Annotated in this window: 39 protein-coding genes (2 of these 39 cut by a window edge); 29 read left to right on the top strand and 10 right to left on the bottom strand. The window is 70.9% G+C overall.

All coding sequences use genetic code 11. The annotated features are described in order from the left end of the window. Window positions 1-7473, bottom strand: the 5' portion of a protein-coding gene (locus SGFS_RS18255) for an actin cross-linking domain-containing toxin (protein ID WP_286251608.1). It extends 6207 nt beyond the left edge of the window; 7473 of the gene's 13680 nt are visible here — the first part of the coding sequence; it begins with the start codon at window positions 7471-7473; its stop codon lies off the left edge, out of view. Between the two features lie 203 nt (window positions 7474-7676). Between SGFS_RS18255 and SGFS_RS18250 the strand changes: the two genes are divergently transcribed. The 7 genes from SGFS_RS18250 to SGFS_RS18220 all read left to right on the top strand — a co-directional run bounded on the left by SGFS_RS18250 (window position 7677) and on the right by SGFS_RS18220 (window position 20015). Beyond that, window positions 7677-9932, top strand: coding sequence for a coiled-coil domain-containing protein (locus tag SGFS_RS18250; protein ID WP_286251605.1), 2256 nt, complete (start codon window positions 7677-7679; stop codon window positions 9930-9932). Window positions 9933-10024: 92 nt separating this feature from the next. Beyond that, complete coding sequence (locus SGFS_RS18245) at window positions 10025-10324, top strand: hypothetical protein (protein ID WP_286251603.1); 300 nt, start codon at window positions 10025-10027, stop codon at window positions 10322-10324. A 372-nt stretch (window positions 10325-10696) separates the two neighbouring features. Then, on the top strand, window positions 10697-11272 hold the full coding sequence (locus tag SGFS_RS18240; RefSeq protein ID WP_286251602.1) for a sigma-70 family RNA polymerase sigma factor: 576 nt from the start codon (window positions 10697-10699) through the stop codon (window positions 11270-11272). Then, window positions 11269-12636, top strand: coding sequence for a hypothetical protein (locus SGFS_RS18235; protein ID WP_286251600.1), 1368 nt, complete (start codon window positions 11269-11271; stop codon window positions 12634-12636). Before SGFS_RS18240 ends, SGFS_RS18235 begins: the two co-directional genes overlap by 4 nt. Window positions 12637-12888: 252 nt before the next feature. Further along, window positions 12889-17523, top strand: a complete 4635-nt coding sequence (locus SGFS_RS18230; protein WP_286251598.1) for an FtsK/SpoIIIE domain-containing protein — start codon at window positions 12889-12891, stop codon at window positions 17521-17523. Between the two features lie 140 nt (window positions 17524-17663). Beyond that, entirely contained in the window at window positions 17664-19190 is a 1527-nt protein-coding gene (miaB, locus tag SGFS_RS18225; protein WP_286251597.1) for a tRNA (N6-isopentenyl adenosine(37)-C2)-methylthiotransferase MiaB, read from the top strand. A 108-nt stretch (window positions 19191-19298) separates the two neighbouring features. Continuing rightward, the gene (locus SGFS_RS18220; RefSeq protein WP_286251596.1) at window positions 19299-20015 is read left to right on the top strand and encodes a class III extradiol dioxygenase subunit B-like domain-containing protein; all 717 of its coding nucleotides are present in this window, start codon (window positions 19299-19301) and stop codon (window positions 20013-20015) included. A gap of 74 nt (window positions 20016-20089) precedes the next feature. On the opposite strand, the gene SGFS_RS18215 is transcribed toward SGFS_RS18220, so the two are convergent. Both SGFS_RS18215 and SGFS_RS18210 read right to left on the bottom strand, forming a co-directional pair. Continuing rightward, window positions 20090-20428: an antitoxin gene (locus SGFS_RS18215; protein ID WP_286251595.1), complete on the bottom strand. Its 339-nt coding sequence runs from the start codon at window positions 20426-20428 to the stop codon at window positions 20090-20092. 23 nt (window positions 20429-20451) lie between these two features. After that, window positions 20452-20760: a hypothetical protein gene (locus SGFS_RS18210; protein WP_286251594.1), complete on the bottom strand. Its 309-nt coding sequence runs from the start codon at window positions 20758-20760 to the stop codon at window positions 20452-20454. A gap of 180 nt (window positions 20761-20940) precedes the next feature. On the opposite strand from SGFS_RS18210, the gene miaA reads away from it, so the two are divergent. The 6 genes from miaA to hflX all read left to right on the top strand — a co-directional run bounded on the left by miaA (window position 20941) and on the right by hflX (window position 29349). Then, complete coding sequence (gene miaA, locus SGFS_RS18205) at window positions 20941-21879, top strand: tRNA (adenosine(37)-N6)-dimethylallyltransferase MiaA (RefSeq protein ID WP_286251593.1); 939 nt, start codon at window positions 20941-20943, stop codon at window positions 21877-21879. A 102-nt stretch (window positions 21880-21981) separates the two neighbouring features. Beyond that, on the top strand, window positions 21982-22515 hold the full coding sequence (locus SGFS_RS18200) for a hypothetical protein (RefSeq protein WP_286251592.1): 534 nt from the start codon (window positions 21982-21984) through the stop codon (window positions 22513-22515). Window positions 22516-22562: 47 nt separating this feature from the next. After that, window positions 22563-23432: a diaminopimelate epimerase gene (gene dapF / locus SGFS_RS18195; RefSeq protein ID WP_286251591.1), complete on the top strand. Its 870-nt coding sequence runs from the start codon at window positions 22563-22565 to the stop codon at window positions 23430-23432. A 297-nt stretch (window positions 23433-23729) separates the two neighbouring features. Further along, window positions 23730-25889 carry a RelA/SpoT family protein gene (locus tag SGFS_RS18190; protein ID WP_286251588.1) on the top strand — a complete coding sequence of 720 codons (2160 nt, stop codon included), beginning with the start codon at window positions 23730-23732 and terminating at the stop codon, window positions 25887-25889. Between the two features lie 321 nt (window positions 25890-26210). After that, window positions 26211-27692: a M1 family metallopeptidase gene (locus tag SGFS_RS18185; RefSeq protein ID WP_286251586.1), complete on the top strand. Its 1482-nt coding sequence runs from the start codon at window positions 26211-26213 to the stop codon at window positions 27690-27692. 160 nt (window positions 27693-27852) lie between these two features. After that, the gene (gene hflX / locus SGFS_RS18180) at window positions 27853-29349 is read left to right on the top strand and encodes a GTPase HflX (protein ID WP_286251585.1); all 1497 of its coding nucleotides are present in this window, start codon (window positions 27853-27855) and stop codon (window positions 29347-29349) included. Window positions 29350-29497: 148 nt separating this feature from the next. Here the strand turns inward: hflX and SGFS_RS18175 are convergent, their stop codons facing one another. Next, a complete protein-coding gene (locus SGFS_RS18175) occupies window positions 29498-30571 on the bottom strand; it encodes a hypothetical protein (protein ID WP_286251583.1) in 1074 nt (357 codons plus the stop codon). Between the two features lie 44 nt (window positions 30572-30615). Here SGFS_RS18175 and SGFS_RS18170 point away from each other — a divergent pair, with 44 nt between their 5' ends. After that, window positions 30616-30945 (top strand): hypothetical protein, encoded by a 330-nt coding sequence (locus tag SGFS_RS18170; protein WP_286251582.1) that lies wholly within the window; start codon window positions 30616-30618, stop codon window positions 30943-30945. A 149-nt stretch (window positions 30946-31094) separates the two neighbouring features. Here SGFS_RS18170 and SGFS_RS18165 read toward each other — a convergent pair whose 3' ends face one another. The 3 genes from SGFS_RS18165 to SGFS_RS18155 form a co-directional block, all read right to left on the bottom strand. Beyond that, window positions 31095-32273: a trypsin-like serine peptidase gene (locus SGFS_RS18165; protein WP_286251581.1), complete on the bottom strand. Its 1179-nt coding sequence runs from the start codon at window positions 32271-32273 to the stop codon at window positions 31095-31097. A 228-nt stretch (window positions 32274-32501) separates the two neighbouring features. Continuing rightward, the gene (locus SGFS_RS18160) at window positions 32502-33728 is read right to left on the bottom strand and encodes a trypsin-like serine peptidase (protein ID WP_286251580.1); all 1227 of its coding nucleotides are present in this window, start codon (window positions 33726-33728) and stop codon (window positions 32502-32504) included. A gap of 279 nt (window positions 33729-34007) precedes the next feature. Beyond that, the gene (locus SGFS_RS18155; RefSeq protein ID WP_286251578.1) at window positions 34008-34904 is read right to left on the bottom strand and encodes a LysR substrate-binding domain-containing protein; all 897 of its coding nucleotides are present in this window, start codon (window positions 34902-34904) and stop codon (window positions 34008-34010) included. Window positions 34905-34978: 74 nt separating this feature from the next. Between SGFS_RS18155 and SGFS_RS18150 the strand changes: the two genes are divergently transcribed. The 9 genes from SGFS_RS18150 (at window position 34979) to SGFS_RS18110 (ending at window position 46394) form a co-directional block, all read left to right on the top strand. Next, entirely contained in the window at window positions 34979-35713 is a 735-nt protein-coding gene (locus tag SGFS_RS18150; protein WP_286251575.1) for an RraA family protein, read from the top strand. Further along, complete coding sequence (locus SGFS_RS18145; protein ID WP_286251574.1) at window positions 35710-36450, top strand: RraA family protein; 741 nt, start codon at window positions 35710-35712, stop codon at window positions 36448-36450. The genes SGFS_RS18150 and SGFS_RS18145 overlap by 4 nt, the downstream gene beginning before the upstream one ends. Beyond that, on the top strand, window positions 36447-37097 hold the full coding sequence (locus SGFS_RS18140) for an RraA family protein (RefSeq protein WP_286251572.1): 651 nt from the start codon (window positions 36447-36449) through the stop codon (window positions 37095-37097). The genes SGFS_RS18145 and SGFS_RS18140 overlap by 4 nt, the downstream gene beginning before the upstream one ends. Window positions 37098-37141: 44 nt before the next feature. After that, window positions 37142-38413 (top strand): aminotransferase class I/II-fold pyridoxal phosphate-dependent enzyme, encoded by a 1272-nt coding sequence (locus SGFS_RS18135; RefSeq protein WP_286251569.1) that lies wholly within the window; start codon window positions 37142-37144, stop codon window positions 38411-38413. Further along, on the top strand, window positions 38410-39234 hold the full coding sequence (locus SGFS_RS18130; protein ID WP_286251567.1) for an alpha/beta fold hydrolase: 825 nt from the start codon (window positions 38410-38412) through the stop codon (window positions 39232-39234). Before SGFS_RS18135 ends, SGFS_RS18130 begins: the two co-directional genes overlap by 4 nt. A gap of 165 nt (window positions 39235-39399) precedes the next feature. Further along, on the top strand, window positions 39400-40905 hold the full coding sequence (locus SGFS_RS18125; protein WP_286251565.1) for a diaminobutyrate--2-oxoglutarate transaminase family protein: 1506 nt from the start codon (window positions 39400-39402) through the stop codon (window positions 40903-40905). Window positions 40906-41258: 353 nt separating this feature from the next. After that, window positions 41259-43406, top strand: a complete 2148-nt coding sequence (locus SGFS_RS18120; protein WP_286251564.1) for an IucA/IucC family protein — start codon at window positions 41259-41261, stop codon at window positions 43404-43406. Window positions 43407-43505: 99 nt separating this feature from the next. After that, window positions 43506-44249 carry a GNAT family N-acetyltransferase gene (locus SGFS_RS18115; RefSeq protein WP_286251562.1) on the top strand — a complete coding sequence of 248 codons (744 nt, stop codon included), beginning with the start codon at window positions 43506-43508 and terminating at the stop codon, window positions 44247-44249. A gap of 144 nt (window positions 44250-44393) precedes the next feature. Continuing rightward, complete coding sequence (locus SGFS_RS18110; RefSeq protein WP_286251561.1) at window positions 44394-46394, top strand: ATP-dependent DNA helicase; 2001 nt, start codon at window positions 44394-44396, stop codon at window positions 46392-46394. 133 nt (window positions 46395-46527) lie between these two features. Here the strand turns inward: SGFS_RS18110 and lexA are convergent, their stop codons facing one another. After that, window positions 46528-47301, bottom strand: a complete 774-nt coding sequence (gene lexA, locus SGFS_RS18105; protein ID WP_286251560.1) for a transcriptional repressor LexA — start codon at window positions 47299-47301, stop codon at window positions 46528-46530. Between the two features lie 538 nt (window positions 47302-47839). On the opposite strand from lexA, the gene nrdR reads away from it, so the two are divergent. Both nrdR and SGFS_RS18095 read left to right on the top strand, forming a co-directional pair. Next, a complete protein-coding gene (gene nrdR, locus SGFS_RS18100; RefSeq protein ID WP_286251559.1) occupies window positions 47840-48400 on the top strand; it encodes a transcriptional regulator NrdR in 561 nt (186 codons plus the stop codon). 162 nt (window positions 48401-48562) lie between these two features. Then, window positions 48563-51454, top strand: a complete 2892-nt coding sequence (locus tag SGFS_RS18095; RefSeq protein ID WP_286251558.1) for a vitamin B12-dependent ribonucleotide reductase — start codon at window positions 48563-48565, stop codon at window positions 51452-51454. A gap of 100 nt (window positions 51455-51554) precedes the next feature. Here the strand turns inward: SGFS_RS18095 and SGFS_RS18090 are convergent, their stop codons facing one another. Further along, window positions 51555-52088, bottom strand: a complete 534-nt coding sequence (locus SGFS_RS18090) for a TerD family protein (RefSeq protein ID WP_286251557.1) — start codon at window positions 52086-52088, stop codon at window positions 51555-51557. A gap of 154 nt (window positions 52089-52242) precedes the next feature. Between SGFS_RS18090 and SGFS_RS18085 the strand changes: the two genes are divergently transcribed. The 4 genes from SGFS_RS18085 to SGFS_RS18070 all read left to right on the top strand — a co-directional run bounded on the left by SGFS_RS18085 (window position 52243) and on the right by SGFS_RS18070 (window position 56699). Further along, entirely contained in the window at window positions 52243-52848 is a 606-nt protein-coding gene (locus SGFS_RS18085; RefSeq protein ID WP_286251556.1) for a YdbC family protein, read from the top strand. A 204-nt stretch (window positions 52849-53052) separates the two neighbouring features. Next, window positions 53053-53712 carry a histidine phosphatase family protein gene (locus tag SGFS_RS18080; RefSeq protein WP_286251555.1) on the top strand — a complete coding sequence of 220 codons (660 nt, stop codon included), beginning with the start codon at window positions 53053-53055 and terminating at the stop codon, window positions 53710-53712. A 12-nt stretch (window positions 53713-53724) separates the two neighbouring features. Continuing rightward, the gene (locus tag SGFS_RS18075; protein ID WP_286251554.1) at window positions 53725-54627 is read left to right on the top strand and encodes an ADP-ribosylglycohydrolase family protein; all 903 of its coding nucleotides are present in this window, start codon (window positions 53725-53727) and stop codon (window positions 54625-54627) included. A 281-nt stretch (window positions 54628-54908) separates the two neighbouring features. Continuing rightward, the gene (locus tag SGFS_RS18070) at window positions 54909-56699 is read left to right on the top strand and encodes a DUF4153 domain-containing protein (protein WP_434027377.1); all 1791 of its coding nucleotides are present in this window, start codon (window positions 54909-54911) and stop codon (window positions 56697-56699) included. 70 nt (window positions 56700-56769) lie between these two features. Here SGFS_RS18070 and SGFS_RS18065 read toward each other — a convergent pair whose 3' ends face one another. Beyond that, a protein-coding gene (locus SGFS_RS18065; RefSeq protein ID WP_286251553.1) for an MFS transporter crosses the window boundary here: on the bottom strand, window positions 56770-57671 show its 3' portion. The gene runs 649 nt beyond the window's last position; the window shows 902 of its 1551 coding nt (coding positions 650-1551); the start codon falls outside the window, past its right edge — the gene reads right to left on this strand; it ends in the stop codon at window positions 56770-56772.

Here is a 57671-nt window from a genome sequence, read left to right as displayed (position 1 = left end):
CGGATCCCTCGGGAACTCCGCGCGGTACCAGTCCGCGAAGGCGTCCCTGTTCTCCGGCCCGGCGACGAAGTTGTTGATCTTCTGGACCGCGGCACCCCGGTTCCCGCCCAGCTCCGCCAAGGGATCGGTCACCACGGCGACGGGGGCCTTCTCGTGCGGTACGGAGCCCTTCAGCTCGTCCGGGACGGACCGGAACTCGAACAGCAGGGCTCGTTCTCCGCCGACGGTGGCGTTGTTGATGCCGCGTCCGGCCACCTCGTTGCCGTTCAGGATGTACTGCCTGGCCGCCTTCCAGATGGACTCGTCACCGATGGCGGGGGTCTCGCGGAGGAGCCTCAGCGTCATGGCGCGGTCACCGGACGACAAGGAGTCGAGGACCAGGCTCGGCCTGGTCCGGGGCAGCACACCCCACTCGTTCTTCACCGCCGGATGGGTCAGCCCGCGGTACGGCGCCGCGCCGGCCCAGTCCTCGATGGGGATGCCGTGCCTGTTCACCAGGTCGGATGTGAAGTCGATGACGGACTTCACATAGGTGTACGCGTTCTCCACCTGCTCGGGCGCGTCGAGCGTCTCCCGGGAGAGCGCCGTCAGTAGAGCGTCGTCGTTCCGGAAAGCGGGCTTGTACCAGTGGGCGTGGTCCGCGAGCACTCTCAGCTCGTGCGTGGCACGGCTGCCGAAGTCCACGGCCCTGATACCGATCGTCGCCTGCTGTTGGGTGGTCGGCATGGAGACGGAGGGCAGTCCCTCGAGTTCCAGACCGGTCCCGGCCGCGATGACGTGCCGGTCGCTCGTCACCTGCAACCTGTAGAGGCCGTCAGGGCTGATCACCGATTCGAGCGGCTTGTGATTGTGGACGCCGAGCCGGTCCTTGAAGACGTCGAGCAGCCATTGTGTGGCGTCGTTGCGGGCGCCGATCGCCGCATGGTCGCCCAGACGCGAGGGATAGGTGATCAGTTCCACGGTGTGCGTCTGCCAGTTTCCGCGCTGCGCCATCGTGAGGTCCGCGGGGTTGCCGTACCTGCCCTTGCCCATGTCCTTCGTGACCATGAGCAAGGGTTCGTCGGTGTCGACCTTCGACACGAAGGCGAAGGTTCTGTCCGCGCTCTCCGGGAGAGCGACGACGAATCCGCCGAGTTCGCTCTCGGTGCCGATGGAGGGGGCTGGGAAGGACGTGTCGAATCCCGGTGCCACGGCCCGCGAGGGCCTCGCGACCACCGGTATCTCGGGCACGTGCGCCCGGGGAGCAGCGGCGGGAGCCGGCGGCGGGGCGACGCGGGGCGGGGCGGGAGCCGGCGGCGGGGCGACCCGGGGCGGGGCCGGGATCGCCAGGCCCTCCATGGACACGCGCTCGCCGGTCGAAACCGGTCCGGTGAGATCGGTGGCCACGTCGTCCAGAACGCTGTTCCCGGAGGTGGTGGTGAGCGGGAGTCGCTCCGAAAGAGGGCCGCCGAGAGCGTCGAGGGCTGTCATCGGGCCCACGGTCGTCTCCGGCACCGTCGTCCCGGACGTGTCCAGCCGTGTCGAGGGAGCCCCGTCCCCCGGAAGATCCACGAACCGGCCGCCCCTGTCGAAGGTGAACCGGGCTCCGGTCGCCGTGTCCGTCACCGCGAACCCGCCAGGCAGCCGCTGGGCCAGATCCCCCTCCAGCCGTACGACGGAGAAGGCGCCCTCGCCCGCGCCCGCCACGGTCAGCCGGACCGACGGAACCACTCCGCCGCCCGGCAGCTGCGTGAACGTCGTGGTCAGCCGGGCCCCGGTCAGCGGACCGCCGCCCGGGCCGGACAGCGCCAGCTGCTCGGACAGCCGCGTACCGTCCAGGTCGAACCGGCCGATCCAGGCCCCGTCCGGTGACTGCACCCGCACACCGGTGACCACGTTCAGCGCGCCCCTGACCGGTTCGACCACCGCGCCGCCGGGCAGCGGCAGCCCGTCCGTGCCGACCAGCCGGGGGAGTGAGCCCGGTCCCGGGGCGGCGTCGAAGCGGAGGAAGCCGTCACCGAGCGGGAACCGGATGTCGCGGAACTGAAGGACCTCGTCGGCGCCGAACACCAGGCGTACGCCCCCGGCCTGGTCGGTGAGCGCGAACCCGCCGTCGTCCAGCGGTGTCCGCTGCCACTCCATCCGTATGCCCGGTACGCCGCTGAACTGCTGGGGATCGAGCAGAACCGTTTCGCTGCGGGGTGCGGGCGCGTCGAAGCGGTCCAGTCGGAAGTCGTCCGACAGATGGCCGAGGTCCAGCTCGCCGCCCGCCTCGTCCAGCTGGTTGACGCCGTCCAAGGAGGTGATCTCGTCGAGGTGGTCGAAGCCGTCCAAGGAGGTGATCTCGTCGAGGCGGTCGAAGCCGTCCAAGGAGTTGATCTCGTCCAGGGAGCCGGCCCCGTCCCAGTTCCTGGCCCCGCCCAGGTCCAGCTGGTCCAGCAGCTTCAGCTGGTCGTCGACGGACAGCCCCTGGAAGTCCAGCGCGCTGATGCCCGACGTGCCTTCCCCGGACGCCTTGATGTCCGCCGCCAGCTCGGGCAGGGGGTTGCTGCCCTTGAAGTTGGGGTTCGGGATCCACTCCAGGAGGTTGTGCTGGGCGTCCATCCGGTACGCGCCACGGATGAAGTCCGAGGCGATGCCACCGGGGAAGGCGATCTCGTTCTCCGATGCCCAGCCCGATGCCCTCCAGGCGTCCGTGCCCATGGAGCGTTCGAAGGTCTTGCCGACGTCGATCCCGCCGGACGCCTCGATCTCGAACTTGAAGACGCCGTCCCAGAGAAGGTTCCTGTCGGTCGTGGTGCTCAGGAACGCCGACGGCTGGCCGGTCCTGACCATGACATCCAGGCTGGTCTCCAAGGGGTCGCGGACGGTGAACCCCTCGCTGAAGATCTGGTCCAGCCCGCGTTTGCCGCCGATGCGCCACAGCGTCTCGTCGCCTTCGCGCCACACCGGAGCCGGGGTGATGGTCTGGATGTCGATGGATCGGTCGGCCGCGAAGGCCAGCCGGTCCAGTTCCCCCGCCGAGGGCAGGGACACCTGGTCGAGGCCCGTCCGCGGTGACGGCGGGAGGGAGACCGATGCCAGGTCGCCGAGGCCCGTCGGCCGACCGTCCGGGCCGAACCTGGTGACGACGCCGTCGGGCGCGGTGACGGTGAACACGCCGTCGGTCATGTCCACCCTGACGTCGGGGACAACGGTTCCGGCGTCCGTCTTGAGTACCCAGGTGGGGTTCTCTCCGGGCTCGAACGTGATCCACCGGCCGGTGGGACGCCCCAGGTCGTCCAGCATCCGCAGTTCACCGACGCGCAGTTCCAGCAGCCGGCCGGAGTTCGTGCCGGCCGGAGTGCGCCACTCGACGGACACGGGCTTCACCTCGAAGTCCGTCTTGAACGTGTCCGACAGACGGAGGTCGCCGGCGGCTTCGTCGAGACCATGGAGCGCAGTGCCCGTGGGCACCGAGCCACCCGCGACCTCGGGTCCTGTCGCCCTGGCGTACGGACCCTCCAGGTAACTCCTGGGAATGGTGCCCTTGATCAGCCACTCCTGGTCACGGGTGGTGTTCAGCAGGACGCGGACATCTCCGGCGATCTTGCCGATCGCGTCCTTGCCGCCCCGGCCCACGACATTGACGTCGTTCTTCCTGAGGAAGTCGAGGACGTCGTTCCGGGAGCTGTTCCCGGTGAGCCCCGAGAAGTCGAGACGCTTCCCGATGGTCCGTGCGATCTGGTCGCCGATCAATTGCTGGAGGTTTTGGGCAGGGAGAATTCCCACGTTCTCCAGCTTCCCGGCCTTGATGTCCAGCCCCAGCTTGTAGACGTCGAGGGCGAACTCCGTGTCGCCGTAGACCTTCTCGCCGCCGGACACGGCGAACGAGGTGAAGGGACTGTTGCTCTTCCGCTCCGCGATCTCGGCACCCGCCACATGCTGGAAAGCGGTGGTCCTGCCTTCCGGGTTGGCCGGGATCATTCCGATGTCGGGATCGAAGTGCGATTTGCCCAGGCCCTTGGCATCGGCCTCCAGCGCGTGGAAGTCGTCCTGCCGGATGAGCTTGACGCCGCGCAGTTGTTCCAGGTCGACGTTCGACATGAAGAAGTCGTCCGTCTTGAGCACCAGCTGCGGGGTCTCCATGGGAGGGAGCCCGGAACCGGAGGCCCGGCCCGCGGACTCCAGCAGGTCCGTGGGCACCGCGATCGGTGTGGTGGTCGGCGCGGCCGGTACGAACTTCAGGGAGTCGACGGTCGGATAGGGGCCCGTCAGATACTCCTTCGGAATGGCCCCCTGCACGAGCCAGGTATTGTCGCGGCGCACCTGCAGCAGCGTCTTGATGTCCGTCGTGACCGAGGCGCTCAATTTCTTCGGCACGTTGTACTCGGCGAGGAATTTCTTGATTTCGTCGTTCTTCGTCATGTGGGTGAACTTCGACGGGATCTCCAGAGTCGAGTCCCCGACGGCGAACCGGATCTCCTTGAGGATCTCCTGCTGCAGTTCGGTGTTGGAGAGTATCCGCACACCCTTGACGTTGTCCGCACCGGCTTTGATGTCGTTGCTGAGGGATACGAGATCGAGCCCGATCTCGCTGTCCCCGAAGGGCTTTCCGGTGCCGCCGGGCGCGGAGAACGCGGTGAACTGACTGTTCTCCTTGAACACCTTGGCATTGGCGGTGGACACCGCCTGGAGCGGTGTGATGGTGCCGTCGATCCTGACCGGTACGAGACCGTCCGCGGTCAGCCGTGTCTTCGTGCCGGACTTGCCCACCGTCGCCGAGAAGTCCGCGTCCTGCCGCACCAGCCAGTGGATTTGCGGCATGGACGGCGTCGTCACCTCCGGCACGACGGGCACCCGCACCGGATCCACACCCTGCGGGGCGGCCGACGGACCCGCGGGCGACTCCAGCCGGACCGGGATGCCGTCGAGCAGGGGTCTGCCGTCCAGGCCGATCCTGGTGACGAGGCCGTCGGGCGGGGTGAGGGTGAAGACGCCGTCGGACATGGTCACCTTGACGTCGGGGACGATCCCGGAGTCCGCCTTGAGGACCCAGTTGACGGTCGGCCCCGGCTCCATGGTGATCCACTGGCCGGTGGGCCGCCCCAGGTTGTCCATCAGTCGCAGTTCACCGGTGGGCAGGGTGGCCGCCGGGCCGTCCACGCGGGTCATCATCACCGTGACGTCCCGGCGGACCGTGTCCAGGTTCATCCCCAGCCGGTCGAACGCGGTCCGGGCCCGAGTGAAGTCGATCTTCGCGGCGCTCAGATCCAGCTCGGCCTGGGCGCGGCTCAGCGGCGGTACGTCGGTCAGCGCGTCGATCTCGGAGAGCTTGCGGCCGGCGGTGTCCAGCTGGAACTGGCTGGCCTGGGTACGCACCCAGGTCTGGAAGCGTTCTGTGGCGAGCTTGCCGGTGGCTCCGCCGGTGACGATGTCCCGCAGGGTCAGGGGGGTGGAGCCCGGGCTCTTGGCGAGCGGGGGAGCGGTGAGGTCCGTTCTGGCCGGTCCCAGGCCGAGCAGGTCGCGTGCGGTGCGCGTGTCGTCGTCGGCGTCGGGGATCAGCCGGGTGAGGTCGTCGAGATTGATCCCGAGCTCGCCCAGACGGTCGGTGCCGGTCGTCGTGTTCCAGGTCGGGACCCGGGTGTCGGCCGGGCCGAGGACGTCGACCTTCACCCCGTCCTTCAACTGCACCCGGACGTCGACCGGATCGGTCTTCCCGATACGCAGGACGACCCCGTCCGGCGTGACGTTCACCAGGTCGATCTCGCCGTCCAGGATCTGCCGCACCTGGAACTCGGTCAGCCCGCCGAGCCTGCCGTCGAAGCTCAGCTCCGCCAGGTCCGTCAGGTCGTCGAGGGGCTTGAGGAGCCCGGTCCCGGTGCGCTCCATGCCCGTCAGGGTGTCCAGGTTCCGCAGCTGGTCCCCGAGCCGCTGTCCGCCGGGGACCGTACCGACCGGCAGTCCGATCGTGTCGAGGGTGTCCACGGTGTTCAACCGGACGCCCACGTCGTCGAGACGGCCCGGCATCCGGACGGGTGTGGTGCCGGGCAGGGAACTGAAGCCCCGTGTACGGGGTGCCGTGACCGAGGTGATCGGGATGTCGGCCAGTTCGTCGAGGGTCTCGTTGAACTCCGGGGTCCCGGGGACGGCGAGCCGGTCGGTGTTCGTGGCGTCGAACGGGCGAAGGTTTCCGCCCCGGTCGAGGTTCCGCCCGGTCAGCTCCGCGAGGTCCCCGGCCAGGGAACCCGTCCTGCCGAGTGTGCTGAGGGGCCGCGAGGTGAAGTGCATGCCGCGATCGATGAACCCCATACGGGCGGCGCCCCGGTAGCCGAACCGGGCGATCTCGGAGTACCGCATGGGCAGCAGGGCCGTCATCGTGAGCCGGCCCAGGCTCATGACCGTGAAGACGCCCAGCCGCGTGGCCATGTTGCCGCCGATGAACGCGGTGGACTGATGGAAGTCGCGGGCCAGCGCGGACCAGCCCTGCCGCCATGTGCTCCGGGCGAATCCGCCCATGAACCGCAGGGCCGATCCCAGCAACGCGGGAGTCTTGGACAGGACCCGGGGCAGCGCCATGAACCCGCTGGCGGTCCGGCCGGCGAGACTCCCGCCGAACCTGGCCAGCCCCTGCCCGGCCAGCGACAGGAGTTTACCGGGGGAGGAGAACAGCATCCTGCCGCCCCGGAACAGCAGCCGCCCGCTCGCGGAGAGGGCGCTGCTGAGGGCCTTCCCGCCCGACGAGAACAGGCGGCCCAGCCCGCCGAGAGTGGTGAGGCCCTTCGTCGACGGGAACAGGATGCCCAGGAAGGCGAGGCCCAGGCTGAGGGCGTTGCCCTTCCCGGTGGCGTAGTCGAAGAGGGCCTTGGCGAAGAGCACCACGCCCAGCCCGAAGGCCAGCAGCCCCAGGGGGCCGCCGATCACCATCGCGATGATGGTGACCACCAGCGCGACGATCTCCAGGACCTTGAAGAACGTCGACACGAACCGCTTCCAGAAGCTCTTCTTCGGCTTCTTCACGGGCCGCGACACCAACCGGGACGCCTCGCGCAGGGCATCCTCCAGGATCTTCGCCTCGGCCTGGATGGTGTCGATCTCCGCGTCCACCTCGTTGCGGGCGCGGGTCATCTCCGGATCGTTGTCGGCGAGCGGCTGACCGCCGACCCGCTCCAGCGCGGCGACGGTGTCGGCGGAGTTCTCGGCCCGGTCCTGGGAGTCCCCGAGGGCGCGCGCGTAGCGGGCCGTGGCGTCGGCCGCCATCTCGAACGAGCGGTTGATGTTCGCCATGAACGTCTTGAGCTCGTCCTTGACGTACGTACGCAGCGCGTCCGCGGTCCGCCCCTCGAAGCCCCCGTCCTCGGCCTTGGCCAGCAGGGCGTCGAGGCCGCCGCTGACCCGCCCGGCCAGGTCGCCGAGGTCGCGCAGTTCCTTGGTGATGTTTTCGACGGCGCCGGGATTCCCCGTCACCGGATTGCCGGTGAATCCGACTCTGCTCCACTCGTCGGAGGTGGCCAAGGAGTCCTCCACGCGGTCCGGGACTTGGGGTATCGACAGCAGACGTACCGGGGTGGGCCAAGGGTTCAAGAAAGTGGCGCACGCCACAGTTTTCGCCGGTCAGTGCGGTGCGGACGAAATTCTTTTGAACCATCCGGACCCGGGTCCTCGTCTACAGGGCGGTTCGGCATCGACACGACCGCTTCGAGGAAAGGACGGCGGACATGGTGCGCGTCTCCTACGACTACGACCTGATGACCGTCCTCGCACGCCATCTGTGGCACCTCCGCGACGAACTCGACGTCACCTCGCAGTCGGACAAGACGTTCGCCGCGGGGGACATCGGGCCCCGCCGGGAGACGGCCGAGGCGCTGGAGGACTTCTACGGCGCCTGGAAGAAGTCGTTCCGAGAGGGCTGGCAGGTCATGACCGACCTCGGCAACCTCCTCGACAGGGCGGGCAAGGCCTTCTACGACCAGGACGCCTCCCAGGCCGCCGGCGTGGCCCAGCAGGTCACCGCCCAGGTCCGCGACGAGGCCACCCGGCAGAACGAGATGCGCAAGCAGAAGCTGGTCGACCTGCGCCGCGCGGATATGGCCAGCAGGCTGGAGGCCCGCTACAAGACCCAGCAGGCGCGCCTGAAGAAGGAACAGGACGCCCTGGCCGAGAAGCGGCGGAAGATCGACGAGCAGAGCGCGGCCCAGCAGAAGCGGCAGGAAGAGCTCAACAAGGAGCAGGAGGAGCTCGCCAAGAAGCGGGAACCCCTGGTGAAGCAGCAGGACGAACTCCAGGCCGAGCAGCAGCGGCTCTGGCAGGAGGAGAAGGACCTCCTCAAGCAGCGCGAGGAGAAGCTCCAGGTCAAGCGGGACGAGCTGCAGAAGGAGTACGAGGCCCTCCGCAAGGAACAGGAGCCCCTGCTGAAGCAGCAGGAGGAACTCCAGCGCAGGCAGCAGCAGCTCTGGGAGGACGAGAAGGCCCTCCGCGCGCAGCAGGACGCGGCCATGGAGAAGAAGGTCACCGCTCTCGACCAGGAACAGAAGGCCTACGACGGCAAGCAGGACGCCCTCCAGGAGCGGCAGGAAGCCCTTTGGAGGGAACGCGAGACCCTGCTGAGCAAGGGGCACGCCACCCAGGCGGACCTCGACGCCTGGCAGCGCAAGCAGGACGCCCTGGCCAAGGAGCGGGACGACCTGTGGGAGAAGGAGGGCAAGGGACTCGCGGAACGGTGGGACGCCCTGGAGGCGGAACAGCGCGACCAGGAGAAGGCGTTCGACCCGCTGAACGAGCGGCAGCGGCAAATCGACGACGAACGCGAGGCACTGAGCCGCGACCAGCAGCCCTTCTCCGAGCGGCAGGACGAACTACAGCAGAAGCAGAAGGACCTCTGGGCCCTGGAGCGGTCGACGCAGAAGGAGGTCGAGGACGCCGTGAGCGAGAAGCAGGACGACCTCGACGCCGAACGCGCCGACCTCCAGAGGCGAATGGACCCCCTGGACCGGGAGTCCGAGGACCTCACGGCCCGCCAGAAGAAGTTGTGGGACGACCAGGCGGACACCGAGGCCGCGCAGACCGCGCTGACCGAGGAGGAGAAGCCCGTCCAGCAACGCCAGCAGGACCTCCAGGACAGCTTCGGCGAGGAGCGCGACAAACTGCGCGACTGGAATCCGGCGCCCGACGAGGACGTCGGCCAGCTCAGGGGAATGCGCGGTCAGCTGGACGATCTGCCCGCCGAGACCTTCGTCCCCAAGGGCTTCACGATCGACGACGCCAACAACACCACCACGGTGTCGTACCAGCTCGACCAGAACGGTGAGATCAAGCTCGACAAGAACGGCGACCCCGTCGAGACGACCACCACCGTCACCAACAAGAACACGGGACTGTCGTACTCCGAGACGTACCACCCGCTGTCCCGCGACGGCGACTCCGTGACCACGATCCGCAGCTCCGACGGCGCCGTCACCAAGGTCTACATGGACTCCGACCCCGAGGGATCGCCCGACGGGTGGATGAAGCGCTACGTCACCGACGAGACCGGCCGCGACACCCTCCAGATCTGGACCAAGCGCCCGGACGGCGACTGGGAACTGACCTTGGACAAGGAGACCTACCTCAACTCCGAGGCGGGCAAGCAGGACGTCCAGCAGCGCCTCGATCGGCCCCCCGCGTATCTCACGGTGGAGAACCCACTGGTCGACGCGGGCGGCCGTCCTTCCGGCTCCACCGCTCCGGGGACGACGACCACGGTGCAGGAGGGCGTGACCCGGACCGACTACACGGGTGCCGACGGCTCCGTCACCAAGGTCGTCACCAACGAGAACACCGGGACCCGCTTCGTCGCCGACGGCAGCAACAACGAGATCCAGGAGATCTGGCAGCGCGCCGAGGACGGCAGCTGGTACCTGAGGGAGTCCATCACCCAGCACGAACGCATCAGCGCCGAACCACCCCTCGGAACCCTCGGCGAGAACTGGCGCTGACCCCACACGGTGCGCCCCGCGCCCCGCCCCCCAAAGCTCCCGCGCTGCTCTTCCCACGCCGCCGGGTCCATCAACAGAAACAGAGGTGCACCATGCCCAAGAACGTCATCGACGACGAGGAAGTCGAAGCCACCGCGAAGAAGCTCGACTCCGCCGTCAGCGACACGCTGGTCCCCCAGCTGTCCTCGCTGCAGGCCGACGTCGAGAACCTCCTCCAGGGCGGCCTGCTGCTGACCGCGACCAGCCCGAAGATGCAGACGTCCTACGCGAACTTCAACAAGTCGCTGACCGAGGCTGTGAACAACATCACGCAGTTCTCCAAGCAGTTCAGGGACATCTGCAACGCCGTCAACAACCTGGACTCGCAGATCGCCGGCGGCATCCCCAGCTGATCTTGTCCAACCCGAGCCGGGACGCCGACCCGGACTCCCCCTCGAGTCGGCATCCCTTCCGCAGGGGCGCCGGTCCTTCCCCCGGACCGGCGCCCCTGTTCGTGTTTTCGGACGAAGGAACTGTCGATCGCCTGTCGTTTGTTTCAACGAGCCAACATTCGGGTCGCAGACCGATCGGTAACCTCAGGTTCCCCTCAGGACCCCTTGAAAGCTACCGAACCACTCATAGACTCCCCCTTGCGGAACCTCACGTTCCACCCATGAATCGTGAGGTCACCCCGGGTACCCGTGCTCAGACCTGCCCAGCCACGCCGCAGCCGCGGCGCCCGACCGGACCGGCACAGAAGGCTTACGCCGGCCCTGGGGGAACCTATGAGAACGTCCACGCCCAGCCCCGCTCCGACGGGGTCTGCTGCCGTCACCGGCGAAAGAACGCCCTCCGGCGACGGCTCCATCCGCAGGCTCTACGAAGAACATCACGGTCCGCTTCTCCGCTATGTGTCCGGTCTGATACGCGGCGACCGGCAGCGGGCCGAGGACTTCGTCCAGGAAACCCTGGTACGCGCCTGGCTGAGCACCGAGAACCAGCCGCCGGGTTGGTCACCGTCCCGGTCCTGGCTGATGAGGGTCGCGCACAACCTGGTGATCGACTGGGCCCGCCGCGAGCGGCCGCACACCGAGATCCAGCACGAACACACCCTGGAGGAACACGCCGAGACCGTGGACCCCATGAGCCAGGCCGTCCAGCGCCGCTTCCTGGTCCACGCCCTGTCCCGGCTCTCGCACCCCCACCGCGAAGTGCTCTTCTACGTCTACGTCCTCGGCTGCACCGGTCCCGACGCCGCCGACGCCCTGGGCATACCGCCGGGAACGGTGAAGTCCCGGACCCACCACGCGATTCGGGAGCTGCGCCGCCGGCACCCGGAGCACGCGCTGGCGGCGGCATGATCACGGCCGCCCTGACGAACCCGGGCCAGGGCACGACCGGCCCGACCGCCCCCGACCCGACGTACGGCTCGGTCCTCGCGCTGGGGAAGCCCGGCGATTCGGCCCTCACGGTCCTCATCGTGGCCGCGGTCGTCCTGCTGCTGCTCGTCCTGCTGCTACGGCACCTGATCCGCAAGCGGGGCGGCTGGCGGCGCTTCCGGCGGCGCGCCGGCCGTGAGCTGACCCTGACCCGGCGGGCGTTCGGTGAACCACTGCGCGCCTGGCGGCGCCACCGTCGCGGCGTACGCGCCCTGGCCCGTCAACTGTCCGATCCGCGAGGCGGCCTGCTCGTACGACGGCTGCTGGACGCGGCGGCGGCCGCCCTGGCCGACGCGCCCGGGGCGGTTGCCCACGCCGTGCGGACGAAACCCGGACTCGCCGCCGTGCAGATCGCCGCCCGCCCCCTGCCCGAGCCGCCCGCCCCCTGGGAGCCGGCCGACGAGCCCGGCCCGCAGCGCTGGGAGCTTCCCCTCGCGGAGGAGGACGAGCTGCCCCAGGGCCGGCCTCGCGCCGGCGGGCACCTCCGTCCGCTGCCGGTCGCCGTCGGCATGGCGGACGACGCCTGCGTCCACCTCGATCTGACCGCCGGACCACGGCTGATCACCGTCGAGGGCGACGCCGCCGCCCGGGCCCGGCTGATCCAGGCACTGGCCGCACAGCTGGACCGGCCCGGCAGCGGGGCCTCGGTCACCGTCACGGACGGGGTCCATCCGCAGTACCGGGGGCGGCGGCTGGACGCCGTACTGCGAGACCTGGAAGAGGCGACCGAAGGGCACGGGGAGACCGAGGACGCCGATGAGTTCGACGAGTCCGGTCGCGCCGCCACGGCCGTGGTCGTCTGCGCCGCCCCCAGCCCGGAGCAGGCGCGGAGGCTGAGCGCCCGCGCCGCCTCGGGTGCCGTCGTCTGCCTGGTCGACGGCCGGGTGGCGGGGCACAGCTGGGCCCTCCGCATCGACGCACGTGGCCGCCTGGTCGCACCGGAGCTGGGGCTGGACGCGGACTCGGCTCCGCTGGGCAGAGCCGTGGCCGCCGCAGTCCGGGCGGACCGCCGTCGGCTGCGCCGCGAGTCGGCCCCGCGCCGGGGCACACCCACGCCGCAGCCGCCCCGCACCCGGGAAAGTCGGCCGGGGGAACTCGAGGAAACCCGGCAATTCGAGGAAACCCAGGTGCTCGAGGAAGCCGAGGTCTTCCAGGAGGAGCCACCGAAGCCCACTCTCCAGGCCACGGCCCTCGCCCGGACCACCACCGGATCCGACCTGCTCGCCGAGCCGGCCGCCGCCCTGGAGCGCCCCGCCTCGGCCTCCTCCGGAACACGAGAGGACTAGGGCGTGTTTCGAAAGTCCCGTCTGCCCCGCGACGCCCGGCACGGCACCTCGTCGTGTTGTCGGGATCGTCCGCGTACGCCCAGTACGCGGACGACCCTCCGCCTTGCGACGCACCGCACCAGACGCCGCGGGCCCCGCCCTCCGGGCCGACGACGCCACTTTCGAAACACGCCCTAGGGCCTGTCGCCCCCGGGCCCGCGCAACGAGCACCACCCCGAACCGCCCGCCCCCGAACGACCCCCGAGGCGAGACGTGAAACTCCTCATCACCACCGTCGCCGACGGCGACGCCACCGGCCGCCAGGACGTGCTGTTGAGCGCGTCCGGCAGCACGCCCGTCGAGGACGTCGCCGCACACCTGGCCCAACTGCGCGCAGGTGACACCGACGAGACCGGAGCCGTGCTCGCCGCACCGGGACCGGCCCCGGCCTGCTACCTGGGCGAAGAGCCCCTCGCCCCCGGAACCCCGCTGGCCGCCACCCGCCTCATGGACGGCAGCGTCGTCGCCCTCGGCGCCCCGCAGCCGCGCCCCGCCACCGCCTACGGCCCCGAGCGCGAGGCGATGCCGCAGCCGCACCGGGTGGACCACGCACCGGTGGCCGAACTCCAGGTGGTGGGCGGCCCGGACGCCGGGCGGGTGTACGCGCTGGGCATCGGTACCCACGGCATCGGCCCGCTGGAGGACGCGGCCGTACCACTCGAAGGCCGCGGCATGCCGGCCGACGGCATCCGGGTGACCGTACGCCCGGACGGATCGGCCATCGTGGAACTGCCCGAGGGCGGTCCGGCGCGGCTGTCCGTACCGGAACCGCCCGAGCACCGGGGCAGGCCCAACACCGTCCTGCTGCCCCTCGCGGAGCAGGACGAGGAGGACGACGAGCCGGAGGACGCCATTCGCGAGAGCGCGGAGCTCCCCGACGGCTGGGTGCTCTGGTCCGTCGGCGCGGAGCTGTCCGTCGGTGAGTACCTGTTGCGGCTGGCCGAACCGACTCCCCGGGACGCCGCCGTGGTGCCGTCCGAGGGCGGAGGCGGCCTGGACTACAACCGGCCGCCGCGCATCCTGCCGCATCTGGCGCCCGAGCGGTTCCGGCTGCCCGGACCGCCCGATCCCCCCGGACGCAGACCGATCCCCCTGCTGGTGGCCCTCGCCCCGATGGTCTTCGGCGTCTCCATGATGTTCTTCCTGAATTCGTACTTCTATCTGATCTTCATGTTCCTGTCGCCGGTGCTGATAGCGGCGAACTACGTCAGCGGACGACGCCAGGCCCGCAAGGACTACGAGGAGAAGTCCAGCATCTACCGGCAGCGCCGCGCCTCGCTGGAGGAGGACGTCCGGCAGAAGGTCGCCACCGAGCGGCGGCTGCGCACGGAGAGCGCGCCCGACCCGGCGGTGGCCGGACTCTGGGCGGTCGGCCCCGGCCGCCGGCTGTGGGAACGGCGCCGCGGCGACCTGGACCACCTGGCCCTGCGCATCGGCACCGCGCCGCAGCCGTCCCTGCTCGGTATCGACGACACCGCCCGCGAGGACAACCACACCGCCGTCCACTGGACGATCCCGGACGCCCCGGTCGGCGTCGACCTGGTCGAGAGCGGGGTCGTCGGCCTGGCCGGCGCGACCGGACCGGTCCAGGCCCTGGCCCGGTGGATGACGGCCCAGGCGGCGGTGCTGCACACCCCGCGCGACCTGCGGATCGTCGTTCTCACCGACAAGGCCTCGCAGGAGTCCTGGCACTGGGCGCGTTGGCTGCCCCACGCCCGGGAGGGGCTGCCCGGCGTCCGCGGCGGATCCGTCACCCTGATCGGCAACGACCCGGAGACGGTGGCCAACCGTGTGGCCGAACTGGTCTCCACCCTGCGCACCCGCCAGCGGGCCGCCGAGTCGACCATGAGCAAGGCGCTGCTGAGCGAACCGGACGTCCTCGTGGTCATGGACGGCGCCCGGCGCCTGCGCGACGTACCCGGCGTGGTCTCGATCCTCAAGGAGGGCCCGGCGGTCCGGATCTTCCCGCTCTGCCTGGACCAGGAGGAACGCCTCCTGCCGGAGGAGTGCACCGCCGTCGTCCGCCACGAGAACCACCGACTGACCCTGCGCCGCACCGGACAGCCCGACATCCCCGACATCCGGCCGGACCTGGTCGAACCCGACTGGTGCGAACGCGTGGCCCGGGGCATCGCCCCGATCCGCGACGTCACCCCGGACGCCTCCGAGGGCCTCCCCACCAAGGTGGGACTGCTGGAACTGCTCGGGCTGCCGGAGCCGAGCGCCGAGCAGATCACGGCCCGCTGGGCACAGCGGCCGGCCTCCACCGGCGTCCTGCTGGGCGCGGGCTACGACGGCCCGGCAGCCTTCGACCTGGTGAAGGACGGCCCGCACGGCCTGGTGGCCGGTACCACCGGATCCGGCAAGTCCGAACTGCTGCAGACCTTCGTGGCGGCCCTCGCCGCGGTCAACCGGCCGGACGAACTCACCTTCGTCCTGGTCGACTACAAGGGCGGCAGCGCCTTCAAGGACTGCGTGGACCTGCCGCACACCCTCGGCATGGTCACCGACCTGGACAGCCATCTGGTGCAGCGCGCGCTCACCTCGCTGTCCGCCGAACTGACCCGCCGCGAGCACATCCTGGCCGACGCCGGCGCCAAGGACCTGCCCGAGTACCAGGGCATGCGCCGCCGGAACCCGGAGCTGCGGCCCATGCCCCGGCTGGTGCTCGTCATCGACGAGTTCGCCACCCTCTACCGGGAGATCCCGGACTTCGTCCCCGGCCTAGTGAGCATCGCCCAGCGCGGCCGCTCCCTGGGCATCCACCTGATCCTGGCCACCCAGCGCCCGGCCGGAGCCGTCAACTCCGACATCCGGGCCAACACCAACCTGCGGATCGCACTCCGGGTCACCGACTCCTCGGAGAGCATGGACGTCATCGACACCAAGGACGCCGTCAGCATCTCCCCGGCCACCCCCGGCCGCGCCCTCGCCCGTCTCGGCCACGGCACCGTCGTCCCCTTCCAGACCGCCTACGCCGGAACTCCCCTCCCCGGTGCGCGGTCCTCCCCGCAGCCCGAGGAACAACGGCCCGCGGAGGAGTCCCGCATCTGGGGCACCGAACTCCACTGGCAGCGACTCGGCCGCGCCCTCGGCCTGCCCGGCACGGCCCAGGCGGAGCCGGGCGGCGACCCGGCGGCGGACACCGCGGCCGACGAGGTCCCCACCGACCTCAACGCGCTGGTGGCGGCGCTGTCCGAGGCGGCGGAGCTCGCCGGGTGCGCACCACAGCCCAGCCCCTGGCTGCCGGCACTCGGACAGAGCGTCCTGATCGACGACCTGCCGCAGCCCGAGAAGCCCGGCGGCGCCCGCCTGGCCCCCGTCTCCTGGGGCCTGTCGGACCTGCCCGAAGCACAGGCACAGCTGCCGGTCCGTCTGGATCTCGCCGAGTTCGGACACCTCTACGTCATCGGCATCCCGCGCTCCGGGCGCTCCCAGGTGCTGCGCACCATGGCCGGAGCACTGGCCCGGGGCCATTCCAGCGCCGATGTCCACCTCTACGGCATCGACTTCGCCGGCGGCGCGCTGACGGCGTTGGGTGTGCTCCCGCACTGCGGCGCCGTCGTGCCCCGCGGTGACATCGAGCGTCTCGAACGACTGTTCGCCAGGCTCGACGCGGAACTGGAACGGCGACAGGAGCGCCTCACCGAGCACCACGCGAGCAACCTCACCGAACTGCGCGAGATCGTCGGAGCCGGTGTCCGCCCGCCGCACATCATGCTGTTCATCGACGGCTGGGACGCGTTGATCGAGGCCGTCGCCGACCACAACGGCGGCCGCATGGTGGAGCAGCTCAACCGGCTGCTGCGCGAGGGCGCCGCCGCGGGCCTGCACGTCGTCGCCACCTCAGAACGCGCCCTGTTGTCGGGACGGGCCACCGCCCTCAACGACAACAAGCTGCTGCTGCGCCTGAACGACCGGACCGACTACCACGCCGTCGGCAAGCGCTCGCGCGACATCCCCGACCTCATCCAGCCCGGCCGCGGCTGGACCTCCGACGGAGGCACCGAGATCCAGGTGGCACTGCTCGCCCCCGGCGCCGCCGGACAGGAGCAGGCCGAGGCGCTGCGCCGGATCGGCGCCGAGGCCGCCCGGCGCGACGCGGGAGTCCCCGCGGACCGCAGGCCCGCCCGCATCGGCACGCTGCCGGTGAAGGTGACCTTCACGGACGCGTACGAGAAGGTGGGCGAGGAGTTCCGGCGGCCGATGTGGGGCCTGCTGGGCCTCGGCGGCGACGCCGTCTCGCCCGTGGGCGTCGACTTCGCGGACACCGCGCCGACCTTCTCGGTCGTCGGCCCGCCCGGCTCCGGCCGCAGCACCACGCTCGCCTCGCTGGCGGTCTCGCTGCTCGCCTCCGGTACCCGACTGGTGATCCTCGCTCCGCGCGAGTCCCCGCTGCGCACCCTCGGCAACCACCCCGGCGTACGGCTGATCACCGCGACGGAGCCCACGGTCGAGGAGTTCACGGAGGCCCTGGAGGCCGGCAGCGGCCCCCGGGTGGTCGTCGTGGACGACGCCGACCTGTTCGTCCTGCCGGACATCGACCAGAACCTGCGCTCCCTGGCCCAGTCCGGCAGGGACCACGGCATCGGCATCGTCATCGCCGCCACGGCGGAGACCATGACGGGAGCGATGGGCTGGCTCGGCGCACTGAAGAGGCACCGCAAGGGCGTCCTCCTCGGCCCGCAGAGCATCCTGGAGGGCGACTACATCGGGACCCGCCTGGCCCACGCCCACCTGCGCGGCCGCAAGCCCGGCCGGGGTCTCACCGTCGACCCGCGGTCCGGGGAACTGATCAATGTGCAGATCCCGGAGACCGTGCTCGACGGAGAGAACGACATGTCCTAGGGTCCGGCAGCGCCCGGGGCCGAGATCCCCGGGCGCTGCCCCAGGCTGACGGAATGGCCGACAGCAGCAGAAGGGGCGTGCGTTTCGTGCTCTCCGTCCTCCAGGAACTCGCGTGGGCGGCGACCACCTACCCTTGAGCCATGACCAGCAGCAGTGACCGGAGCCTCGCAGTGGACGTTCCCACACCCAAGAGCTATGAAATCCGCACCTATGGGTGCCAGATGAACGTCCACGACTCCGAGCGATTGTCCGGGCTGCTCGAAGACGCCGGCTACGTGCGCGCCCGCGAGGGCTCGGACGGCGACGCCGACGTCGTCGTCTTCAACACCTGCGCGGTCCGCGAGAACGCCGACAACCGTCTCTACGGCAACCTCGGCCGCCTCGCCCCGAAGAAGACCGCCCGCCCCGGCATGCAGATCGCGGTCGGCGGCTGTCTCGCCCAGAAGGACCGCGACACCATCGTCAAGAAGGCGCCCTGGGTGGACGTCGTCTTCGGCACGCACAACATCGGCAAGCTGCCGGTCCTGCTGGAGCGCGCCCGCGTCCAGGAGGAAGCCCAGGTGGAGATCGCCGAATCCCTTGAGGCGTTCCCGTCCACGCTGCCGACCCGCCGGGAGAGCGCGTACGCGGCCTGGGTGTCGATCTCCGTCGGCTGCAACAACACCTGCACCTTCTGCATCGTCCCGGCCCTGCGCGGCAAGGAGAAGGACCGCCGCACCGGCGACATCCTCGCCGAGATCGAGGCCCTGGTCGGCGAGGGCGTCTCCGAGATCACGCTGCTCGGCCAGAACGTCAACGCGTACGGCTCCGACATCGGCGACCGCGAGGCGTTCAGCAAGCTGCTGCGGGCCTGCGGGAAGATCGACGGCCTGGAGCGCGTCCGCTTCACGTCTCCCCACCCCCGCGACTTCACCGACGACGTGATCGCGGCGATGGCGGAGACCCCGAACGTCATGCCGCAGCTGCACATGCCGCTCCAGTCCGGCTCGGACACGGTCCTGAAGGCGATGCGCCGCTCCTACCGCCAGGAGCGCTACCTCGGGATCATCGAGAAGGTCCGCGCCGCCATCCCGCACGCGGCGATCACCACCGACATCATCGTGGGCTTCCCCGGCGAGACCGAGGAGGACTTCGAGCAGACGATGCACGTCGTCCGCGAGGCCCGCTTCACGCAGGCGTTCACCTTCCAGTACTCCAAGCGCCCCGGCACCCCGGCCGCGACCATGGAGGACCAGATCCCCAAGCAGGTCGTCCAGGCCCGCTACGAGCGGCTCGTCGCCCTCCAGGAGGAGATCTCCTGGGAGGAGAACAAGAAGCAGGTCGGCCGCACCCTGGAGCTGATGGTCGCCGAGGGCGAGGGCCGCAAGGACGGCGCCACCCACCGCCTCTCCGGCCGCGCCCCCGACAACCGCCTGGTCCACTTCACCAAGCCGGACCAGGAGGTCCGCCCCGGCGACGTGGTCACGGTCGAGATCACCTACGCCGCCCCGCACCACCTCCTCGCCGAGGGCCCCACCCTCGACGTCCGCCGCACCCGCGCGGGAGACGCCTGGGAGAAGCGCAACGCGGCCCCGGCGGACAAGCCGACCGGCGTGATGCTGGGCCTCCCGAAGATCGGCGTCCCGGAGCCGCTCCCGGCGGCCACGGGCGGCTGCGGCAGCCACTGACGCTCCGGCTCACCGCACGCGGAGAGGAACACGTCATCGACCTCACGGACGTGCTGATCGAGGACTGACAGCGCGCCCTGCCGCCCGTCGGGGGCTACGCTGCCGATCATGCTCGTAGCCGCCGCCGTCTGCCCCTGCCCACCCCTCCTCGTGCCCGAGGTGGCCGCGGGCGCGGCGCCCGAGCTGGACTCCGCGCGGGCCGCCTGCGCGGACGCGCTCGGTGTGCTCGCCGCCGCCCGCCCGGACCGGCTGGTGGTCGTCGGCCCCGCCGAGCTGAGCGGGTCCTACCCGGAGGGGGCGTACGGCTCGTTCCGGGGCTTCGGCGTCGACCTCGACGTACATCTGGGACACGGCAGGACGGACGTGGCGGACCCCGACTCCGAGCTGCCCACCTCCCTCGCCGTGGCCGCCTGGCTGCTGGCACGCGCCGACTGGTCCGGCACCCCGATCGAGGGCCTCGCCGTCGCGGAAGCCCTCACCGCCGAGCGGTGTACGCACATGGGGCGAGGTGTCGCGGAGAAGGCGGACCGGGTCGGCCTGCTGGTCATGGGCGATGCCAGCGCGTGCCGCACCCTGAAGGCACCGGGCTATCTGGACGAGCGCGCGGAAGGCTTCGACGCGGAGATCGCCCGGGCCCTCGGCACCGCCGACGTGGCCGCCCTGGCGGCCCTCGACGCGAGGCTGGCCCACGAACTGAAGGCCTCCGGCCGCGCCCCCTGGCAGGTCCTCGCGGGCGCCGCCGAGGACGTGGAACTGGGCGGCGCCCTGCTGTACGACGACGCCCCCTACGGGGTGGGGTATCTGGTGGCGGTCTGGTCGTCGTAGGCAGCCCCCCCGCGCGAAACGGCGGACGGCCGGGAGCCGGATGCTCCGCGGCCGTCCGCCGATTGCGAAGGTGCTCAGGACGCCGATGGCGGGGGCGGCGGGGGCGTGGTGCCCGTCGTGCCTGTTGTGCGCGTCGTGCCCGTCGTGCCCGTCGTGCCCGTCGTGCCTGTTGTGCGCGTCGTGCCCGTCGTGCCGCCGGTGTCGTCCTGGTGCGCGAGGCGCTCCATGGCGTGCTTCGCCTTGCCAGTGCCCGACTGGATCTTGTTGCTGTACTTGCCCTTGGTCGTCTTGTCGACCGCGTGCGCGGCCTTGTCGAGGCCATGGTGGATCTTGTCCTCGTGCCTATGCGCGAGGTGCGAGACCCTGTCCTTGGCAGGGGAGAGCTTGGTTTTCAAATTACCCAGAAGACCCATGGTTCACCTTCCGCGCGGATCAATCACTTGCGGGCGCCCTCGCCGGCCTCGTTGTCGGCAGCCTTCTCGGCGGTCTGCTGCTTGGGGATCTCCACGTCGTCCGACGCGGAGGACTCCTCCGTGCGGGCCCTGTCGGAGGCACTGCCCTCGGCTTCCGCCTCGGGCCCGGCGGTCTCTGCGGACCCCTTCGCCTCGTCCGACTCCTTCGTCTCTTCCGGGCCCTCCGCCGCGACCTCGGCGGCAGTGGTGGTGTCGCCCTGCTCGGTCGCCTCGGCGGTCGACGTCTCCTCAGTAGCCTTCGACCTCCGGAGAAGTCGTGCAAAAACGCCCATATCCACTCCAACGTTACTCGTGCGGGGGAAATCCCGCGTCGCCCGGTGCGTCCGATTGCGCCACCCGGGTCACCGGCACTCGAAAACCGGCGGTCGAACTCGCAACACGCAACGACCCCGGCCGCGTTGCGTCACGTAGCTCGTTCGAGAAGAGGCCCCGACATTTGCGAGACTGGGGCGGTGAGTAGCGCAGTTCCCCCTCCACGGGTCATCGCCGTCGTCGGACCGACCGCGGCCGGCAAGTCCGATCTGGGCGTCTTCCTCGCCCGGCACCTCGGCGGCGAGGTCGTCAACGCCGATTCCATGCAGCTCTACCAGGGGATGGACATCGGCACCGCCAAGCTGACCCCGGAGGAGCGCGCGGGAGTCCCGCACCACCTCCTGGACATCTGGGACGTGACCGTCACCGCCAGCGTCGCCGAGTACCAGCGGCTCGCCCGGGCGCGCATCGACGCCTTGCTCGCCGAAGGCCGCTGGCCGATCCTGGTGGGCGGCTCCGGGCTGTACGTCCGCGGAGCCGTCGACAACCTGGAGTTCCCCGGCACCGACCCCGAGGTCCGCGCCAGGCTGGAGGAGGAGTTGACGCTCCGCGGCTCCGGCGCGCTGCACGCCCGCCTCGCCGCCGCCGACCCCGGGGCGGCCCACGCGATCCTGCCGAGCAACGGCCGCCGTATCGTCCGCGCCCTCGAAGTGATCGAGATCACGGGCAAGCCCTTCACCGCCAACCTCCCGGGCCACGACTCGGTCTACGACACCGTCCAGATCGGCGTCGACGTCGAGCGCCCCGAACTCGACGAGCGCATCTCCCGCCGCGTCGACCGCATGTGGGACGCCGGACTCGTCGAAGAGGTGAGGGCGCTGGAGGCGCAGGGGTTGCGCGAGGGGCGTACGGCATCACGCGCGCTCGGCTACCAGCAGGTCCTCGCCGCCCTCGCCGGGCAGTGCACCATGGACGAGGCGCGCGCCGAGACGGTCCGTGCCACCAAGCGCTTCGCGCGCCGCCAGGATTCATGGTTCAGGCGCGACCCGCGGGTGCATTGGCTCAGTGGGGCCGCGGCCGACCTCACGGAACTCCCGGGGCATGCAATGGCGTTGGTCGAACGACCGGTCACAGCCTGATCACGTCATGGCATCGGCTCGCCCCGGCGGTCATCCCGGCCTCCGGGGGCGTGCCATCATCGAGCTTCGATCGACCAAGTGGAGTCCGAGTTGGGAGGGCGCGTGGCGATGGAGGCCGGCCCTCGCGACACCGCACATGGCGCGGAGCACGAGACCGCGGAAGACACGGAACAGCTGGTTACCGAGGGGTACGGACTGGACCCCGACGGCGATCCGCTGAGCCCCGACGGGCCCGACGACCAGCCGTCCGGCGGTGTGACCGACGACGGACCGGAACCGGACGAGATGTCCGGCGGCCCGGAGGTCGAGGTCGAGCTGCGCCCCCAGCGCAGACTGCGGATCTGGCAGCTCGCGCCCATCGTGGGCCTCGCCGCGGTCGGCTCCCTGATGTTCGCCTTCCCGCTCGCCTTCGAGTTCGGCGACGGCGGCGCGGTGGTCGCCATGCTGGGTCTGCTGATCTGCTCCACCGCCGCCGGCTGGGGCATGATGGCCGCCCGTCGCGTCGGTTACACATGGCCCGGCCTGCCCGCCCGCGGCTCCGCCCGCCGCCCGGACTGGCGGATGGTGCTGCTCTACGTCCTGGTCGTCGCCGCGGTGGTCGTCCTCGCCGTGTGGCGCGTGGCAAGGCTCCGCTGAACCGAACTGTTCGTGGGGATGTCGTATCCACCCCTTACGATCGAGGAATGAGCACGCGGATCGCCTTCCTCAAGGGTCACGGCACCGAGAACGACTTCGTGATCGTCCCGGACCCCGAGAACACCATCGACCTGCCCACGTCCGCCGTCGCCGCCCTGTGCGACCGGCGCGCGGGCATCGGGGGCGACGGCCTGCTGCATGTCGTACGGTCCGCCGCGCACCCCGAGGCGAAGGACATGGCCGCCGAGGCGGAGTGGTTCATGGACTACCGCAACGGCGACGGCTCGATCGCGGAGATGTGCGGAAACGGCGTCCGTGTCTTCGCGCGCTACCTCCAGCACGCCGGGCACATCACCGAGGGTGACCTGGCCGTCGCCACGCGCGCGGGCGTGAAGACGGTCCACATCGACAAGGACGGTGACGTCACCGTCGGCATGGGCAGGGCGCGCCTCCCCGAAGGGGACGTCACGGTGAGCGTGGGCGAGCACAGCTGGCCCGCGCGGAACGTGAACATGGGCAACCCGCACGCGGTCGCCTTCGTCGCCGACCTCGCCGACGCCGGCGACCTGCTCTCCGCGCCCCCCTTCAGCCCGGCCACCGCCTACCCGGACGGGGTCAACGTCGAGTTCGTGGTCGACCGCGGTCCCCGGCATGTCGCGATGCGCGTCCACGAGCGCGGCTCGGGCGAGACCCGCTCGTGCGGCACGGGCGCGTGCGCCGTCGCCGTGGCCACCGCCCGGCGCGACGGCGCGGACCCGGCGGTCACGGGCACCCCGGCCACGTACACCGTCGATGTGCCCGGCGGGACCCTCGTGATCACCGAGCGGGCCGACGGCGAGGTCGAGATGACCGGCCCCGCAGTGATCGTCGCCACAGGCGAGATCGACGCCGACTGGCTGGAAAACATGGCGAGTTGAGGGGGCGTCACGTTCGGCATGACGGTGACCGACCCCAGGGCGCCGCACAATGCCAGGTCGTCAGGGCGCTCGGACGTTCGAATCCATGGTCGAGCGCCCCTGACCTGTCCCGTAACCGCAACCCCCCGAACCCTCCCTCTAATGGGTGATCCGTTTCACGCTCGACGAGAGTCGGTCAATCGGGCGTGATGGGCTCGGTAGCATCAAGCACCGGCACGGACGGGGGAACGACACGATCCCTGAGCCGCCGCACGCCATGGGGCACCCGTCCGCCGGTCAATGCAGCCGGAGGTGCCCATGAGCGCGGAGGCCACGAACCCCGCCGTATCGCCCGCCCCTGCGCCGCCCACAGCGCACCGCAGGAAGAGTCGCCCTCGCATCGACCTGCGCCGCCTGGGCCGGGCGGCATTCCTGGGTCCGGCGTCCCGTGACCGGCTGCCCGACGCGATCGGCCATGTCGCCGAGGCTCACCGAGCCCACCACCCCGACGCCGACCTGGAGCCGTTGCGCCGGGCGTACGTCCTCGCGGAGTCCTCGCACCGCGGTCAGATGCGCAAGAGCGGCGAGCCGTACATCACACACCCGCTCGCCGTGACCCTGATCCTCGCCGAACTGGGCGCCGAGACAACGACTCTGACGGCCTCTCTGCTCCACGACACCGTCGAGGACACGGACGTGACCCTCGATCAGGTCCGCGAGGAGTTCGGCGAGGAGGTGCGCTATCTCGTCGACGGCGTCACGAAGTTGGAGAAGGTCGATTACGGCGCCGCCGCCGAGCCCGAGACCTTCCGCAAGATGCTCGTCGCCACCGGCAACGACGTCCGCGTGATGTCGATCAAACTCGCCGACCGGCTGCACAACATGCGCACCCTCGGCGTGATGCGCCCCGAGAAGCAGGAACGCATCGCCAAGGTCACCCGGGACGTCCTCATCCCGCTCGCCGAACGCCTCGGCGTCCAGGCGCTCAAGACCGAGCTGGAGGACCTCGTCTTCGCGATCCTCCACCCCGAGGAGTACGAGCGCACCCGCGAGCTGATCGTCGACAACGCCTCCCGCGCGAACGACCCGCTCGTCGAGATCCGCGAAGAGGTCCGCGGCGTCCTGCGCGAGGCCGGCATCCAGGCCGAAGTCCTCATAAGGCCCCGGCACTTCGTGTCCGTCCACCGCGTCTCCCGAAAACGCGGACCGATGCGCGGCGCCGACTTCGGCCGCCTCCTCGTGCTCGTGAACGAGGACGCCGACTGCTACGCGGTCCTCGGCGAACTGCACACCTGCCTCACCCCGGTCGTCTCGGAGTTCAAGGACTTCATCGCCGTCCCCAAGTTCAACCTCTACCAGTCGCTGCACACGGCCGTCGCCCGCGGCGACGGCGAGGTCGCCGAAGTCCTCATCCGCACCCACCAGATGCACAAGGTCGCCGAGGCAGGCGTCGTCGCCCTCGGCAATCCGTACGCCGCGCCCGCGGACTCCTCGTCGGACTCCTCGGAGGACCAGGGCGACGGCGAGCGCGTCGACCCCACCCGCCCCGGCTGGCTCTCCCGCCTCCTCGACTGGCAGGAGGCGGCTCCCGACGCCGACATGTTCTGGTCCACCCTGCGCGAGGATCTCGCCCAGGACCGCGAGATCACGGTCTTCCGGCCCGACGGGGGCGCGTTGGGGCTCCCCGAGGGCGCCAGTTGCGTCGACGCCGCGTACGCGCAGTACGGAGAGGACGCGCACGCCTGTATCGGCGCCCGGGTCAACGGCCGCCTGGCGACGCTCAGCACGGTCCTCAAGGACGGCGACACGGTCCAGCTCCTCATGGGCCAGGACCCCGCCTCGGAGCCCTCCCGGGAGTGGCTGGAGCACGCGCACACGCCCGCCGCGCGCATCGCCATCCAGCGCTGGCTCGCCACCCACCCCTCGTCGGACCCGGACGAGGCGCTCGACGAGGAACGCCGGGACGAGACGCCCGCCCCCCGCCCCGCCCCGGACGAACCCGCCGAACAGCCCGGCTCCGCGAACGCGGTCGTCGTCGGCAGGCCCGACGCGAACGTACGCCTCGCCGGCTGCTGTACGCCCGTACCGCCCGACGAGGTCACCGGCTTCGCCGTACGCGGGGGAGTGGTCACCGTCCACCGTGTCGAGTGCTCGGCGGTCGCGCGCATGAAGGGCCTGGGGCGCGCGGAGATCGAGGTGAGCTGGGGCGACACCACCGAGTGCCGGGTCACGCTCGTCGCCGAGTCCTTCCAGCGACCCCACCTCCTCGCCGACCTCACCGAGGCCATCGCCCTGGAGGGCGTCGCCATCGTCTCCGCCACCGTCGAACCCCCGACCCAGCAGCGCGTCCGACACACCTACACCCTCCAACTCCCGGACGCCGCCCACCTCCAGACCCTGATGCGCGCCATGCGCAACGTCCCGGGCGTGTACGACGTGGGCCGCGCCCAGCACCCGAAGGCGTCCGCGAACCGCTAGGGCGCGTCTGGCTGTTCCCGTCGTCACCCGGAGGGCCGCTTGGCGCCCGCCGCGACGGGGGAGGTTGATGTCCGCGTAGACGCGTGCCCTCGTGTGCCGGGCGTAGAGACTCGTGCTGGACGTACTCGGGGCTGCGCCCGGTGCGGCGAGAGGGCGTGCGTGGCGGCGCGAGGCAGACGGGAATTGTTGTCGGACAGGCCCTGGGGGCCGCGTCCGCGACACGGCCCGGGCTCCGGCAACGGCGGGCGGCAGGCCCCCCGTTCGGGTGGGCCCGCTGCGCGGCGTCGCCGCCCGGCGGGGGCGTGCTGGTAGCGGTGGTGCATGCCGTTCACCCCCCGCCTTCTCCGCCGCCCTGTGACCCGTCACACCAAGGCGGCGCTGCTTGCCTCCGCCGTCTCCGTCTGCCTGATCGCCGCGAGCGCCCCCGCACCCGCCGTCCCCCTCGGCGTCGGCGACCGGCTCTTCCCGCACCTCGGAAATCCGGGCTACGACGTCAAGTCGTACGACCTCGACTTCACCTATCCCGGCAGCAACCGGAAGCCACTTGAGGCCGTCACCACGATCGACGCCCTGACCACCGCGCCGCTGGCGCTGATCAACCTCGACTTCGCGCACGGGAAGGTGCGCTCCGTCGAGGTCGACGGCAGGCCCGCCGACTTCGCCAGCGCCGGTGAGGACCTGGTGGTCAGGCCCGAGCAACCGCTGCCCGAGGGCGTCCCGGTGCGCATCACCCTCCGGCACACCAGTGACCCCGTGTACACCGGGGACGAGGAGGGCGGCTGGGTGCGGACCTCGGACGGCCTCGCGATGGCCAACCAGGCCGACGCCGCGCATCTGGTTTTCCCGTGCAACGACCACCCCTCCGACAAGGCGATGTTCACCATCCGCGTCACCGCGCCCGACGGCTACACAGCCGTGGCCAACGGCGTGCCCGCCGGGACGGACCGCGCCCCGGGCACCACCACCTGGACGTACCGCACCGAACACCCCATGGCCACCGAACTGGCCCAGGTGTCGATCGACCGCTCCACCGTGGTGCGCCGGACCGGGCCGGACGGTCTGCCCCTGCGGGACGTGGTGCCCACCAAGGACCGCGACCGGCTCGAACGGTGGCTGAAGAAGACCCCCGCCCAGATCGAGTGGATGGAGTCGAAGGTCGGCGGCTACCCCTTCGAGACCTACGGGGTCCTGATCGCCGACGCGCAGACCGGCTTCGAACTGGAGACACAGACCCTCTCCCTCTTCGAGAGAGAGCTCTTCGTCCGGCCCGAGTACCCCGAGTGGTACGTCGACTCGATCATGGTGCACGAGCTGGCCCACCAGTGGTTCGGCGACAGCGTCAGCCCGCGCACCTGGTCCGACCTGTGGCTGAACGAGGGCCACGCCACCTGGTACGAGGCCCTGTACTCGGAGGAGACGGCCGGCCGGCCCCTTCAGGCGCGTATGAAGGCCGCCTACGGCGCCTCCGACCGCTGGCGGGCCGTCGGCGGACCACCGGCCGCGCCCAAGCCGCCCAAGGCGGGCCAGAAGATCAGCATCTTCCGCGCCAACGTCTACGACGGCGCCGCGCTCTTCCTCTACGCCCTGCGCCAGGAGATCGGCCGCTCCGCCTTCGAACGGCTGGAGCGGACCTGGGTCGGCATGCACCGGGACGGCGTCGCCTCGACCGCGGACTTCGAAGAACTCGCCTCCCTGATCGCGGGCCGCGACCTGGGCGACTTCTTCCACGCCTGGCTGTACGAGGAGAGAACGCCGCCGATGCCGGGGCACCCGGAGTGGAAGTCGGAGGCAGCGCGGCGGTAGGGGCGCGATAACCCTGGTGACGAGACGGGGCGTGCCGTGCGACCATTTTCGGGTCGGCGGCACGGGCGGCCGGGAATCCACCAGGCGCCCCGCGCGTTGTCACAGGTGACGGGCCTCACGAATCCGTCGCACATCGGTACCCCATCGACGTAAGGACCCAATGACCTCCTCTTCTTCCCCTTCCCAGGCCGCACAGCGCGCCTTCGCGCAGAACAACCCCGAAGGTCTTCGGGCCGATGCCCTGATGGAAGAGGACGTCGCCTGGAGCTTCGAGATCGACGGAGAGCGGGACGGCGACCAGTTCGACCGCTCCGAGCGCGCGGCTCTGCGCCGTGTCGCGGGCCTCTCCACCGAACTCGAGGACGTCACCGAGGTCGAGTACCGCCAGCTCCGCCTGGAGCGCGTCGTACTCGTCGGTGTCTGGACCTCGGGAACCGTGTCGGACGCGGAGAACTCGCTCGCCGAGCTGGCCGCCCTCGCGGAGACCGCGGGCGCGCTCGTGCTCGACGGCGTGATCCAGCGCCGCGACAAGCCTGACGCGGCCACATACATCGGCTCCGGCAAGGCCAACGAGCTGCGGGACATCGTCCTCGACTCGGGAGCGGACACCGTCATCTGTGACGGTGAGCTGAGCCCGGGCCAGCTCATCCACCTCGAAGACGTCGTCAAGGTCAAGGTCATCGACCGTACGGCCCTGATCCTCGACATCTTCGCCCAGCACGCCAAGTCCCGAGAGGGCAAGGCGCAGGTCGCGCTCGCGCAGATGCAGTACATGCTGCCGAGGCTGCGAGGCTGGGGTCAGTCGCTGTCCCGGCAGATGGGCGGCGGCAAGGGCGGCGGCCTCGCCACCCGTGGCCCCGGTGAGACCAAGATCGAGACGGACCGGCGCCGGATCCGCGAGAAGATGGCGAAGATGCGCCGGGAGATCGCGGAGATGAAGACCGGCCGCGAGATCAAGCGCCAGGAGCGCCGCAGGAACAAGGTGCCCTCGGTCGCCATCGCCGGCTACACCAACGCCGGCAAGTCCTCCCTGCTCAACCGCCTCACGGGCGCGGGCGTCCTGGTCGAGAACGCCCTGTTCGCAACGCTCGACCCGACTGTGCGCCGGGCCGAGACCCCGAGCGGGCGGCTGTACACGCTGGCGGACACCGTCGGCTTCGTACGCCATCTGCCGCACCACCTCGTCGAGGCGTTCCGCTCCACGATGGAGGAGGTCGGCGACTCCGACCTGATCGTGCACGTGGTCGACGGCGCCCACCCGGCGCCGGAGGAGCAGCTGGCCGCCGTACGCGAGGTGATCAGGGACGTCGGCGCCACCGGCGTACCCGAGATCGTCGTGATCAACAAGGCGGACGCGGCCGACCCGCTGGTGCTCCAGCGGCTGATGCGGATCGAGAAGCGCTCCATCGCGGTCTCGGCCCGGACCGGCCAGGGCATCGCGGAGCTGCTCGCCCTGATCGACAACGAGCTGCCGCGTCCCTCGGTCGAGATCGAGGCGCTCGTGCCGTACACCCACGGCAAGCTCGTCGCCCGCACCCACACCGAGGGTGAGGTGATCTCCGAGGAGCACACCGCGGAGGGCACCCTGCTCAAGGCCCGGGTGCACGAGGAGCTGGCGGCGGATCTGGCGCCGTACGTTCCGGCGTCGGCGGCCTGACACCAGGTCTGCGGTGGCCTCACCGGGCCTCGGGCCCGTAGGCCGTAGCACCGTGGTCGTTCGAGTCGAAGGCCCGTCCCTCCCGCAGGAGGGGCGGGCCTTCGGTCTGCGCGGGTCACCGGCCGCAAGGGTGCCCGCACACCCCCGTTCACTCCCCGGATGCGCGGCCCCCTGTCTCCGTGACTTCGTAGCCGGGGGAGGTCTCCGTCTCGGACTCGGCCATCGAGCGGGCCCGGCCGCCGTAGGAGGCCGCGATCAGCTCACCGGGGCCGTAGGCGGGGTGGGTGGCCCGGGCCCGGTTCAGCCGGACGAAGAGGTTCCACTCGTCGTGACAGCCGAGGCTGTACGCGCCGCCGGCCCGCACGGTGTAGAAGCGGACGAACTCCTTGCGCCGGGCCTCCCACACCAGCGCGTCCTCGCGGTTCGAGGGATCCAGTGGGCGGCGGGTGCCGTCCGGGCCGGTGGCCGTGCCGAAGTCGGTCCAGAAGTCCGGGTCGACGGCGTACTTGCGGGCGAAGTAGCCCTCCACGGTGGCCAACAGTGAACCGCCGCCGCCCGTGTCCGCGCGGAAGAAGGCGTGCATGTCGTCGGGGCCGAGGAAGTAGAACGCGTCGAAGAGACCGCCCAGTTGGAGCTTGTGACGGGGCGGGAGGCCGGGCGGGTCCGTGAGGTAGTCGTCCTCGACCAGGACCCGGGTCCACATGCGCATGTAGTCCCCGCCGGACGGCAGGGCGGCCGCCGTCAGAGTCTCCAGGGTCAGCGGCCGGCCGGTCTCCCGGGCGAGTTCGGCGATGTGCCGCATGACCAGGCCGGTGCCCTCCTTCGACTCCAGCTGGTAGGCGGCCGGATCGACGAGGAAGAACCGCTCGCCCCACTCGGCGGCCAGCCTGCGGGCGACGAAGTGGGCGATCTCGGTGTTGGTCCGGAAGTGACCGCCGCCGCGCGAGCTGATCGGGCAGCTCAGATAGACGACGATCCGGTCCTCGGCCTGGGCTCGGGCGATGTCCGACTGGATCAGCGCGACATGCTTCTCGAACACCGCGAACCAGTCGCCGGTGTGCCACGTGAAGCGGATGATCGGGCGGGAGGGGACGGGGTAACCGGTTTCGGTGGTTACGGCGGAGAGACCGAGGGCAGGGGTGGCAGCGAGGGCAGGGCTCGGCGTGGCTTCGGCGGCCCCGGCGATCCCGGCCGTACCGGTCAGGGCAGGGTTCTCGGGCATGGTGTGCTCACCTTCCCCAGCCGGTCGGGCCGAGCAGGTTGTTGTTGCGTACCTTGATCCGGTCGGGGACCTCGGCGTTGTACGTGGCCACGAAGTTCCCGCCCAGCTCGTCCTCCTCGCCCGACGCCCCCCTCTACCGCCCGCACAGCAAACCCCGCCACCGCCTCTCGCAGCGCTACTGGGAGGCCATCGACCCCACCCGGGCCCGACTCCCGCACTGCACACGGCTGTACGACTCCTCCGTGCTGCTCCCGCACAGCGCGACGCTGCGCGCAGGAGCGGAGGAACACCTGCCCCGGGTCCTCGACAAGCTCGTCCGCCATGCCGGACAACTGCGGGACTGGGCGGCGGGGCGGAGGATCGCGGCGGCGTGAGGGCGTGCGTGCGGGCCCACGTCACAGCCGTACGGCGCCTACTCGCGGCCGTACGACGCCCGCAGAGACAGCCGTACGACGCCCGCAGAGACAGCCGTACGACGCCCACAGAGACAGCCGTACGACGCCCGCTGACAGCCGTACGACGCCTACTGGCCGCCGTACGACGCGCTCATCTCCTCGTACAGGGACTCGGCGCCCGGGCCCAGTTGTGGTCCGGCGAGCCAGGTGTTGTCGGCAGGGCCGATCGACGTGTTCGACACGAGCCGGGGTTCGCCGTCGACCATGCGGAACCAGCCGCCGCCGGACGAACCGCCCGTCATCGTGCAGCCGATGCGGTACATCGTGGGCAGGGACGGCGCGAGGGAGAGCCGGCCGGGCCGGTCGACGCACCGGAACATGTTCAGGCCGTTGTACGGCGGCGCCGCCGGGTAGCCCCACGCGCCCATCGCGTCGACCTCGGTCGCGGACGGGGCGGAGAAGTCCATGTCCAGGGCCGAGCCGACCGTCTCCTCCAGCGACCTGTCGCCCGACTCGGGCTTCACATGCAGGACCGCGTAGTCGTACGCGGCACCCGCGCCGCCCGTCTCGGAGCCGCCCTTGATCCACTCGTCCGACGTCGCGGCCCAGTCAGCCCACCACTGGCCGTACGGGGCGATCTCCTCGGCGGCGGCGCCGGCCAGCTCGTCCTCGGACCTGCCCAGGTCGTTGTAGGCCGGGACGAAGGCGATGTTGCGGTACCAGCCGCCGTCGGCGCCGGCGTGCACACAGTGGCCCGCGGTCCACACGAGGTTGGACTCGCCCGGGTGGTTCACGTCCTTGACCACCGTGCCCGAACAGACCATCGAGCCCTCGGGGGAGTCGAAGAAGACCTTGCCGACCGCGCCGGCGTTCTCGCGGTACGGCGTCTTCTCGGCCGCGGCCTCGACCGGCGCCGGAACGGGATCGCTGACGCCCTGGTCGGCCGAGGCGTCCTGGGTGGAGACGGTCTTGGCCGGGTCCTCGGCGTCGCGCATCCGGTCGAGGTCCCACAGCTTTTCGATCACGGGATTGACGAAGTCCTCGGCCTCACCGAGCCACTTGTCCTTGTCCCAGTCCTTCCAGCCGCCGTCCTTCCACTCGTCGACATCGATGCCGTGCTTCTCGAGCCGGTCGGCGAGTGAGTCGGGAATGCCGTCGCCGTCTTCGTCGGCGGTACGGGACGCGGCCGCGTCGGGCTTGTCGCTCGCGCTGTCGTCGCCCGGCCCGCAGGCAGTCGCGACCAGCGCGAGGGCCGCGACGAGTCCGGAGGCGGCGAGATGACGGCGCCGCCGATATGAGGAACCCATGGTGCTCGACCCCCGTCGGAACTTCCGTGTGTCACGCCCACTATGAAGGGGCGCTGGGGGACGGGCGGAGGGCGCGCGGCGAGAATTTCCGTGCGCCGCCCGGACTTCGTCCGTCCGGGCGGCTCGATGCCGTCCTCGGTCACCGACGGGCACGCGGGCCTTCGGACGGCCGCAGTCCGGATCTCAGGTCACCTGCTGCCGGACGGCGGCCGCCGCCAGGTCACCGCGTCACTGCCCGGCGAACTTGTTGCTCACCGCCTGGTACACACCCTTGGCCTCCTTGCCGAGCCGAGGACCGGCCAGCCAGCCGGAACTCACCGGACCTATGGAGGTGTTGGAGACCAGCGCGGGCCGGCCGTCCGAGCCGGTCGCCACCCAGCCGCCGCCGGACGAACCGCCCGTCATCGTGCAGCCGATGCGGTACATCGTCGGGTCGGACTCAACGATCGAGAGCCGTCCCGGCTTGTCCGTGCACTGGTACATCGTCTCGCCGTCGTACGGGGCACCCGCCGGGTAACCGGTCGCCGTGATGCTCTGCATCTGCTGCGCGGCCGGCGCGGCGAAGTCCACCGGGAGCGCCGAACCGACCGTCTCCTCCAGGGACTTGCCGTCGCTGCCCTCCTCCGGCGTGACATGGATGACCGCGAAGTCGTACGGCGCCCCGTCGCCGCCCGTCGCACCGCCCTGCTCGATCCACTGGTCCGAGGTCTGCGCCCAGTCACCCCACCAGACCCCGTACGGAGCGATCTCCTCCTTGGTGGCGGAGTCCAGCTCCGCCGCCGTCTTCGCACTGTCGTTGTACGACGGCACGAAGGCGATGTTGCGGTACCAGCCGCCCGCCTTGCCCGCGTGCACACAGTGGCCGGCGGTCCACACGAGGTTCGACTTGCCCGGGTTGGCCGGGTCCTCGACGACCGTGGCCGAGCAGACCATCGTGCCCTCGGGCGCGTCGAAGAACACCTTGCCCGCCTCGGGCATGTTCGCGTGGTATTGCGGCGCCACGGCCTTGGCCTCGACGGACGCGGGGGTCGGGTCGGTGACGCCCTGGTCACCGGCGAGGTCGTTCTCGTCGACCTCCTTGTCCGGCTCCTCGGCGTCGCGCATCCGGTCCGGGTCCCACAGGTTCTCGATGATCGGGTTGACGTAGTCCTCGGCCTCGCGCAGCCAGTCGTCCTTGTTCCAGTTCTTCCAGGCACCCCCCTTCCACTTGTCGATGTCGATGCCGTGCTGCTTGAGCCGGTCCTTGATGTCGTCCGGAATCGTGATCTTGCCGTCGCCGCCGCTGTCCTGCGCCGTGGCGGACGAGTCGGCACTGGCCGTGGTGTCGTCCGAACCACAGGCGGTGGCGGTCAGCGCCAGCGTCGTGGCGAGACCGACCGCGGCCAGCACGGGGGAGGTTCTGCGGCGCGCGCTCCTCCCACGACGAGCGGCGAAGAGCGGGCGTATGGGTCGCATGGGCTGAACTCCCCCTGGGCGTAAGAGAACTCTGTGGCGCCGAAACGGTGCGCGTCATTTTCTACGTGGCGTTCGTAGCCGGCGTTCGTACTCTTCGTACGTAGCGTCGGTGCGCGCGGCTCGGTGCGGATCCGTCGGAACGGGTTTGCTCGTAACGGATCCGTCCCAGCAGGTCCGTTGGTACAGATCTTTCGGAACGGCACCACACACTATGCGGTCCGTGTGAGGGACATCCGTGGGAAGGGCAACGGTTTCGCTACGAGCTGTGCGACTTGGCGATCACCCGCTGATCTGAGCCGTGGTCAGTTGGGTGGCGATGGCGGTGAGGCGCTCGGCGAGTGCCCCGGGGTCGGCTCTCGTCATGGCGGTGAGCGCGATGGTCGCCGTCCCGTGCCGCAGCGTCCGGAAGCGGACGGCCGGGCGGGCCGCGGACGCCGCGGCGGGTACGACGGTGACGCCGAGACCGCACTCGACCATGGCGATCTGCGAGGTCACCGACCGCGCCCAGTGGGCCGGAACGGGACTGAACCCGGCGGTACGGCACATCGTCGCCATGGCGTCGTGGTAGTCGGGCGAGATGTGGCGGTGCAGCCACACCCACGGGGCACCGGCGAGGTCGGCCAGGTCCAGCGGGCCGGGGACGTCGGCGGCCGGGTGCCGGATCGGCAGGGCGGCGACGAACCGGTCCACGAAGAGCGAGGTCGCCGTGGTGCCGCGCACCGGGGCGGTCTGGCGCACGATCGCCCAGTCGAGCGAACGGTCGAGCAGGCCAGGCCCGGCCTCGTGCGTGTCGATCTCCTGCGTACGGATCTCCACGTCCGGGAGCGCGTCGTGGAACCGCTCCAGCACGAGCGGCAGCGGCCAGGAGAAGGCCGAGGCGACCGCGCCCAGGCTCAGCCGGCCGCCGCGCCCGGTGGCGGCCCGCCGGGCGGCGAGCTCCGCCTCCTCCGCCTGCCGGACGAGCGCGCGGCAGTGGTCCAGGAACACGGCTCCGGCGGGGCTGAGGGCGACCGAGCGCTGGGTGCGGTGCAGCAGTTCGCAGCCGAGTTGTTGTTCGAGCTGCTTGATCGCCTGGGAGAGCGGCGGCTGGGACATCTGCAGCCGTCGCGCCGCACGACCGAAGTGCAGCTCCTCGGCCACCGCGACGAAGTACCGAGCCTGCCGGACCTCAACCATGATTCGCGCTACCTCTTACTGAGAGAGGAAATCAGACCTTCCGAATATATCCGGAGGCTGTTGAAGTGGAGCACATGAGCAACTCACCTCTCTCGGACCGTTGCCCGGCTCTCCTGGACCGCTACGCCGCGCTCGACTCCGCCGCGGTCAGCGACGCGCTCGACCAGCTCGGGCTGCCCGCCGGAGTCGGGGGCATCCGCCCCGTGTGGGGCCCCGCCGCCGTCGTGGGGTTCGCCGTCACCGTGGGGCTCGAACCGCGCGGCGACGGCCCGGCCGGGGCTCACATCGCCACCACCGCCGTCGAGACCGCGGACGACCGGAGCGTGATCGTCGTCGACAACCAGGGCCGTACCGATGTGTCCTGCTGGGGCGGCATCCTGAGCCTGGGCGCGGCTCGGCGTGGCGTGCGCGGCGTTGTCGCCGACGGGGTGTGCCGCGATGTCGCCGAGGCGCGTGAGCTGGCCTTCCCGGTCTTCTCGCGCGGGGCGATCCCCGCCACGGCGAGGGGCAGACTCCAGCAGCGCTCCACCGGCGAGCCGGTCGAGGTCGCCGGGCTCACGGTCGAACAGGGCGATGTCGTCGTCGCGGACGAGACCGGAATCGTCGTCGTGCCGCGGGGGAGGGCCGAGGAGGTGGCGGAGATCGCCGCCGGGATCGCGGCGAGGGAGCGGGTGATCGCGGAGGAGGTGCGTGCGGGGGTGGCTCTGTCCCGGGCCATGCATGACGGCCGTCTCGCCGGTGGGGGAGGGGGCGGAGCCGTGGGACGGCCTGCCGCTGAGCCCGCCGTGGCGAAGGAGTCGGCTCGATGAGCGACACCGCCGCCGGGTCGGGCCTTGCCGCCGGGCACGCCACCGACCGCTCCGCAGCCCTGGCCGCCGCCGGTCGGCTCACCGACGAGGCCTTCGAAACGCCCACCGAACTGTCCACCGCGTCGATCTCCGACGCCCTCGACTCGCTCGGACTCCCCGGATCCCTGCATGGCATCGGCGCGCTGCGCCGGGGCGGGCGGATCGTCGGCCCGGTCTTCACCGTGACGTACGAACCGGTCGACGCGACCGGCGGCACGGTCGGGGACTTCCTCGACGACGTCCCCGTCGGCGCGGTGATCCTGATCGACAACGCCGGCCGGACCGACTGCACGGTGTGGGGCGGCATCATGAGCGAGGTCGCCCACGATCGCGGTGTCGCAGGCACGGTCATCAACGGCACCTGCCGTGATGTCGCCGTCGCGACCGCTCTCGGCTACCCGATCTGGTCGGTCTCCAGGTTCATGAGGACCGGCAAGGACCGCGTCCGGGTGGCCGCCGTCCAGACCTCCGTCACCATCGATCAGGTCGTCGTCCGCCCCGGCGACATCCTCGTGGCCGACGACGACGGCGCCGTGGTCGTCCCCGCCGCGCGCTGGGACGAGATCGTGGACATCGCCCGCCACATCGACCGCGTCGAGGAGGCCATCGTCGAGACCGTCCGCAGCGGCGCCACGCTCGCCGAGGCCCGGGCCCGGCACGGCTACCACGCGCTCCAGACCCGGAAGGACCCCTCGTGACCGACAGCCTCACGAACGCCCGCGCCGGGGACGACCGCCCGCTGCAGGACCCCGCCCGCGGGCACTCCAGCGCGACCCTGTCCGAGGCGTCCGGACTCGCCGTGGCCCTGTGCCCGGAGATCCGCTCCCTGTGGGCGGGCGCCCGGCTGTGCGGCCCGGCGTTCACCGTGCAGGGAGCCGGCGGCGACAACCTCGCCCTGCACCACGCCGTACTCCAGGCCCCGCCCGGCTCCGTCCTCGTGGCCGACCTCGGCGGCGCCCGCTTCGGGCACTGGGGCGAGATCCTCACCGTGGCCGCCCAGCACCGGGGCATCGCGGGCCTGCTCATCGACGGCGGAGTACGCGACACGTCGGAGACCGAGGCACTCGGCTTCCCGGTGTTCTCGCGCAACAACTCCATCCTCGGCACCCGCAAGCACTTCCGCGGAGTGTTCGGGCGCCCCGTCCAGGTCGGCGGCATCACGGTCCGCCCCGGTGACCTCGTCGTCGGGGACGTCGACGGCGTCGTGGCGCTTCCCCAGGCCGACGCCGAACGGATCCTCGACCGCGCCGACACGCGCGTGGCCCAGGAGAACGAACTGATGAAGCAACTGCGGGAAGGCCACAGCACCCTCGACCTGTACGACTTCGAAGCGGCGGGGCGGTGACGGGGATGACGCCGACGAATCCAATGACACCTTCGACGCCGGTGATGCCTACGACACCGATGACGTCGACGAAGCCGGTGGCGCCGACCGCGCCGATGGCCCTGTCGACCCCGCTGGCCCCGGCGGCGGACAACCCGATCTTCGCCGTGGCCGCCCGGGCCGAAGCACTCCGGGCCCGGGGCGCGGACGTCATCACGCTCGCCGCCGGTGAGCCCCAGGCAGCCACCAGCGCCGTGGTCGTCGAGGCCGCCGTGGCCGCAGTGCGCGACCCCGCCACCCACCACTACGGCCCGGCCCAGGGGCACCCCGAACTCCGCGCGCTCGTCGCCGCGCGGCTCAGCGAGGACACCGAACTCCCCTGGACCGAGGGCGACATCCAGATCGCCCTCGGCGCGAAGCACGCCCTCTTCCTCGCCGCCCAGGCCCTGATCGGCCCCGGCGACGAGGTACTGGTCGCGGCGCCCGGCTGGCCCGGTCACGCCGAGGTCGTCACCGCGGCCGGCGGCGTCCCCGTCCCGGTCGAGACGGACCACGCGTTCCGCATCTCCCCCGACGCACTCGACCGCCGCCGTACCCCTCGTACACGGGCGGTGATCCTCTCCAGCCCCGGCAACCCCACCGGCGCGGTCCACCCCGAGTCCCGGCTGCGCGGGATCGCCGACTGGGCCCGGCGGCACGGCATCTGGGTCATCGGCGACGACATCTACCGGGCCTTCGACCACACCGGGACCTACCGGTCCGTCCTGCGAGTCGCCCCCGACCTGCGTGCCCGCACCATCGTCGTCGGCGGAGTGTCGAAGGAACACGCCATGACGGGATGGCGGGTCGGCTGGCTCGCGGCACCCCCGGAGATCGTCGCCTCCGCACGTCTGCACGTCTCCCGCACCATCACCCACGTCCCCACGGTCAACCAACGGGCAGCCCTCGCCGCCCTGAACGACGCGGACACGCCCGCCGACGCCGCCCGCGACTACCGCCGCCGCCGAAACCTCCTGGTCGAGGCCTTGAACGCGATCGACGGCATCGACTGCCCACTGCCCGACGGCGGCATGTTCGCCTTCCCCGACGTCAGCGACCTGCTCGGCGACCGTGGTTGGACGAGCAGCGCGGACCTCGCCACCTGGCTCCTCGACACCGCCCACCTCGCGGTCGTCCCCGGAGAGGCGTTCAACGCCCCCGGCCGCATCCGCCTCTGCTTCGCCGTCGACGACCGCACCCTGCTCACCGCGATCGACCGCCTGCGAACCGCCCTCGGAACCACTCCCACCGAGGCCACCTACGACATCGACGCGCCAAACCCGGAGGTGGCCCGATGACGGGCACCGTCAACAGACTCGAACGGTTCACACTCCCGCTCACCGTGCACGGCACCCGCGTCGACGTGGCCGGCCTCCACCGCGACGGCACCGGCACCCCCCTGGTGTTCCTCCACGGCTTCGGCTCGACCAAGGAGGACTACGCGGACGTCGTCCAGCAGGACCGTCTCGCCGACCGCCCCGTCCTCGCCTACGACGCACCCGGCTGCGGCGCCAGCACCTGCGCGGACCTCACCGCCGTCTCCCTCCCCTTCCTGGTGGCCGTCGCCGAACAGGTCCTCCAGGCGTGGCACATCGACCGCTTCCACGTCATCGGCCACTCGATGGGAGGCCTGACCGCACTCCTCCTGGCGGACGGCGACCCCGGCAGAATCGCGAGCTTCACCAACATCGAGGGCAACGTCGCGCCCGAGGACTGCTTCCTCAGCCGCCAGATCATCACCCACGCCGACGACGACCCCGACACCTTCCTCGCCCGGTTCGCCGAACGCGTGAGCGACTCGCGCTTCCACGCCGGCGCGCTGTACGCGTCGAGCCTGCCGCACAAGGTCCGGGCCGGAGCCGTCAGGGCGATCTTCGAGTCCATGGTCGACCTCTCCGACCACGGCAAGCTCCTGGACCGCTTCCTCGCACTCCCCACACCGAGACTGTTCATGTACGGCGAGCAGAACAACTCCCTGTCCTACCTCCCGGCCCTGGCCGAAGGCGGCGTCGAACTGGCCGAGATCGGCCACTGCGCCCACTTCCCCATGTACTCCAACGCCCCCCGGATGTGGGCCCACATCACCGACCTCGTCACCCGGACCGACACCGGTTCCTGACGACCCGCGACCGGGCCGGGGCGTCAACCGTTCCGTCACCGCAAGGATCTTCGTCCCACCCCGCTTCCCTGTGCGGACCCCGTCGTTGGTACGTGCGGGGGGACCCGCCGGTGCTCGGTGTGCCCCCTGCCAACTCGCCTGTGGGCAGCGGGAGGAAGTGCAGTCGTGGCGGTGACCGAGTCTGCGATGGCGTCGGTGGGGCGGGAGTCCGAGCGGGCGCGCTCGGGACACGAGAGCGATCGGGGGCGGCCACGACGCGAGTACGAGGGGGCGCGCACGGCGCAGGAGGGCATCCTGCGGCGCCAGTCCGCACGCGAGTCGTCGGCGCGCACCTACGCGCGAGCCCTGCCCATCGTGCCGGTCCGCGCACGCGGCCTGACGATCGAGGGAGCCGACGGCCGCCGCTACCTCGACTGCCTGTCCGGCGCCGGCACACTGGCCCTCGGCCACAATCACCCGGTCGTCCTGGAAGCCATCCGGAAGGTCCTCGACTCGGGAGCGCCGCTGCACGTCCTCGACCTTGCCACACCGGTCAAGGACGCCTTCACCACCGAACTGTTCCGCACCCTGCCGCCCGGGCTCGCCGACCGCGCACGCGTGCAGTTCTGCGGACCGGCCGGCACCGACGCGGTCGAGGCCGCGTTCAAGCTCGTACGGGCCGCGACCGGACGCACCGGAATGCTCGCCTTCACCGGCGCCTACCACGGCATGACCGCCGGGGCGCTCGAAGCGTCCGGAGGCGCCTGCGAGGTCCGCGTGACGCGCCTGCCCTACCCCCAGGACTACCGCTGTCCGTACGGCGTCGGCGGCGAGCACGGCGCCGAACTCGCCGCCCGCTGGACCGAGTCCGTCCTCGACGACGCCAAGTCCGGAGTGCCGCTGCCCGCCGGAATGATCCTCGAACCCGTCCAGGGCGAGGGCGGCGTCATCCCCGCGCCCGACGGCTGGCTGCGCCGGATGCGCGAGATCACCGCCACGCGCTCGATCCCGCTCATCGCCGACGAGGTCCAGACGGGCGTGGGCCGCACCGGTCGCTTCTGGGCCGTCGAGCACAGCGGAGTCGTTCCCGATGTGATGGTCCTGTCCAAGGCGATCGGCGGCAGCCTTCCGCTGGCCGTCGTCGTCTACCGCGACGACCTCGACGTATGGCAGCCCGGCGCCCACGCCGGCACCTTCCGCGGCAACCAGCTCGCCATGGCGGCCGGCACCGCCACCCTCGCCCATGTCCGCGAGAACGGCCTCGCCGAGCGCGCCGAGATGTTGGGCTCCCGCATGCTCACCCAACTCGGCCCCCTGATCGGCGAGTTCGCGTGCGTCGGCGACGTACGGGGCCGAGGACTGATGATCGGCATCGAGATGGTCGACCCGGAGGCGCCCCCCGCCGTCGCCGACGGCCCCCGCCCGGCCGCGCCCGACCTCGCCACCGCCGTCCAACGGGAGTGCCTGCGCCGCGGCCTCATCGTCGAACTGGGCGGCCGCCACGCCGGCGTCGTACGCCTCCTCCCGCCCCTGACGATCACCGATGAACAGACCAACGCCGTACTCGACCGTCTGACGGACGCGATCGAAGCCGTGGCGCGGGAGCCACGGCTTCCGGCGCCCAGGGCGGCCGCGGTGCGCACCGAGCAACCCGAACCGGTCGGCTCGCCTGACCGGAAGTCCGGCCGGTGAGCATCGCGCCGCACCGAGAACCAGCAGACGCAGGCGACGGCCCACCCACACCGCCCGGAGCGACGGTGGCCGGAAGCGCCATGGCCCGGAACGGCGTGGGCCGGGATGCCCCACCAGGGAATGCCTCAGCCGGCAACGCCCCAGCCGAGGAGGGCACAGTCCGTAGACCCCCGGCCCGGAGCGCCGTACGCCGCGCTACCGCACACCCCGCCGCCGCACCCCCGACCACCGTACGGCGCGATGCCAGGGGCCCGACCGCCGTAGGCCGGTGAACGCCCGCCGCCCTCGGCGCCCCTACGGCCCGCACGAACCAGCACGCCATCCCAAGGAACCCAGGACCCCCGTTGACCGCGATGCCCGCCACCGAAGACCACGCCCCCACGGACAGGGGCCCCGCCCGCCAGGCCCCGCTGCCGCCCGCGACCGGGCCGGCGCCCCGCCCGACCGCTGGGGCCGCGCCCCGCCCGGCCGATGCCCTGCCCAGGCAGAATGCCTCCGCCTCTCGCCCACCCGCCTCGGTACCCGGCCAGGCCGACACCTTTCCCCGGCAGAAGGACAGCACCCGGCCGCCCCAGCAGTCGCGCGGCTTCGTCACCGACCCGCTCGACCACCCCGACCCGCACACCGCGGCCCAGGCGGCAGCCGTGGAGAACCTGCTGCGCTGCTGGGTACGCGAACACAACCTCCCCGCCCCGGAAGACGCCACCCTCCGCATCCCTCTCCACACCACCGGGACAACCCTCCTCGCCCCGATCCACTACTGGTCCCCGACCGGCTGGCACCGGTTCGGCCTTCCCCACTTCGCCGACGCCCCCGAAGGCGCGCCCCCGGCCGACGCCGTGACGGTGGCAGCGCTCCTGGCCCGGGAGGCGACCGCCCGCCCGGCCTCGGGGGACAGCTTTGACGAGGACCCGGCCACGCCTTCGCCGACCCCCGTGCCCACTCCGGCGCCCGAGACCCCAACCCTGGCGTCCGAGACCGCCGACCTCATCAGCCGGGTCGCCGACTCCGTCCGGCACACCACCGCCTTCCTCGCCGAACGCCGGTCCCGGCCCGCCGATCCGCCCGACCTCTTCCTCGCCGCCGAACAGGCCCTCGTGCTCGGCCACCCCCTGCACCCCACCCCGAAGAGCCGGGAAGGACTCTCCGAGGCCGAGGCTCGGCTGTACTCACCCGAGTCGCGCGGCTCCTTCCCCCTGCGCTGGCTTGCGGTTGCCCCCTCCGTCCTGTCCACCGACTCGGCCTGGACCGAGCGCGGCCGTATCGTTCCCGCCGACCGACTCACCGCACGGCTGGCCGGCAGCGGGCTGCCCCTGCCCGACGGATACGCCGCCCTGCCCCTGCACCCATGGCAGCACCGCGAGATCCGCCACCGCCCGGAGACCGCGGCCCTGCTGGACGCCGGACTCCTCCGCGACCTCGGCCCGCACGGCTCCCCGTGGCACCCCACCTCCTCCGTCCGCACCGTCCACCGCACCGGCGCCCCCGCGATGCTGAAGCTCTCGCTGGGCCTGCGCATCACCAACTCCCGACGCGAGAACCTCCGTAAGGAACTCCACCGCGGCGTCGAGGTCCACCGCCTCCTGCGCAGTGGTCTCGCCAAGGAGTGGCAGACGGCCCACCCCGGCTTCGACATCGTCCGCGACCCGGCCTGGCTGGCGGTCACCACCCCGGACGGCGACCCCGTGCCCGGGCTGGACGTGATGATCCGGCACAACCCGTTCGGCCCGACGGACGACGTGTCCTGCGTAGCGGGGTTCCTGTCACCCAGGCCGTACGACCGGAGCGAGCAGCGAGACAGCCGCACCACCGACGAGCCACGAGGCGCCCGAGTCATCGACCAGCAGCCAGGCGGCCCTGCTCCTGAGCAGAGCCCCCCTGCCTGGTCCCGGCTCGCCGACGTCGTCACCCGCCTCGCCGGGCGGACCGGCCGCCCCCTGGGTGTCGTCGCCGCGGAGTGGTTCCTGCGCTATCTGGAACGGGTGGTGCGGCCCGTGCTGTGGCTGGACAGCGAGGCCGGGATCGCCCTCGAGGCCCACCAGCAGAACACCCTCCTCCTGCTGGACGCCGACGGCTGGCCCACGGGCGGCCGGTACCGCGACAACCAGGGCTACTACTTCCGCGAGTCCCGCCGCGCGGACCTCCAGGCCCGGCTGCCGGGCATCGGCGAGCACAGCGACACCTTCGTCTCCGACGAGGTCACCGACGAACGGTTCACCTATTACCTCGGCATCAACAACGTGCTCGGACTCGTCGGAGCGTTCGGCTCCCAGCGCCTCGCCGACGAGCACCTGCTCCTCGCCGCCCTCCGCCGCTTCCTCGCCGACGTGGCCACCGGCCCCCACCGGCTGAACACCTCCCTGCCGTCCCGCTTCCTCGACTCACCCACCTTCCGCTGCAAGGCCAACCTGCTGACCCGACTGCACGGCCTCGACGAACTGATCGGCCCCGTCGACACCCAGTCCGTCTACGTGACCATCACCAACCCCCTTCATCTCTGACCGGCCGACCCACCAGCCCGTCCGACCGACCGCCCCGCCCCCGACACCCTTCGGCCCCGAGGAACATGCCCCACCCCATCTCCTGAGAGGAGCGTCGCCGTGCCTCCCACCGACGCGAGCACCGGCGCCGACACCGCCCCGGCCCCCGGTAACGAGGACACTCTCGAACTGCGCCTGCCCGATGACTTCCTCGCGCTCCTCACCGAGGCCGAGGACACCGACTCGCGCGGAGAGGGAACGGACGGGAGACCGGGACCGCCCCCGCCCCACGACGACCTGCTCGACCACGTCGCCCACTGGGGGCCGACGCCCACCCCGGCAGGCACCCTCCATCTCGTCCCCGTCCGAGTTCAGCGCGACATCCCTCTCGTCTCCCGCTGGATGAACGACTCCGCCGTGGCCGCCTACTGGAAGCTCGCCGGATCCGAGGCCGTGGCCGCGACCCACCTCCGCACCCAGCTCGACGGCGACGGTCGCAGCGTGCCCTGCCTCGGCCTGCTGGACGGCGTCCCCGTGAGCTACTGGGAGATCTACCGGGCGGACCTCGACCCGCTCGCCCGGCACTACCCCGCCCGCCCCCACGACACGGGAATCCACCTCCTGATCGGCCCCGTCGCCGAGCGCGGGCGAGGTCTCGGCTCCACACTCCTTCGCGCCGTCGCCGATCTGGTCCTCGACAGGCGTCCCTCGTGCGCCCGGGTCATCGCGGAACCCGACCTTCGCAACTTCCCCTCAGTCGCCGCCTTCCTGAGCGCGGGCTTCCGGTTCTCCGCCGAGGTCGACCTGCCCGACAAGCGGGCCGCCCTCATGGTCCGGGACCGACTCCTGCGCGATCTGATGTAGAGCCGACGGACGCAGAGCCGAAGCGGACCTGCCGCAGCGCCGTCGTCCCCTCGCCCCCGCCAAGGAGAACCGGGTCTTGATCCCGTCCCCTGCCTCCACCGTGATCACCCGTTTGTCAGTGCCGCCCCGTAGGGTGGTCGCGCTATGACGAAGCCCTCACTCCACGAACTCCTGCACGCTGCCGTCACCGCCGTCGGCGGCATGGAGCGCCCCGGCCAGGTGACCATGGCCGAAGCCGTCGCGGAGGCGATCGACGACGGCTCCCATCTGCTGGTCCAGGCGGGCACTGGCACCGGAAAGTCGCTGGGCTACCTGGTGCCCGCCCTCGCCCAGGGAGAGCGGGTCGTGGTGGCGACGGCCACCCTCGCCCTGCAGCGCCAGCTGGTGGAGCGGGACCTGCCGAGGACGGTCGACGCACTGCACCCGCTGCTGCGCCGCCGCCCCGAGTTCGCGATGCTCAAGGGCCGGTCGAACTACCTGTGCCTGCACCGCCTGCACGAGGGCATGCCGCAGGACGAGGAGGAGGGCCTCTTCGACCAGTTCGAGGCCGCCGCGCCCACCAGCAAGCTGGGCCAGGACCTGATCCGGCTGCGCGACTGGTCACAGGAGACCGAGAACGGCGACAGGGACGACCTCACCCCGGGCGTGTCCGACCGCGCCTGGTCCCAGGTCTCCGTGTCGTCCAGGGAGTGCCTGGGCGCGTCCAAATGCGCGTACGGCGCCGAGTGCTTCGCCGAGATGGCCCGTGAGAAGGCCAAGCTCGCCGAGGTCGTCGTCACCAACCACGCGCTGCTCGCGATCGACGCCATCGAGGGCGCCCCGGTGCTCCCGCAGCACGAGGTGCTGATCGTCGACGAGGCCCACGAACTGGTCTCCCGGGTGACCAACGTGGCGACCGGCGAGCTCACCCCCGGCCAGGTCAACCGCGCGGTGAAGCGGGCGGCCAAGCTGGTGAACGAGAAGGCCGCCGACCAGCTCCTCACCGCCGCCGAAGGCTTCGAGCGGCTCATGGAGCTGGCGCTCCCGGGCCGCCTGGAAGAGATCCCGGAGGACCTCGCTTACGCCCTCATGGCGCTGCGCGACGCGGCCCGCACGGTGATCACGGCCCTCGGCAGTACCCGCGACAAGTCCGTCCAGGACGAGGACGCGGTCCGCAAGCAGGCCCTGGCCTCAGTGGAGAGCGTGCACGACGTGGCGGAGCGGATCACGCACGGCTCCGAGTGGGACGTCGTCTGGTACGAACGGCACGAGCCCCGCGCCGGAGCCGCATATCGACACAGCGGCGCCTCCCTGCGCGTCGCACCCATGTCGGTGTCCGGCCTCCTCAGGGAGAAGCTCTTCGCCGACCGCTCGGTCACCCTGACCTCGGCGACGCTCAAGCTCGGCGGCGACTTCAACGGCGTGGGGGCGTCCCTGGGGCTGGCCCCCGAGGGCACCGAGGGCGACGACCTTCCGCAGTGGAAGGGCGTCGACGTGGGCTCACCCTTCGACTATCCGAAGCAGGGCATCCTCTACGTCGCCAGGCATCTGTCGCGTCCCGCGCGGGACGGCGACCGGACGGACATGCTCGACGAGCTCACGGAACTGATCCAGGCGGCCGGCGGCCGCACGCTCGGTCTGTTCTCGTCGATGCGGGCCGCCCAGCTCGCTGCGGAGGAGCTGCGCGTCCGTATCCCCGAGTTCCCGATCCTCCTCCAGGGCGAGGAGACGCTCGGCGAGCTGATCAAGGCCTTCGCGGCCGACCCGAAGACCTGTCTCTTCGGCACGCTCTCCCTCTGGCAGGGCGTCGACGTCCCCGGCCCGAGCTGCCAGCTCGTCGTCATGGACAAGATCCCGTTCCCGCGCCCCGACGACCCGGTCATGAGCGCCCGCCAGAAGGCCGTGGAGGACGCCGGAGGCAACGGCTTCATGGCCGTCGCGGCCACCCACGCGGCCCTGCTGATGGCCCAGGGCGCCGGCCGCCTCGTACGCGCGCAGGGCGACCGCGGTGTGGTCGCCGTACTTGACCAGCGGCTCGCGACCGCCCGGTACGGCAGCTATCTGAAGGCGTCACTGCCGGACTTCTGGTACACGACGGACCCCAACCAGGTCCGTAGATCTCTGGCCGCGATCGACAAGATGGCCAAGGAGACGGAAGAGGCGTGAAACGTCTGTGGGCCCGTCCCCGGCAGGGAAGGGCCCACAGACGACGGACAGCCCAGGGCCCCGGAACCGGCGCAGTAGGTTCCGGGGCCCGGATCAGGGGCGGGGCTGGTGTGCCCCGCGCGCCGCGGCGACGTCAGATGCGACGCAGTACGGCCACCACCTTGCCGAGGATGGTCGCGTCGTCGCCAGGGATCGGCTCGTAGGCGGCGTTGTGCGGCAGCAGCCACACATGGCCGTCCTCGCGCTTGAAGCGCTTGACCGTGGCCTCGCCGTCCAGCATGGCGGCCACGATGTCGCCGTTCTCCGCGACGGGCTGGCGGCGGACCGTCACCCAGTCGCCGTCACAGATCGCGGCCTCGATCATCGAGTCGCCGACGACCTTCAGCACGAACAGCTCACCGTCACCGACCAGCTGCCTAGGCAGCGGGAACACGTCCTCGACCGATTCCTCGGCGAGGATCGGGCCACCGGCCGCGATCCGGCCGACGAGCGGCACATACGACGCGGCCGGCTTGCCCGCGGTGTCCGTGGGCTGCGCCGACGCCTGGTCGGAGCCCCGGACCTCGTACGCACGCGGGCGGTGCGGGTCGCGGCGCAGGAAGCCCTTGCGCTCCAGCGCCATCAGTTGGTGTGCCACGGAGGATGTGCTGGACAGGCCGACCGCCTGGCCGATCTCCCGCATCGACGGCGGGTACCCCCTTCGCTGCACGGAGTCCCGGATGACCTCGATGACGCGGCGCTGCCGGTCGGTCAGCCCGGAGCTGTCCGCCCGGATGCCTGGAGGTCGGCCGGGCAGGGAGCGCTTGGGCCCCTCATGGTTCGTGGCTTCGTTCATCGCGTGCACCGGCTCGAGTCGCTGGGAGCGGTCCTGGGCAGTGATGGTGGCACTGTCTGCGGTGGTGGTCACGTCGGCCCCTCTCGATGGTCTCCCGTGCAGCACAACGGTAGTTGCTTTCGAAAGGTTGCGCCAAACACACGTTCGAGTGAAAAAGTGTGGATTACCTGACGTGATCTGGAGACCAGGTGTATGGCCGACGGGCTCGGATTTTGCCCGGCTATGGGCCTGACGGACAAAGGCGCTCATTGCTGTACTCTTCACCGCCGGGGCGGGGCCTTGTGGGCCGCTGTCGCCGCGCGGCACAGTCTGCCACCCGGTGCCCCGTCAACCGGGCACCGACCCCCCGTCCGTATGGCGCCCACGGTATCCCCGTCCGCCCCGTGACGGTACGGGCGCGCGCCACCCGCCCATTCGTACGCGACATGCGTGGCGTGGGTGGATTTACGAGCCAAGCCCCACATCTAGTGGTTGGATTTCGGCAGCAGCCCAGAAGTTGTGGTCCCCCCGGTCTTCGAGCCCAGGGGCATCGCCTATGCTTGGGGCTGCTTCGCGGGGCCCAAGAGGTCTTGCGGGGCTATTGAGTCGTGCTGTGAGGAGGGTTGGAGTTATGCACTGTCCCTTCTGCAGGCACCCCGACAGCCGCGTCGTCGACAGTCGTACGACGGACGACGGCACGTCGATCCGCAGGCGCCGCCAGTGTCCGGACTGCTCCCGTCGTTTCACGACGGTGGAGACGTGCTCACTGATGGTGATCAAGCGGTCCGGCGTCACCGAGCCCTTCAGCCGCACCAAGGTCATCAACGGCGTGCGCAAGGCATGTCAGGGACGGCCTGTGACCGAGGACGCGCTCGCCCAGCTCGGCCAGCGGGTCGAGGAGGCGGTGCGCGCGACCGGAAGCGCCGAACTGACCACCCATGACGTGGGGCTGGCCATACTCGGCCCGTTGCAGGAGCTCGACCTCGTCGCCTACTTGCGGTTCGCCTCGGTCTACCGGGCCTTCGACTCGCTGGAGGACTTCGAGGCCGCCATCGCGGAACTCAGGGAAGAGCAGGAGAAGCGCCCCGCGGGGGACAGTGACTGCGAGGACGCGGTCGCGGGGCGCCCGGAAAGCGACCGCGGGTCCGGAGGGACTGCCCAGGTCCCCGTGCCCGCCAGCGCCGCCGACTGACCGGCGGGCCGCCCGGTCGGGAACATCCGGACCGGATGAGCGGCGGCGATCAAGACCCGTCGCGGACGGCTGTGCGAGCCGGGCCGCGGCACAGGACAGAACACCGTGCCACAGGAACAAAGTGGCACTTCAGGGCGTTTCAGCCCGGTACAGGGAGGCGGCATGACAGAGACGGCGAGCGGTCCGGCACGGAGTTCCCGCGCCAAGGCCACGAAGGCGAGCAAGGGCCTGCGTATCGAGCGCATCCACACCACCCCCGGAGTGCACCCGTACGACGAGGTGGAATGGGCGCGTCGTGACGTCGTCATGACCAACTGGCGCGACGGCTCGGTCAACTTCGAGCAGCGCGGCGTCGAGTTCCCCGAGTTCTGGTCGGTGAACGCGGTCAACATCGTCACCAGCAAGTACTTCCGCGGTGCCGTCGGCACTCCGCAGCGCGAGGTGAGCCTGAGGCAGCTCATCGACCGCATCGTGAAGACGTATCGGAAGGCCGGCGAGGACCACAAGTACTTCTCCTCGCCCGCCGACGCCGAGATCTTCGAGCACGAACTGGCGTACGCCCTCCTGCACCAGATCTTCAGCTTCAACAGCCCCGTCTGGTTCAACGTGGGCACCCCCCAGCCCCAGCAGGTCTCCGCCTGCTTCATCCTGGCCGTCGACGACTCCATGGAGTCGATCCTCGACTGGTACAAGGAAGAGGGCATGATCTTCAAGGGCGGCTCCGGAGCCGGCCTGAACCTCTCCCGCATCCGCTCCTCCAAGGAGCTGCTCTCCTCTGGCGGCAACGCCTCCGGCCCGGTCTCCTTCATGCGCGGCGCCGACGCCTCCGCGGGAACGATCAAGTCGGGCGGTGCCACCCGCCGCGCCGCCAAGATGGTCGTCCTGGACGTGGACCACCCGGACGTCGAGGACTTCATCGCCACCAAGGTGAAGGAAGAGGAGAAGATCCGCGCCCTGCGCGACGCGGGCTTCGACATGGACCTGGGCGGCGACGACATCACGTCCGTCCAGTACCAGAACGCCAACAACAGCGTCCGCGTGAACGACGAGTTCATGACGGCCGTCGAGAACGGCACCGAGTTCGGCCTCCGCGCCCGTATGACCGGCGAGATCATCGAGAAGGTCGACGCCAAGGCGCTGTTCCGCAAGCTCGCCGAGGCCGCGTGGGCCTGTGCCGACCCGGGCATCCAGTACGACGGTGTGATCAACAACTGGCACACCTGCCCCGAGTCCGGCCGTATCACCGCGTCGAACCCGTGCAGCGAGTACATGCACCTGGACAACACGTCCTGCAACCTCGCCTCGCTGAACCTGATGAAGTTCCTGAAGGACGACAGCAAGGGCAACCAGTCCTTCGAGGTCGAGCGCTTCGCCAAGGTCGTCGAGCTGGTCATCACCGCGATGGACATCTCCATCTGCTTCGCGGACTTCCCGACCCAGAAGATCGGCGAGAACACCCGCGCCTTCCGTCAGCTCGGCATCGGCTACGCCAACCTCGGCGCCCTGCTGATGGCGACCGGCCACGCGTACGACTCCGAGGGCGGCCGTGCCCTCGCCGGCGCCATCACCTCCCTGATGACCGGTACGGCGTACAAGCGTTCCTCCGAGCTGGCCGCGGTCGTCGGTCCGTACGACGGCTACGCCCGCAACGCCGACGCCCACAACCGCGTCATGAAGCAGCACTCCGACGCCAACGGCACGGCCGTTCGCATGGACGACCTGGACACCCCGGTGTGGGCCGCCGCCACCGAGGCCTGGCAGGACGTGCTCCGCCTCGGCGAGAAGAACGGCTTCCGCAACTCGCAGGCCTCCGTGCTCGCCCCGACCGGCACCATCGGCCTGGCCATGTCCTGCGACACCACCGGTGTCGAGCCGGACCTGGCGCTGGTCAAGTTCAAGAAGCTGGTCGGCGGCGGCTCGATGCAGATCGTCAACGGCACGGTCCCGCAGGCCCTGCGCCGCCTGGGCTACCAGGAGGAGCAGATCGAGGCGATCGTCGCCCACATCGCCGAGAACGGCAATGTGATCGACGCGCCGAGCCTCAAGCAGGAGCACTACGAGGTCTTCGACTGCGCCATGGGCGAGCGCGCCATCTCCCCGATGGGCCACGTCCGCATGATGGCCGCGATCCAGCCGTGGATCTCGGGCGCCATCTCCAAGACGGTCAACATGCCGGAGACGGCGACCGTCGAGGAGGTCGAGGAGATCTACTTCGAGGCCTGGAAGCTGGGCGTCAAGGCGCTCGCGATCTACCGCGACAACTGCAAGGTCGGCCAGCCGCTCTCCGCCAAGACCAAGGACTCGGAGAAGGCCGAGATCACCGAGAAGGCCGAGGAGACGATCCGGGCCACGGTCGAGAAGGTCGTCGAGTACCGCCCGGTCCGCAAGCGCCTCCCGAAGGGCCGTCCCGGCATCACGACGTCCTTCACCGTCGGCGGCGCCGAGGGCTACATGATCGCCAACTCCTACCCGGACGACGGCCTGGGCGAGGTCTTCCTGAAGATGTCCAAGCAGGGTTCGACCCTCGCGGGCATGATGGACGCCTTCTCGATCGCCGTCTCGGTGGGTCTGCAGTACGGCGTGCCGCTGGAGACGTACGTCTCGAAGTTCACCAACATGCGCTTCGAGCCGGCCGGTATGACGGACGACCCGGACGTGCGGATGGCGGCGTCGATCGTCGACTACATCTTCCGCCGCCTGGCACTGGACTTCCTGCCCTTCGAGACGCGTTCCGCGCTCGGCATCCACTCCGCCGAGGAGCGCCAGCGTCACCTGGAGACGGGTTCGTACGAGCCGATCGAGGAGGAGGTGGACGTCGAGGGCCTCGCCCAGTCGGCGCCGCGCCAGTCCCTCAAGGCCGTCGCCGCTCCGAAGGCCGACGAGGAGGGTGCCAAGCCCGCCCCGAAGCAGGCTCACACCAGCGCCGAGCTGGTGGAGATGCAGCTGGGCATCCAGGCGGACGCCCCGCTCTGCTTCTCCTGCGGCACGAAGATGCAGCGGGCCGGTTCCTGCTACATCTGCGAGGGCTGCGGTTCGACGAGCGGGTGCAGCTGACACCCTGAGTCGATGATGAACTGAAGGGCGGCACGGCCAACGGCTGTGCCGCCCTTCGGCGTTGCTGAGTGACCTGCGGATGCGCGGGCCGGTGCGCGGGTCAGGACGTGCGGGGGGTGCCCATCACACGGACGAAGGCTGTCGGGTCCTCGTCGTAGCCGTGGATGCCGGGGTGGAAGGTCCACTCGCCGGAGTCGTCGCGTACGAACTCGCCCACGGTCGCGGCCGTCGACCCGAGGACGGAGGCGAAGTCGTCCTCCGTGAGGACGGTGTAGTCCTCCCGGATGCGCACCCCCGCCTTCTGGACGTTGGCGAAGGTCTTCGCGCCGGTGCGCTGCTGTATGGCGACACCGATCACCACGCGCCCGTAGCGGCTGTCGAGGCGGTTCAGCTCCACCGTCATGACCTCGTCCCAGCCAAAACCCTGGCCGGTCTTGCTGTCGCGGTTCAGCGTGATCGTGCCGTCGGGCGAGCGGCTGTCGAAGTGCACGACGTACGCGGGCTTTCCGCTCGTGTCGCCGGCAGGGTAGGTCGCCGCGATGATGTCGAGGTCCGTGGCGGGCTGCCCTGCCGGGCTGGGGTCCCACTTCACCGCCACCTCGACCTTGCGGATGCCCTTGTTGAGGCCGTTCACCAGATCTCTCCTCCCCGATGTCCTGGGCGTGCGGACCGAACTGCCATGCAGTCCAGGCCAGTTGTCCATCCTCGCACGCGCGCGGGGGCGCCTGCCCGGGTACAACCCGCCGGAGCGTGACCGAGGCCACGCCCCGGGGCCTTACCATGGCGCGGTGCTGGTCAAGTGGATTCGCTGCACCGTGGTCGACCGCCGCGGTTTCGAGCGGGGGCAGCGAAAGTGGGCGGGGCTTCTGGGGGAGCCGGGTTTCCGAGGGCAGGGTGGGGGCTGGAGCCGGGCGCGCCCCGGCGTGGCACACACCTTCTCCTTCTGGGAGAGCCGGGCCTTTTACGACTCCTTCATGGCGCGCTCCCACGACCGGCTCGCCGCCTCTCAGTCCGGCACGTACAAGGACATGCAGGTCAAGCTGTTCGATCACCGTTTCGATGTGAAGACCGGCTTCGAGCCGCGCTTCACGGACGCCGATCTGGTGCGCGTGGCGCACGCCCGCGTCCACGAGGAGCGGGCCGAGCACTTCGCGCTGATGCAGGAGAAGGTCTGGAACCCCGCCATGGCCGGCTCGCCCGGCATGCTGCGGGGCCTGTTCGGCGAGGCTCCGGGCTTCGAGTTCGTGATCCTCTCGATGTGGCAATCCGCCGCCGAACACGGCAAGTACCGGGCGGAACGCGTGGAACGTCTCGCGCTGCGCGCCCAGATCGAGGCGGACGTGGCCGCCATGGCCGGCGACATCGTGGAGCTGGAGCCGAGCTGGACGGTCTGACGGCGTCCGGCCTCGGCGAGGGGTGGGTTGGGAATTCAAGGTGGGTTGGGGATTCAAACTAACACTTGTCGGGCCGTCGGGGTGTGGGTTTGAAAAGCGGATGCGCTGATCCGAGGTGCCTCTCGGAGGCGGACCTGTGTGACCTGTGCCTTATGAATCCCGTACGAGTGCCCGATAGGGCGTCCCGCCGTTTAGGGTTTCGGCATGGCACGACCACGGCGCATCGTCCTTGTCCGACACGGGGAGTCAACGGGCAATGTTGATGACACCGTGTACGAACGCGAGCCCGACCACGCCTTGGCGCTCACCGAGCAGGGCTGGCAGCAGGCGGAGGAGACCGGCAAACGCCTTCGCGAGGTCTTCGGGCGCGAGCGGATCAGCGCGTACGTCTCCCCGTACCGCCGTACGCACGAGACGTTCCGGGCCTTCCATCTGGACCCCGAACTGGTGCGCGTGCGCGAGGAACCCCGGCTGCGCGAGCAGGACTGGGGCAACTGGCAGGACCGCGACGACGTGGGGCTCCAGAAGAACTACCGGGACGCCTACGGGCACTTCTTCTACCGCTTCGCCCAGGGGGAGTCCGGCGCCGATGTGTACGACCGGGTCGGCGGCTTCCTGGAGAGCCTGTTCCGCAGCTTCGAGGACCCCGACCACCCGCCCAACGTCCTCCTGGTCACCCACGGCCTCGCCATGCGGCTGTTCTGCATGCGCTGGTTCCACTGGACGGTCGCGGAGTTCGAGTCGCTGTCGAACCCGGGGAACGCGGAGATGCGGATGCTCGTTCTGGGGGAGGACGGCAAGTACACGCTCGACCGGCCGTTCGACCGCTGGCGAGATCCGGAATCGTACGGAGCCACCGGTTAGAGTGGCAGGGCGATGACCGCTGACTCCTCTCCCGAAGGGCGCCTGGGGCGCGCGCTCGCCAGCCTGCGCGGACTCGCCGTGGGGGACGCGTTGGGCTCGCAGTACTTCGTGCCCGAGAACTACCCGCTGCTCCAGCGACGCGCTACCCCGTCCGGCCCGTGGCAGTGGACCGACGACACCGAGATGGCCTGCTCCGTGGTCGCCGTCCTGGCGGCCCACCACCGGATCGACCAGGACGCGCTGGCCCACTCCTTCGCCGTGCACCACGACTTCGACCGGGGCTACGGGCCCGCGGTCAACAGGCTGCTGCGCCTGGTCCGCGAAGGCGGCGACTGGCGCGAGCTGGCCGCCGCGCTCTTCAACGGCCAGGGATCCTGGGGCAACGGCGCGGCCATGCGGATCGCCCCCCTCGGGGCCTGGTTCGCGGACGACCCCGAGCAGGCGACCCACCAGGCGGAGATCTCGGCCTACCCCACGCACCAGCACCGTGAGGCCGTCGTCGGCGCCATGGCCGTCGCCGCGGCCGCCGCCTTCGCGGCCGACCCGGCGGGACCGCCGAGCGCCGCGGCGCTGCTCGACGGTGTCATCGCCCTCGTCCCGAAGAGCGCCGTCGGCGCGGGACTCCGGCGCGCCCGGGACATGCTCGACTACGGCGACGCGGGCACCGTCGCGGCCGTACTGGGCTGTGGGCGGCGTACGACGGCGCACGACACCGTGCCGTTCGCGCTCTGGTCGGCGGCGCGCTCCCTCGGGGACTACGAACAGGCCTTCTGGACGACGGCCCAGGCCGGCGGCGATGTGGACACCACTTGCGCCATCGTCGGGGGAGTGGTCGCCGCCGGAAAGGCGGGAACGCCGCCGCAGGGGTGGGTGCGGCAGACCGAGGAACTGCCGGGATGGCTTTCGGTGGCGTAGCCACCCGGGCGGGCGGGGTAGGGCCGGACTTCCCAGGTCCCATCCGCCACAACCACCTCAAATGTCACAGGCGTGCCACAGAGGGCGCTCGGCTCGCTGTGTGCGCCCCTTCCCGACGTAGCCTTTCCGCCACGTCGCCTGTTGATCATGACGGGCATGCGCCGACGAGACACCGGTCCCGTGCCTGCTGCTGCGGCCGAGCGCCGCCCACGTGAGCGGATGGGGTCGGTGGGGGAGGGGGTCCCGTGTCCGAAACACCGTCCACGCCGTCCGAGGGGGAGATGGCTGCGCCTGAGGATGTGGTGCCTGAGCGTGAGGGGGCGGCGTCCACAGCTGAGGGGTCGGCGTCCGAGTCCGAGGCGCCCGCCGCCGAGTCCGAGGTTCCGGCGTCCGAGGTTCCGGCGTCGGAGGCCGAGGCTCCGGTGGACGAGGCACCGATGGCGAAGGAGCGTGCCGTGGCCGGAGCACGCGGCCCCGCTGCCGGAGCGTCGGCGGACGTCACCACGTCGGCGCCCCGACCCGGTTGGCCTCCGCCGACCCCAGTGCAGCCGCAGTTCTGGGCACCGGCACCCGCGCCGGCAGCCGCGCCGGCCCCCTGGCTGGCCGACCTCAGGATCGAGGAACCCGCCCCGATCCGCACCGAGACCCTGTGGGCCGCGCTGGCCACCGGTGTCCTGAGCATGCTGCTGCTCGGCGACGGGGTGGCGCTCAACCTGCTGTTCGTCGCGCTCTGCGCCGCACTCACCGTGTACTTCGCCGGACGCGGGGCGGGCCGACGCCCGCGAGCGTGGGCGCTCGCCTGGGGCGTCGGCGGGCTCGCGCTGCTGATCGTGCCCGCGCTGCGCGACGCCGAGTGGCCCTCGTTCCTCGCGGTCGTCGCCGCTCTGGCCGTCGGCTCGATCGCACTGCACGGCGGCCGCACCTGGCCCGCCGTCCTGCTCGGCCCGATCGGTGTGTTCAACGCGGTGGCCACCGGCCCGGCCTGGGCCTGGCAGGGGCTGCGCGACCGCTCCGGCGGCGCCCGGGGACGGCTGGGCCCGCTGGTGAAGTCGACAGGCGTGGCCGTAGCGCTGTTGCTGGTCTTCGGGGCGCTGTTCGCCGGGGCCGACGCGGCCTTCGCCGAGATGCTCGGCGCGCTGGTCCCGGACGCCTCGGCGTCCGACGGGCCCTGGAGATTCCTGCTGTTCGCGCTCGGACTCCTCGGCGCCCTCGCGGCGGCCCGCACGGCGGCCGCACCCGCCCACTGGGACCGGGCGAAGATACCCGCGGGACGCGAGCGGGGCCGGGCCGAGTGGGCGCTGCCGCTGATCGTGCTCGTGGCGCTCTTCGCGGTCTTCAACGCCGTCCAACTCGCCGTGCTCTTCGGCGGATACGACGCCGTGCTGAAGGAGACCGGTCAGACGTACGCCCAGTACGCGCGCCAGGGCTTCTGGCAGCTGCTCATGGCCACGCTGCTCACCCTGCTGGTCATCGTTCTGGCCCTGCGCTGGGCACCTCGCACCCGGTCGAGCGACCGGACGCTCGTGCGGGCTGTGCTGGGGGCTCTCTGCGGGCTGGCACTCGTTGTCGTGGCATCCGCTGTGCGACGTATGGACATGTATGTGGAGGCCTATGGGCTGACGCGGCTGAGGATCTCGGTGGTGGCCGTGGAGCTCTGGCTCGGCCTGGTCATCGTGCTGATCATGGCCGCCGGGGTGTGGGGCGCCCGCTGGCTGCCGCGCGTCGTCGCGGCCAGTGCGGCCGCCGGAGTGCTCGCGTTCGGGCTCGTGTCGCCGGACGCGCTGATCGCCGAGCGCAATGTGCAACGGTACGAGGACACCAAGGTGTTCGACCTCGACTACGCCCAGGGGCTGTCCGCCGACGCCGTGCCCGCCCTGGACAAGCTGACGGAGCCCCTGCGGTCGTGCGTGCTGCGGCCGATCGAGGCGGACCTGGACGAGGAGAACCTGCCCTGGTACGCCACGAGCTGGGGAGAGGCCGAGGCCCGGCGTGTCCTCGCCGAGCGGCCGGTGTCGGAGCGGGCGGACGAGACGGTGTGCGGTCGACTGGGGTACGAGACGCTGTATCGCTGAGGTTCGGTGCGGCCGGACCACGCCCTCGCCATCGATCCCGGGGGTGGTCCGGCCGTTCGCGTTCCTGGCGTCAGCCTCCTGCCGCGGGGCCCGCCGTACCGGCGAGGGCGTCCAGGTCGCTCTTGCGGACCCGGATCACCAACGCGGCGGTGACCAGGGCGAGCAGGGCCATCGAGGCGGCCGGGACGAACGCCGTCGAGATGCCCTGGGCGAGCACCTCGTGACCCCAGGGAGCGGGCAACTGCCCGGTCTTGGCGAACTCGGCCTTCTGCTCGGCCGTGCCGTTCGCCATGAAGTTCGGCAGCTGCTTCTCCGCCTCGTCACGGCTGGCCGTACCGAAGACCGTGGTGAGGATGGACAGGCCGAGCGAGCCGCCCACCTGCTGTGTGGCGTTGAGCAGCCCGGACGCCGCGCCCGCCTCGTGCGGGGCGACCCCGGACACCGCGGTCAGGGTGAGCGTCACGAAGTTCAGCCCCATGCCGAAGGCGAACAGCAGCATCGGGCCCAGCACCCCGCCCGCGTACGAACTGTCGGGGTTGATGAGGGTCTGCCAGCTCAGCCCGAGCACGACGAGCGTGGAGCCGGTCACCATGAACGGCTTGGGGCCGAGGACCGGCAGGAACCGCTGCGACAGACCCGCGCCCGTGATGATCGCGGCCGTCACGGGCAGGAAGGCGAGACCGGCCTCGATCGGCGTGTAGCGCAGTACGTTCTGCACGAAGATCACGATGAAGAAGAACATGCCGAACATCGCCGCGGCCAGGCTCAGCATGATCACATACGTACCCGAGCGATTGCGGTCGGCGAACATCTTCAGCGGTGTGATCGGTTCCTTGGCGCGGCTCTCGACGAAGGCGAAGGCCAGCAGCAGAACCACCGCGGCCGCGAAGGACCCGATGGCCAGGCTGTCCCGCCAGCCCTCCTCCGCCGCGCGGATGAAGCCGTAGACCAGGGACGCCATGCCGAGTGTCG

Source organism: Streptomyces graminofaciens (assembly GCF_030294945.1).
Lineage (GTDB): Bacteria > Actinomycetota > Actinomycetes > Streptomycetales > Streptomycetaceae > Streptomyces > Streptomyces graminofaciens.
This window is presented reverse-complemented; position numbering and strand designations above follow the sequence as displayed.

Excerpts from the sequence above, each read along its gene's own strand:
- SGFS_RS18250 (WP_286251605.1), top strand. The coding sequence starts at position 7,677 with ATGGTGCGCGTCTCCTACGACTACGACCTGATGACCGTCCTCGCACGC.
- SGFS_RS18245 (WP_286251603.1), top strand. The coding sequence starts at position 10,025 with ATGCCCAAGAACGTCATCGACGACGAGGAAGTCGAAGCCACCGCGAAG.
- SGFS_RS18240 (WP_286251602.1), top strand. The coding sequence starts at position 10,697 with ATGAGAACGTCCACGCCCAGCCCCGCTCCGACGGGGTCTGCTGCCGTC.
- SGFS_RS18235 (WP_286251600.1), top strand. The coding sequence starts at position 11,269 with ATGATCACGGCCGCCCTGACGAACCCGGGCCAGGGCACGACCGGCCCG.
- miaB (WP_286251597.1), top strand. The coding sequence starts at position 17,664 with ATGACCAGCAGCAGTGACCGGAGCCTCGCAGTGGACGTTCCCACACCC.
- SGFS_RS18220 (WP_286251596.1), top strand. The coding sequence starts at position 19,299 with ATGCTCGTAGCCGCCGCCGTCTGCCCCTGCCCACCCCTCCTCGTGCCC.
- SGFS_RS18215 (WP_286251595.1), bottom strand. The coding sequence starts at position 20,428 with ATGGGTCTTCTGGGTAATTTGAAAACCAAGCTCTCCCCTGCCAAGGAC.
- SGFS_RS18210 (WP_286251594.1), bottom strand. The coding sequence starts at position 20,760 with ATGGGCGTTTTTGCACGACTTCTCCGGAGGTCGAAGGCTACTGAGGAG.
- dapF (WP_286251591.1), top strand. The coding sequence starts at position 22,563 with ATGAGCACGCGGATCGCCTTCCTCAAGGGTCACGGCACCGAGAACGAC.
- SGFS_RS18190 (WP_286251588.1), top strand. The coding sequence starts at position 23,730 with ATGAGCGCGGAGGCCACGAACCCCGCCGTATCGCCCGCCCCTGCGCCG.
- SGFS_RS18185 (WP_286251586.1), top strand. The coding sequence starts at position 26,211 with ATGCCGTTCACCCCCCGCCTTCTCCGCCGCCCTGTGACCCGTCACACC.
- hflX (WP_286251585.1), top strand. The coding sequence starts at position 27,853 with ATGACCTCCTCTTCTTCCCCTTCCCAGGCCGCACAGCGCGCCTTCGCG.
- SGFS_RS18175 (WP_286251583.1), bottom strand. The coding sequence starts at position 30,571 with ATGCCCGAGAACCCTGCCCTGACCGGTACGGCCGGGATCGCCGGGGCC.
- SGFS_RS18165 (WP_286251581.1), bottom strand. The coding sequence starts at position 32,273 with ATGGGTTCCTCATATCGGCGGCGCCGTCATCTCGCCGCCTCCGGACTC.
- SGFS_RS18160 (WP_286251580.1), bottom strand. The coding sequence starts at position 33,728 with ATGCGACCCATACGCCCGCTCTTCGCCGCTCGTCGTGGGAGGAGCGCG.
- SGFS_RS18155 (WP_286251578.1), bottom strand. The coding sequence starts at position 34,904 with ATGGTTGAGGTCCGGCAGGCTCGGTACTTCGTCGCGGTGGCCGAGGAG.
- SGFS_RS18150 (WP_286251575.1), top strand. The coding sequence starts at position 34,979 with ATGAGCAACTCACCTCTCTCGGACCGTTGCCCGGCTCTCCTGGACCGC.
- SGFS_RS18145 (WP_286251574.1), top strand. The coding sequence starts at position 35,710 with ATGAGCGACACCGCCGCCGGGTCGGGCCTTGCCGCCGGGCACGCCACC.
- SGFS_RS18135 (WP_286251569.1), top strand. The coding sequence starts at position 37,142 with ATGCCTACGACACCGATGACGTCGACGAAGCCGGTGGCGCCGACCGCG.
- SGFS_RS18130 (WP_286251567.1), top strand. The coding sequence starts at position 38,410 with ATGACGGGCACCGTCAACAGACTCGAACGGTTCACACTCCCGCTCACC.
- SGFS_RS18120 (WP_286251564.1), top strand. The coding sequence starts at position 41,259 with ATGCCCGCCACCGAAGACCACGCCCCCACGGACAGGGGCCCCGCCCGC.
- SGFS_RS18110 (WP_286251561.1), top strand. The coding sequence starts at position 44,394 with ATGACGAAGCCCTCACTCCACGAACTCCTGCACGCTGCCGTCACCGCC.
- nrdR (WP_286251559.1), top strand. The coding sequence starts at position 47,840 with ATGCACTGTCCCTTCTGCAGGCACCCCGACAGCCGCGTCGTCGACAGT.
- SGFS_RS18095 (WP_286251558.1), top strand. The coding sequence starts at position 48,563 with ATGACAGAGACGGCGAGCGGTCCGGCACGGAGTTCCCGCGCCAAGGCC.
- SGFS_RS18080 (WP_286251555.1), top strand. The coding sequence starts at position 53,053 with ATGGCACGACCACGGCGCATCGTCCTTGTCCGACACGGGGAGTCAACG.
- SGFS_RS18075 (WP_286251554.1), top strand. The coding sequence starts at position 53,725 with ATGACCGCTGACTCCTCTCCCGAAGGGCGCCTGGGGCGCGCGCTCGCC.
- SGFS_RS18070 (WP_434027377.1), top strand. The coding sequence starts at position 54,909 with ATGGCTGCGCCTGAGGATGTGGTGCCTGAGCGTGAGGGGGCGGCGTCC.